Below are 57508 nucleotides of genomic sequence, written 5' to 3' on the forward strand. Positions count from 1 at the left end.
GGGAAACGCCCGGTCCCATTCCGAACCCGGAAGCTAAGACCCACAGCGCCGATGGTACTGCACCCGGGAGGGTGTGGGAGAGTAGGTCACCGCCGGACACACATTAGATAGGGCCCTGACAAGGAATGTCAGGGCCCTGTGACTTTAACCGATGCAGCACAAGCAGCCGTGCTTCAGGATCCGCGGATAGGATGGTCCCCCATGAGCAGCATCTTCAGCCATGCGCAGGTTCCTTTCGGCGACGAAGGGCAGCCGGCTTCCGGCTCCCTGGGACCCGTGATCAACACAGTTGTCGTGCCTGGCCCTGTGTCCCGTGCGTTTGCTGGCTTCACCGACCATACCCATCTGTGGTGGCCCTTGGAGCAGCACGGTGTATACGGCGCCGGCTCCTATGTGGAGTTCGAAGAGAACTTAATCCTCGAAACAGCAGACGACGGCCGGACCAGCATCTGGGGAACCCTCGATGACTGGCAGCCGCCCCTGTCCTTCCATGCGACATGGCACCCGGGCACTACTGCTTTGTGGTCCACGGAGCTGTTGGTGGTGTTCCGGGCCGTCGAAGCCGGAACAGAAGTCCGCGTTTTCCACGAAGGGTGGGAAGGCGCCGAGGACCCTGGTGCTGCCCGGCAGGAGTATGCGGAAGCCTGGCCGATGATCCTGGAGAAGTACACCCGGTTCATGGGGACAGCCGCCTGAGCCGTCAGGCACTTCCCGGCGTTTGGCTACGCCCGCGCCGTGTCGCCGTCCGGCGGCACCCCGGTACTGTTCCTGATGACAAACTCCGTGGGGTACTCCTGGTCGTGCAAGGCAGTTACGTCCCGGCCGCCGTCGCAATCCCCGCTGGACCTGTTCAGTAGGGCCAGGGCAGTGGCTGCAGCCAGCCTGCCCTGTCCCCGCGGATCCTGGTTGATGGTGGTGAGGCCGAAGGTCTCGGCGAGGTCGTGCCCGTCAATCCCCACCACGGAGAGATCACGGGGCACCTGAAGCCCAAAATCCCGGGCGGCCAGCATGATGCCCACAGCCATCTCATCAGAGGCCGCGAAGACCGCGGTGGGACGCTCGGAACTGCTCCCCAGAAGTTTGCGTCCGGCCGCGTAAGCCCCTTGGATGGTGAAGTCGGCCGAGGCATTCCACTCCTGCCGGACCGTCAGCCCCGCTGCTGCCATGGCCGCGGCGAAACCCTTCTGGCGAAGCTTGGGAAGCTTGAAGTCACGGTTCAGCTCCCCATCGCCCGTGATGTGGGCGATCCTGGTATGTCCCAGCCCGATCAGGTGGCGGGTGGCCACCGCGGCCAGGCCTTCGTCGTCGATCCTTATGGTGGAGGCGCCGCGCAGCGCCCCTCCAATGCCCACGATGGGACGGTGGACAGCCAGCAGCTGGCCAATCTCATCCTCGCTGAGGACCAGCGCTACGGCGATGACGGCGTCGAGGCGTTTGCGCAGCAGGAAGTCGGTCAGGATGCTGCTGCGGTGCTCAGGCTGCTCTCCGACGTTGTACAGCGTCAGGTCGTACCCTGCGTCCAGCAGGGTCTCCGAAACGCCTTCCAGGACGGAGGAGAAGTACCACCGTTGAACGGTGGGAACCACAAGGCCAATATTGTGGTTGCGTCCGGACGCCAGGCTGGACGCGTGGTACGAAGGCACGAAACCAAGTTCTTTCGCCGCATCCTGTGCGAGCCGCCGGCTCCTGGCCGAGACGTTGGACTTGCCGCTCAGCGCCCTTGAAACAGTGGCCACGGAGAGCCCGGCCCTGCTGGCAACCTCTTTGATACCCGCCATGGTCAGTCGGCCGCGGAGTCCGGTCCAATTTCAATCCAGGCGGTCTCACCGGAAGCAAGGGCATCGGCTGTGCCTCCCGGCAGGCTGCGGATCAGGACCTGGCCGGACGGCATGACCAGTGGCTCGTGGTTGAGGTTCATAAGCACCAGCGTAGTGCCGTTCAGATAGCCCAACGAGGATCCGGTGCACCAGTCCTCAACCCAGGACAGTGATCCCCTGCCCAGGTCCAGCTCCCGGCGGCGTGCCAGGGCGTCCCGGTAAAGGGACAGGTGCGACGACGGCGAGGCAGCCTGCTGATCCCGCGCCAGCTTCCCGAAAGAGGCAGGGATGGGAAGCCAGGGGTCTTCCCCCGGGCCAAAGCCAAGGTGGCGGTCCCCCGCCCGCCATGGCAGCGGTACCCGGCAGCCGTCACGTCCCAGCCGCTGGCCGGCGGTCCGGGTGAAGGTCGGGTCCTGGCGAAGGTGCCCCGGGATTTCTATGCCGTCCGGCAATCCCAACTCTTCGCCCTGGTAGAGGTAGGCGGCCCCTGGCAGTCCCAGCATGAACAACGAAGCAGCGGCGGCACGACGCCTGCCAAGTTCTTCATCGGGCTGGGGATCGGAGGGGCCGATGCCGTCCCCATCCCGGGGACCTGGCCCGTTGTATCCAAAGCGGGTGGCATGTCGAACCACATCGTGGTTTGAAAGCACCCACGTGCTTGGTGCCCCCACGCCATCGAGGACTCTCAGGGAGTCGGTGATGACCGAGCGCAGCCGGAACACGTCCAGGCCTGCGTGGAGATAGGGAAAGTTGAACGCCTGGTGCATCTCATCGGGCCGTACCCAATGGGCCAGCCGCTGCAGGTCAACACTTGCCTCGGCACAGAGAATCCGGTCCGGTCCGTACCCGTCCAGGATCAAGCGCCACTTGCGGTAAATGTCGTGGACGGCCGGCTGGCCGAACATGGGCGCTTCGTGGCCCGGATATCCGTCGCTGTTGCCGCCATCGGCGCGGCCGCCCCACGCCGGAAGGCCCGGTGCCTTGACCAGGGCGTGCGCCACGTCCACGCGGAAACCGGAGACGCCGCGGTCCAGCCAAAAACGGAGCACCCGCTCGAACTCGGCGTGGACAGCGGGATTGTCCCAGTTGAAGTCCGGCTGGGAGGAATCGAAGAGATGCAGGTACCACTGGCCCGGCTGCCCGTCCGGCCCCGGGACGCGGGTCCAGGCCGGTCCGCCAAAGTGCGACTGCCAGTTGTTTGGCGGTTCCTGCCCGTCGGGGCCGGTTCCGTCGCGGAAGATGAACATTTCCCGCTCCGGGCTTCCCGCCGGCGCCGCGAGGGCCGCCTGGAAGGCCGGGTGCTGGTCCGAGCAGTGGTTGGGGACGAGGTCCACGATCACCCGCAGGCCCAGGCGGTGTGATTCGGCCATCATCACGTCGAAGTCGCTGAGGGTACCGAAGATCGGGTCCACATCGCAGTAATCGCTGACGTCGTACCCGGCGTCCCGCTGAGGGGAACGGAAGAATGGGGACAGCCAGACGGCGTCCACGCCCAGGTCCGCGAGGTGCGGCAATTCCTCTGTGATGCCCGCCAGGTCGCCCACGCCGTCGCCGTTCACATCGCGGAATGACCGCGGGTACACCTGATAGATCACGGCAGAGCGCCACCAGCCGGGAGCAGTGTCGGCGGCGTGGACGAGAGTCAATGGACCGGCAACAGCCGAAGTGTCCTGGATCACAGTATCGACAGACATGGAAGCCAGCATAGCTACGGGACGCGATTAAGTGAAAACGCTTCCATTCTTTACGTTACCGAATTACGGCTTCCCTGCAGACGTCTCCTCGAAAAGTAACTGGAAGCGATTGCAGCCTGTGTATCCCCCTGCCCGGCACGCGGCCAGTCTTAGACTGGGAAGGATATGTCCGACGACGGGTGGAGGCTTTGTGGGAAGCATCGTTGACGAGCTGGAAGCCGTCCTCGGCCCAAGCCAGCTGGACGTGAGCGAGGTGTCGCTCCGCCGGTACGCCGTGGACCAGGCGCCCGTCATCGACTTCCAGCTTCCCGTCGCAGTGGTGTTTCCGGAGACCGTGGCCGAGGTGCAGGCGGTGGTGAAGGCGTGCGCGGACAGCGGCGTGGCGATCGTGCCCCGCGGTGCCGGAACCGGTGTTTCCGGGGGTGCCCACGCCACGAGAAACTGCATCGTCCTGTCGCTGGAGCGGATGGACCGCATCCTCGCTTTGAACCCGGATGACGAGACCGCCGTGGTGGAGCCCGGGGTAGTCAACGCAGCCCTGAATGAAGCCGCCGCAGGGCACGGCCTGATGTACGCTCCGGATCCCGCCAGTTTCCGCAGTTCCACCATTGGCGGCAACGTGGCGACCAATGCCGGCGGGCTGCGGTGCGCCAAGTACGGTGTCACCAGGGACTCTGTTCTGGCCCTGGACGTAGTCCTGGCTGACGGTTCGCTCATCCATACGGGCCACCAGACCTTCAAGGGCGTGGCGGGGTATGACCTCACCGGCCTCTTCGTGGGGTCCGAAGGGACGCTGGGCATCGTCGTCGGGATTACCGTGCGGCTGAAGTACCTGCCCCGGGAAGTCCACACGGTGGCCGCCTTCTACCCGGACTTCAGGACGGCTGCTGCCGGCGTGCTTGCCGTGGGCAAGGCCCGCGTCCAGCCGGCGATCATGGAGCTGCTCGACGGCGGCACACTCACCCAGCTGGATGACATCCACGGCTCCGACCTCTCCGCACGCGGCCGATCCCTGCTGCTGGTGCAGACGGACGGGTTCGGGGCCGCCGCAGAAGCTGATGTGGTGCGCCACGTCCTGCGTGAGGGTGGGGCCACCGTGACCACGGAAGCCAGCGCAGAAGCCGAACGGCTGGTGGAGCTCCGGCGGCACAGCAGGGGCACCGAGGTGGACGACGAATACCGTGTGGGTGAAGATGTGGCTGTGCCGAGGTCGCGCCTGGTCGATTACGTTGCAGCGCTGGAGGCCATGGCCGCCGCGCAGCAGGTGCACCTGAAAGTGGTGGCCCATGCCGGCGACGGCAACCTGCACCCTACATTCTGGATCGACAGGCAGGGCCCCGCCATTGACGCCGGCGCCATGGGCCGGCTGCAGGCGGCGCTGGACGAGTCCATCACCGCGGCGCTCGCCATGGGCGGCACCATTACGGGGGAGCACGGCGTGGGACAGTATAAGCTGCGGTGGCTGGGCCAGGAACAGCCGGAGCAGGTCCGGCAGCTCCAGCGCAGGATCAAGGACCTGTTCGATCCCGAGGGAATCCTCAACCCCGGAAAGGCCATCTAGGACTCAGTCGTCAGCGTCCGGATATTCGTCGGGGGACTCATCGGCGCCGTAGCGCGACTCCTCCTTTTCCACTTCAAGGATCTTCAGCAGCTCAGTGTCCGGGTTGAGCATGATGGCAGCCTCGTCGCGCCGGTGCCGCAGGATGGAATCGATGTAGGACTGCACGGCTTCTGCCAGCGGGATGTGGCGTTCCTGCTTCTCGGACATGTACCACCGGTGTTCCAGGACCTCGTGCACCACTTCGGCGTGCTCGAGCTTGCCGGAGAGGTCCCTGGGGATGGAGCGGACAATGGGTTCGAAGATCTGGCTGACCCAGAGGTGGGCGCTGTATTCCTCGTCCATGTCCGGGTTGTTGTCCGCCCGGAATGAGTCCATGTCATTGAGGAGGCGGCGCGCCTGGTTCTCCTGGGCATCCAGGCCGGTAAGCCGCAGCAGGCGGCGCTGGTGATGCCCCGCGTCCACCACCTTGGGCTGCAGTTGGATGGTGGAACCGTTCTGCGTGGTCTTGATGGCGTATTCCTCGACGTCGAAGCCGAGTTCGTTCAACCGCCGGATACGCGCGCCCACCCGCCAGCGCTCGCCGAGTTCAAAGGATTCTTTCTCGGTCAGCTCAGCCCACAGCCGGCGGTAGCTGTCCATGATCAGCTCGCTGGTGGCCACGGGGTCCACCTTTTCCTCGATGAGGCCGCCGTCCAGCAGGTCCATCAGCTCGCCCGCGATGTTCACGCGGGCGATCTCCAGGTCGTACTCGCGTTGGCCCTGGGAGAGGTCGGGGTAGAGCTCTCCCGTTTCAGCGTCGACGAGGTAGGCGGCGAAAGCGCCGGCATCGCGGCGGAACAAGGTGTTGGAGAGTGAGACGTCGCCCCAGTAGAAACCGATGAGGTGCAGGCGCACCATGAGCAGCGCCTGCGCGTCAATCAGGCGCGTGAGGGTGTCCTTGCGCAGCATCTGCGAAAAGAGTGCACGGTAGGGCATGGAGAACTTCAGGTGGCGCGTTACGAGGACCGGGTTGAGCGGGCGTCCGTCCGGGGTGGTGCGCCCGGTGATCACGGCCACCGGCTCAACGCAGGGGACGTCCAGCCGGGCCAGTTTGCGCAGCATGTGGTATTCGTGGCGAGCCACATGCTCGGAGGTTTCCTTGATGGCGATCACCGATCCGCCCAGGTGGGCGAAGCGTACGATGTGCCGGGAGATGCCGCGGGGCAGTGCTGCCAGGTATTGTGCCGGCCATTCCTCCAGGGCAATGTGCCAGGGCAGGTCCAGCAGTTCGGGGTCTGCGGCCGCCGCGGTGATGTTCAGTGACGAGGCTACCGAGGCCGCCTTGTTGTCATCCGCGCTGGCTGCCACAAACCGGGGCAGCTTGCCGATCTGCGCGTAGTCTGTGGGTTCGTCGTGCCACTGGGCGCTGTATTCCTCGGTCATGGCTCAATTCTTCCGTACTCGGGGCGGGGCAGCTAAATTCCTGCACAGGCAGGCTTAAAAGCCGACGGCGGCCCACCGGTGAGTGGGCCGCCGCAGGGTGGAGCTACCGAAATCAGTCGCCGAGGCGAAGGCCGGTCTTGGTGTCGAACAGGTGCACGTGGCCGGACTGCGGACGGACGTAGATGACCTCGCCCTTCATCGGAGGACGCCGGCCGTCGACGCGGGCCACGATGTCGTGGTCCTTGCCGTCAAGGTTGGTGTGGCCGTAAACGTAGGCATCGGCGCCGAGTTCTTCGACGACGTCCACCTCCACCTTCAGGCCCTCACCGTGCGGCGCGGTCTCCAGGTCTTCGGGGCGGCTGCCCAGCGTGACGGTGGAGCCATGCGCCTCTTCGAGGACGTCCCGCGGCACGGGGTAGACGGTGCCGCCGAACTGCACGCCGCCGTCGACGACGGGAAGTTCCAGCAGGTTCATGGCGGGGGAGCCGATGAAGCCGGCAACGAAGACGTTCTTGGGGCGGTCGTACAGGTTGCGCGGGGTGTCGACCTGCTGCAGCAGGCCGTCCTTCAGCACTGCCACGCGGTCACCCATGGTCATGGCCTCAACCTGGTCGTGCGTCACGTACACGGTGGTGACGCCGAGACGACGGGTCAGGGACGCGATCTGGGTGCGGGTCTGGACACGGAGCTTGGCGTCCAGGTTGGACAGCGGTTCGTCCATGAGGAACACCTGCGGGTTACGGACGATTGCGCGGCCCATGGCAACACGCTGGCGCTGGCCACCGGACAGTGCCTTCGGCTTGCGGTCCAGGTACTGCTCCAGGTCAAGGAGCTTGGCGGCTTCACGGACGCGCTCGGCGCGCTCTTCCTTGGAGACGCCGGCGATCTTCAGGGCGAAGCCCATGTTGTCGGCCACAGTCATGTGCGGGTACAGCGCGTAGTTCTGGAAGACCATCGCGATGTCGCGGTCCTTCGGGGGAACATCGGTGACGTCGCGGTCACCGATCAGGATGCGGCCTGCATTGACGTCCTCAAGGCCTGCGAGCATGCGCAGGGAGGTGGACTTGCCGCAACCGGAGGGTCCGACGAGGACCAGGAATTCGCCATCGGCGATGTCGATGTTGAGCTTATCGACGGCGGGCTTATCTGTGCCCGGGTACAGACGCGTAGCGTTGTCAAAAGTAACTGTAGCCACAGTTATCAATCCCTTCACCGGCAGGTACGTGCCGGACGATCCGTTGTGAATGGTTCATGTTTATTCAGTTGTGTTCCTGCAAGGTGCTCCGCGTTTGGGCGCGGAGCACGGCGTGACGCCGCACGCTGGTTGTGCGCCACATCACACAAAGAGTATGCCAGAGGCTGCTCCCTTTAGCGCAAATGTTACGAACGTCACAGGTGGCGCCGGCCACATCCTAGCTGGACGCGGCTTGCGGGTCCTCTTCGGCCACGGCGATGCTCCGCTCCTGGAGCAGGGCCTCCAGCAGCTCGGCTATGTGGACTGGTGCCTCCACCCGGTATTGGGCCTGGGTGAAGTCGAGGCCCACTTTGACCCCGACATCCCCGGGCTCAAGCCGGCCAAACGCGTCCTCGTCCGTTACATCATCGCCGGCGAACAGTACGGCGGTGGCCCCGGTGGCTTGCCGAAGGAAGGTGACACCTTCACCCTTCGAGGCATTGACCACGGAGGTCTCGAGGACGCGTTTGCCTTCTTTCAGGTAGACGCCTTTGCGGTCCTGGAGGACCGACCGGGCGGCTGACACGGCGTCCTCTGCCACGTCATCCGAGGCAAGGCGGGTGTGCAGCACCACGCCGGCGGGTTTGTCCTCGAGGGACGTGCCGGGCGCTTCCTCGACAATGGCTGCCAGTTCAGCGCGCACTTCCGCGAGGAGCGCCTTCCGGTCCCCGTCCAGGGCCAGCTCCGTGGAACCCGGGCCGAGCCATGCTTCCGCGCCGTGGCTGCCGATCAGCAGAGTGTCCACCGGCGGGGACGCCACCTCCCTCAGGCTGGCGAGGGCCCTTCCGGAGATGAGCGCCGTCGTCGTGCGTGGAAGCACGGCGAGGCCGGCCAAGGCTGCGGCCGAGCGTGGAAGCGGCCGCGCATCCTGGGCCCGGCCGACGATGGGGGCCATGGTCCCGTCAAAGTCCATCGCCACCAGCAGGTGCTCTGTCCCGGCTATCCGGCGAAGGGCTTGGCGGAGTTCGGGGGAGAGCGCCAGCGGCGCTTTGGTGTGGCGGCCGTCAGGAGTCATCGCGGACCACTTTCTCGTTCAGGGCGCGCAGGAAGTCGGCGGACCAGTGGTCCACGTCGTGGTCCAGGATCTGCCGGCGCATGGACCGCATGCGCCGTGAGGCTTCGCGGGGACTCAGTTCCACAGCGGCCATGATGGTGTTCTTCAAGCCTGCGATGTCATGCGGGTTGACCAGCAGGGCCTGCTTGAGCTGGTCCGCAGCGCCCGCGAATTCGCTGAGGACCAGTGCGCCGTCATTGTTGTTGCGGGCGGTGACGTACTCCTTGGCCACCAGGTTCATCCCGTCACGCAGGGCGGTGACCAGCATGACGTCCGCCGCCAGGTACAGCGCCACCATCTCCTCCACGGGGTAGCTATGGTGCAGGTAGCGGACTGCGGTGTTTTCGAGGGTGTCGTAGGTGCCGTTGATGTGGCCCACAGTGCCCTCCACCTCCTCGCGGAGGAGCCTGTACTGTTCCACGCGTTCACGGCTGGGGGAGGCGACCTGGATCAGCGTGGCATCGCCCACTGTGAGCCGGCCATCCGCCAGGAGCTCTTCGAAGGCCTTGAGCCGGTGCCGGATGCCCTTGGTGTAATCCAGCCGGTCCACGCCCAGCAGGATGGTTTTGGGGTTGCCCAGATCCTGCCGGATTTGCCGGGCGCGTTCGATGATGTCCGGCCTGGCAGCAAGTTCGGTGATCTGCTTGACGTCGATTGAGATGGGGAAGGCCTGCGCCCGGGCGATATGGGTCAGCTGGCCGGTGTGGTCCTTGACGTGCACCTGCTGCTGCTTCACGCTGGCACCCAGGAAGCGGCGGGCGGAGCGCATGAAGTTCCCCGCGTCGCTGGGCCGCTGGAATCCCACCAGGTCGGCGCCGAGCAAGCCGTCGATGATGGCCTGGCGCCAGGGGAGCTGGGCAAAGATTTCCGGTGGCGGGAATGGGATGTGGTTGAAGAACCCGATCCGGAGGTCCGGCCGTGCTTCGCGGAGCATGCGCGGCACCAGCTGCAGCTGGTAGTCCTGGACCCAGACGGTGGCACCCTGGTCCGCGTGGCGGACCACGGCGTCGGCGAACCTGCGGTTGACCCGGCGGTACGCATCCCACCAGGTCCTGTGGAACTCCGGAGGAGCAATGACGTCGTGGTAGAGCGGCCACAGCGTGGCGTTGGAGAAACCCTCGTAGTAGAGCTCCACGTCGTCCGTGCTGAGCTGGACGGGGACCAGGTCCATCCCGCCGTGGCTGAACGGCTTGACGGTCTCATCCGGTGCGCCGTGCCAGCCCACCCAGGCGCCATCCGTCTTGGTCATCATGGGGGCGAGGGCGGTCACGAGGCCCCCGGGGGAGCGGCGCCAGCCTGACCCGTCGTCGCTGTCGTCTCCCGGCGCAACGCGGTCAACCGGCAGCCTGTTGGAGACCACCATGAAGTCGTACTTCGTATGGCCGGTGTGGCCTGAACCGGAACTGCCGGCCGTCGCCGTGCCGGCGGGTTTTTCCTGGACGGGTGTTTGCATTGCGGCCCCCTGGGGTTGCTTGTGCCTCTAAGCCACCCTAGCCGGACGGAATCATCGGGGCTATTCGTCCGTTGGTCAACCCGGAGGAATAGTTGAAACCGCAAGCTCCAAGTTTTCTCCCCTAAAATGTTGGGGGTGCCACCACGTGGTCCCCCTACGTCGACCGACCCAAGGAACTCATGAGCCCTGCAAACGAAGTACGTAAGTCCAAGGCTGAGCGAACCGCGGAGGCCCGCGAAAAGGCGCGCCTCATCCGGGAAGCCCAGGCAAAAAAGGACAAGCGCAACAAGCTGATGATCGGCTGGGGCATCGTGGTGGCTGTGATTGCCATCCTGGTGGTGGTCGGACTTGTGGTTGCGGGCAACATCCAGCGGAATGCCCCGGTTGCGGACCAGGGGCCCACGCCTGCCAACGCCAACGTGCACGGGGGCGTGACCCTGCTGGCCAACACGGCCGTGGCCAAGACGGAGCCCGCTACGGTTGACGCGGCCTCCCTGGGGGATGCCCCGAAGACGCCGCCGGCTGAAGTGGTGGCTCCCGGTGCCGAGGCGGAGGCCGGCAAGCCGGTGAAGGTTGTCCTCTACGTCGACTTCATCTGCCCGGTCTGCAAGAACTTCGAGACGCAGTACAACGACCAGCTCACCACCTTGCGCAACGACGGCAAGATCACCGTGGAATACCGGCCGCTGGGCTTCCTGGACAGCCGGTCCACCACCAACTACTCGTCCCGCGCCGCCAACGCCGCCGCCTGTGTGGCCAACACGGCTCCGGAGAAGTACGCCGACTACTTCAACGCCCTGTACGCCCAGCAGCCTGCAGAAGGCAGCGCCGGCCTTTCCGACAACGACCTGAAGAAGATGGCCTCCGATATGGGCGTCAACATCGGTTCCTGCGTGGATGACAAGACCTACCGTCCGTACGTGAAGTACGCGACGAAGGAAGCCGCGGCCATCGGGGTGAGCGGGACCCCCACCGTCTTCGTTGATGGCAAGCAGTGGGGCAAGGGAGACAGCGCCCAGACGCCATTCCCGGACTTCCTGAAGGCAGCCATCGCCGCCAAGGGCTAAACCCCGTCATCCGCAGGGGCTCGTTCCGGAACCTTTCCGGGGCGGGCCCTTACGGTTTACCCGGCGGGCCATCCGGCGTTTTTACGCCCGGCGGGAGTTGGGCTACCCTTATCTAGCGCCTTCACGGTGCCGCCCCCAGGGGCACGCCTCCTTAGCTCAGTTGGCCAGAGCACCGCTCTTGTAAAGCGGGGGTCGTCGGTTCGAATCCGACAGGGGGCTCTCAAGCGGCGTTGACCTGCGGTTTTATTACACGACGGGCGCCCAAAGTGGGCTCATTCCGACATAACTCACCATAAACTCACCATTTTGAGTTTCAGGAACGTCCTCTGTGAGGGCGATTTTCACCTCATCGATGGACCAGGCTGGGGCTTGAACGGTTCGAGGACCGCGCGGGTGTCCAGGGCTTCCTTGTACTCCTCGACGTAATGCTTGGCGGTCATTGAGACCTTGGAATGCCCTGCCTGGTAGGCTGCGGCCTCAACGCCCATGGTTCTGGCTATGAGGGTTGCATTCGCTTTGCGGAACGTCTTGAGGGTGACCCAGCCGAATCCGATGGAGTCCGCTGCCTTGCGCCAGATCTTTCCGACGTTGTTCGCGTCGCTGACGGTACCCGTGGACGAAGGAAAGATCAGATTGAGCGGGTTGGGCGTGAGGGCCTTCACCTGTCGTTCCCGCCTGTCCTGAAGCTGAGCGACCAGGTAGGCAGGCACGGTGACATGGCGAATGCCGTGCTGGGATTTCGGATGGTTCTGGATGGCGACGCCCCCGTTGCTCGTCCTGATGACCGTTGCATTGACGAAGATCGTTGGTGGATCGGATTCCAAGTCGAGATCGTCCCAGCGCAACGCGAGGAGTTCGCCAGGTCTTACTCCAGTGCTGATGAGGAAATCGACCATTTCGTGGAGCTCCTGAGTCCGGGGCCGGCCCAGGGCAGGTTCCTTTTCCCAAGCGATCAGCTTGGTCCGGAGTTCCTGGAATTGTGCAGCGTCCAGTGCTTGAGGTTTGGCCGTTTGCGTCCTTGGAATGGACAGGCCAAGGACAGGATTGACGGACACGGCGTCGTGTCGGAGGGCAATTTTGAACATCCAGGAAAGCACCGCTCCGCAGGTCCTCGCCGTGGACGGTCCCGTGTCGTCGGCAACGTTCCGGATGAAGTAGTCGATGACTCCGGGCGACGCTTCACCTATCCGGATGGATGCCAGCTTTGGGGCAATGTATTTCTCGACGGTCGTGGCGTACTTGTCTTTGGTTCTGGAAGCCTTATCGGATCGCTCCAGCTCCACCAGGAAGACCTCGGCCAATTGAGCGATCGTGCTGGCCGCGCTCACCATGGAGTTGCGGGGTGTCTGACGATGCTGCAGCTTGAGGTGCAGTTGCTGACGCGCCGAGGCAGCTGACGGGCCACGGGCCTCTACCTTGCGGAGCTTCCCGTCCATGTCGCGGTAGTGCGCCCGCGCGCGCCACGTCTTGGCCGTAGCCCGATCAATGCTTACGACTCCCCACGTGCCGAGAGGAGTCGGTTGCCTGCTCATGTTCCTTCGCCGCGAGCTATTGCTCCGCGTGCAGGGAAAGCCACGCGGCGAAGTCCCGACTGCTGATCCGCAGATGCCTTCCGATACGGTACGCCGGCGGACCCACGTGCTTCGCGCGCCACTGGTAGAAAGTCTGCTCCGGAATTTGGAGCTGTGCGCAAATCTCTTTTGGCGTCAGCCATTTGTCCTCCGCTGCGTCTACTGAGCTGCTGCGTTCTGGCACTGTCGTCATGAGGGTCTCCGCTGTGTCTATTGCCGGCATGGTACTGGTTCATGGGAGTAAGCGCTCTGGACCGCATGACGTTGCTGCCATCGAGCCTGTAGATGGATCTACAGGGTCGGGGGTGCGCTTGACTGGGCTTGGCCGCCCTCTTCTGGTCCGGGCTTAAAGTTGCCATCCATCAGCAGTAGGTGATCCTTGCGTGTGGGGACCGTTGTTGACCCAGTTTGTGGTAGCCAGATCCTCTGGCGGGCGGTAGCGAGCAACTTCGTCGATGGCTTGTTCAAGGCCGGCGCGTTCCTTTTGCTGGGCCCATTCGTAGTCTGCAGGCACAGGACCCAAGGGGAGCGGAGAGTCGCCGATGCCCCACCTGTCTCTGAAGATCGCCACGCCCCGAAGGACTTCGAGAACGTCTTCTGATGGGACAAGTGGAGGCAGGGACTCGAGAAGGTTGTGCTTCCAGTCGGTCTCCAGCATCAAAGCGTCCTGAGTTACCTGTTCTTGTCGGTGTTGGATCCGAGCCCGGACCTGTTCCATTAAGTTGGCGAGGTCGGGACGAGCTGTCCGGACACTTTCGGGTATATCGGCTGGCCCGTTCCTCGGCATCTTGGCGATGTATTGATGGAACTGGTGGTGAAGGACGGCTGCAGGGTCCTTTGCGGAGGCGCCCGTTTCCACAACGCCGCGTACAAGGCGTTCTGCGCCCGGGCGGTTGATTGACGATGCACGGCGCCAGGCCGCCACGGCCGCACCCCAGGAAGGTGATTGCTGCAACTCGGCAACTGCCCCGGTGCCGTGGCACTCGACTACCTTGGACAGGTCTTCTGCCCCGGCGATTTGAGCGAGGTAGTCGTATTCCGCGCTGAGCCGTTCCAGGCTGCCTCCAGTTGCTTGTTCTGTTTCGAGGGTTTCGTGGGCAGTGCGTTCAGCGCCTTCGGCGGCGAGGACCTCGGCAAGGATCTGGCGCCAGGACGGCCGCGCGGCAGGGTCGAGAACCTCGTCGTCGAGCGGGTCGTTTTCGCAGACGTAGGCGTGGTTTCCGGTGCGTCCGCGGCTCATGCCCACATAGAACAGTTCTCGGGTGAGGCGTCCTTGGGTTACGACTGTATGGCTGGTGTCGACGGTGATGCCTTGCGCTCGGTGTGCCGTGGTCGCGTATCCGAGCTCGACCGAGGCTTCAAGATAGTCACGGCGCAGAATGGCGGTTGCGCCGGTGTCTCGCCGGGCGGCCAGGAGTGAGCCGTCGAGCCCGGATACGCGGACGACGTCGAGCAGTGTTCCGTTACGGATGAAGCCGCCGGCGCTGTCCCTGAGGGTGCGGTCGTTGCGGCGGGCGATGATGGTGTCCCCCCGTCCGGCCCGTTCCCCGTCGCTGATCATGACCGTCTGTTCGGCATCCACGGCGCCTTGGTTGACGCGGTCTGTCTGGGCGCGTTCGTTGAGCATGTGGACGCTGTCGTTGTCCGGGGCGATAAGGATGGATGTCTTTTCGGCGAGGGTATCGGTGTGCCAGTTCAAGTAGGCCAGGTCGATCATGTCCAGGTAGTTCCCGTGGCGCAGCCGCTGGTGCCGGTCGTACGCGGCGATGGCCGAATAGTTCCCGGCACGGAGTTGCAGGGAGGCGTCCCGTTCCCAGGGCTGGTCGAAGCGCCAGATGGTGGTCAGCCGGGCGGTTTTGTGTTGCCGGTCCAGCCAGCCGAGGATGCCGCCGGCGTCGATCGCGTCGAGCTGGGCAGGGTCACCGACCAGTAGGATCTTGGCTCCGGCGTCCCTGGCCTGGGTAACCAGGGAAGACAGCTGGGCTGTCGACACCATTGAGGCCTCATCGACGACGACGAGCTGGTTGGGGTGGAACCGCCATCTGTTTTGTTCCGCGGCGAGCCATGTAGCTTGCTGCGCCAGACGGGTCGCCAGAGGACTTCGAGGGATCGCGGCATCGCCGAGTCGCCGCTCCAGAGTGAAGAACCGCTCTGCCCGTTGGGCGACGCCTTGACCGACTGATTCGTGCAGCCACTTGGCGACATTCTCCGTTGTCATTGCTAGTTCGCGGCCTAGGATTTCTGCGCTCGCCGCAGCCGGCGCGAGCCCGATGACACTACCCGCACCGTGCACTGTTTCCCAGGCTGCCTTGATCGCGCCGAGCGTGGTGGTTTTGCCGGTACCGGCAGGTCCGACCACGGCGTCCAGCCGGTTGCCGCTCGAGAGGACCTCGCCGGCGACGGCGCGCTGGTCGGCGTGCAGCTCAAAGCGACCGTGATGTCGGTATTTGGTGAGTGCCTCCATGGCGAGGGCGGGGCGCACGGCGGGTCCGCCGTCGTCGTCCCTCGCTGCCATCACGGAATCTTCGCAGGCCAAAGTCCGGGTGTCGGTGTAGAGACGGGAGCCGTGGAAGTCGAACACCGCCCGGTCTCCATTCCGGAGGTCGGGCCGGGCGTCCGGTGGGAGGCTGTATCGGTGTTCGTTGAGCGCGACGGACTGAGTTTCTGCGGCGCTCGCGACGGCGTCGATCATCGCGTTACGGTCCCCGGGAGTTTCGCAGCGGACGTCGGCGCACACTCGTTCGGCTTCGGCGAGGAGATTCCAGCGATTCCAGGTGGCGCGCTTGGCCGCAACCCGTTGCCGGGTCACGGCGGCGACGGCGTCGATCCAGTTCCCGGTGAAGTCGTTGGAGGTGAACGGTGTTGGGTGTGAGCGGTGAATGGTGTCGGCCAGGACGAGGCCCGGCTCGAAACCCCTGACCTTCGCCCGCGCGTGCCATTGGGCCGAGAGCTCATGGAGTGGCGCGATGGTTTGGGGTTTAGGGGTTCTGGTGGAGAGGGTTGCTTGTTGGCGGAGTTTGAGGGTGGTGGTTGCCGTCGGGGGAGCGCCGTGCTGTGTGGCCCATTCGGCGACGAGCTTGTCGGTTTCAAGGTCGATGAGGCGGGAGCGGTTCGAGAATTCGCGGACCAGATCGTCGTCGATGCCAGTGAGATGCTGGCTGGGGTTGTGAGTGCTCGAAGCCGGGGCGCGGATTTCTGTATCAGTGCCCAGGTTCCGGTAGAGGGCGTCGAATAACAGGCCGTTGTAGCGCTCGCTGGCAGCGACGGCGGCCTTGTAGAGGGTTCGGGAGTCCAAGGTGACCCAGGCATCGTCGGTGATGCGTTGGACACGGTTGGCGATGACCACGTGGGTGTGCAGTTGTGGATCCCCGGCACGTGATTCCCAATGGTCGAAGGCGGCGGCGATCGCACCCCTGGTGCCGAGGTGGGCGATGCCGCCGCGTCCGGAACGGGTGTGGATGACCGAATCTTCGAGCCATTCCATGGCGGCTTTGACGGTGGCGTGGTGGGTTCGCAGGATTTCGTCCTGGACCGAACGCGGACTCAATGCCCAGAGGACCGACACGGATTTCGGGACGCTGAAGGTAAGGTCGAAGCCGACGACGGCATTGCGCGTTTCGGTCCGGCCCTGAGCCGTTTTAACGACCGTGGGTTTGCTGTGTGGCCGTCCCAAAGGAGCGGCGGTGTCCGGGTGGACGGCGTACTCAAAGATTGCTTTCGCGTCGGTTTCCGTGACGGCATCTTCGACGGCGCGGTTAATGCCAAGCAGCCCCGAACCGATCCAGCGTCCCGGTGGCGTGCCGGCCTTCAGGTAATAACCGGTGGTATCAACCGGGGCGAGCGTCAGATCATCCATCATGGTGGTCTTGAACAGATACCTGAGCCCGGACTGGGCAGAGAGCCGGGCGATCGACATCGTCATGCTCTACGCCTTGCCTCGCGGGTCGGCCTGGCGCCGGCTGTAAGAAGACCCCCGGCCGACGTTCGCCTGGTCTATCGGTGCTACAGGCGAACAGAAGCGTTTCGACGCCTGGGACGGATTAAAGCCGCCCTCGGACGCCTTGCAATAATTCGTGCTCACGTTGATTCATCTGTCTCGCATCGCGTAGCCGCATGACCCGACCGTGAGCCGGGGCTCACGGCCGCGCCTTGGGTGCCAGAGGTGTGAATGTTGCGGTGTGAATGTTGCAGTGTGTGCGCCAGCTCGTTCCAGGGCGGAGGGATGAGAATTATTGAGTCGTTTGGCCGCCTCGCCTCATAGGTGCAGGCGAGGTCGGTGCGGTGCCCCTGGGCGGGCTGGATGGCGGCGGAGGCGAAATGCCCTACCGACAGCGACTGAGTCCGAGGCCGGCCCCCGGCACGACGCCGTTCCAGCTCGTTCGAGCCGAGGTCCGGCTCACGGGGCTCGATGCCTGTGAAATGTCATATGCGCTGTTATCGGCGTTTCCCCGCTCGGCGGTGGGCGGTCAGAGAAGAGGGCGTATGAAAGCCGTGGCAGCCTGCATGCCGTAAATCTCGTCCAAAGTGTCCAGGATTTCCTCAGGCGACTGCCGCGGATGGTTGCGGCCCGTCCTTTGGGCCATGGCCTGTACTGCGGACCGCCTGAGCGTTTGAAGTCACCGACAGCGAACCGCTACCTTCAGCTCAATTTTATATACGTCGAGAGTAGTCGTGCGGCGGCCAGAGCGTCCGCGGCTGCGGTATGTGCTTCTCCGGTTTCGATGTTCAGCCGTTTGCAGATTTCAGCTAGGGAAGCTTTTTCTCCCGGGTAGTAACGCTTTGTCAGCTGCATCGTGCACGTCGAAGGCCAGTCCGGGACGGTGGCTCCGGCGCGTTGGAATTCGGATCTGAGGAAGCCAAGGTCGAAGTCTGCGTTGTGTGCCACTAGCGTTCGTCCGGCGAGTTGTTGCTGGACTGCGGGAAGCACGTCTTTGAAGCGGGGGGCGTCCTTGACGGCGTTGTTGGTGATTCTGTGGATGTGGCTAGGTCCGGTTGATCGGTCTGGGTTGATGAGTGTGGACCAGACGTCGTGCACTGTTCCGTGTTCGCTGACGTGCACGATGGCGATTTCAACGATGCGGTCCTGCCGTGACGAGAAGCCCGTTGTTTCGATGTCGATGACCGCATAAGGCCCGAGCTGCGCGAGGTCATTGAGAGGTTCGTTGGTCGGTTTACTGGACGGTTTTGGCTGATACGTTGCCGGGTCGTTGCCCAAGTGGGCTGTCGCCTCGGCCAGTTTCTTGACGAGTGGCCAGGTTTTCTTGATGTCGAGCGCTGCGGCTGCATAGGAGTGCGTGAGTAGCTCATCGTCGAGGAGGGCGTCGTGTTTGTCGCGCTCTTTCACGGCAACGCTGCTGGCGACTGCTGACGGCTCGGGCGGCGGGGTTGTTGCTAGATGTCCAAGAAGGGTGGCCACTTCCCCAGGAGTCGTCTTTCGGAGCGTCAGTCCGAGACCGTCGAGGCTTGATTCAAAGTTTTCGGCGCCAAGAAGCACGTGGAGCGTGTTCATGGTCCTGTCACCGGTCCAGGGGAAAAGTAGTGTGTCATCGCCCCAGACGATGAGCTGGTTCGCTCTGAGGCCGAGTCTGTCGTACGCCGCCCTGCCTTCTGCGAAAAGAGTCCGTGCCGTTTCGTCCAGGTAGACGGGCACATATGTTTCCTCGTAGAGCTGTTTCATTCGTTGGCGTATGCCCTCGGCGATCTGGATGCCGCTGCCAGCGAACGCTGGTGGCCGGCCGCCTCCTGCCTGTGCGAGGTTGATGACTTTGCTGGATGTATCCACGTCAAGGACACGCCACCGGCGTCCTGCGAAGATTAGAAGTCCCCCTTCAACGAGCGGGTGGTCAATGGGGATGGATCCGAGGGCCCGGCCTGAGGAGATGAGGCGGTACTCCTCTGCTGTTTGGAAGGCAGTGTAGAAGCTGTAGTGGTTGATGAGCCGCTCGCCCGTGGTTCCAGGCAGAAGAGTGCCGTCGGAGGACTGCGTGATGATGTCGCGGGTTCCCAGGTTGCGGAGCAGCTGGATGTACATGGGTTGATCGATATGGCTGAACGGTCCGGTTTTGCATAGTGCAGTGTGGAGCTCGGCCGCTGTCGCACCGCCGTGCTGGGCGATCACGGACAAGGTCTGTTGGATCAGGGTGGAGAGGTGGAGACCGTCGGTGTTGGGTGGTTCGTACCATTTTTCGAGAAGTAGTTCGACAGTGGCGACAGTTTCGAAGAGTTCGGCGCGTAACTGGTCCATGGGAGGGGTTCGGTGATTGACCGGTCGTTCCGATACGTACAGGCGCAGGGTGGCGGGTTTCCCTCTTCGTCCCGACCTTCCCAATCGTTGGCGCAGACCGGAAACACTTCCCGGGGCTCCGATTTGGGCGACGGTGTCGGCGGAGCCGATATCGATTCCCATCTCGAGTGTTGAGGTGCAGACCGCTGTTGTTGGTGTGTCCGCTGCCCGTAGCCGGGACTCGACATCTTCCCGGTATTCCTTGGACAGGTTTCCGTGGTGGGGGAAGAATTCGTTTCGGATCCGGGCGTGGTCACTGATGCCTTTAAGCAAGTCTGCATACGTTTCCACGCTGGCCCGCGAATTGGCGAAGACTAGGTTGTCCTGTCCTCGCAAGTGGCGGAAGAGGTGCTCTGCGATGGCTTGTTTGCCCGGATCGATGTCGGCGGGTTCATCTTCGCTGGTGGGGTTGTCTCCGTTGCTGACGTATCCGCGCAGTTGCATCCGGAGTTCGGCCGCGTCGTCATCGTGTCCTCCTATGACGCGGACGTCGTCTGCCTTGTCGAACCTAAGGAAGCGTGCCGCGATGATGGGGTCGGAGAGCGTGGCAGAGAGACCAATACGGGGAACACGCCGTCGGACGGCAAGCTCCACCCGGTGCAGCAAGGATTGCAGCTGGGCTCCGCGCTCAGTCCCGATGAAGGAATGCAGTTCATCGATCACCACGTACTGCAGTCCATTGAGCAGGGCGGGAACCCGGGTACCTTGAATGACGAACATGGCTTCCAGGGACTCGGGCGTGATGAGCAGCAGCCCGTCGGGTGACTCCTTCAGGGCGCGGCGGGCGCTGTCTCCGACGTCACCGTGACGGCGATGCATTGGCATGCCCGTTTTGCCGGCAAGGGCTTCAAGGCGGCCGTACTGATCGTTGATCAGGGCTTTCAGGGGTGAGACGTACAGGGCCTTCACTCCCGTGGGCAGCGCTGACCTCTCCTGTGCGTGCGCCAGCGATGAGAGGATCGGAAGCCATGCTGCTTCCGTCTTGCCGGATGCTGTCGCAGCACTGATGATGACGTCGGTATCGCCGCGGAGGATCGGTTCAACGGCTTCGGCCTGGGCAGGTCGCAGATGCTCCCATTTTTGCTCCCAAATCCAGGACTGAACGTTTCGGTGGAGCAGCCCAAATGCCTTATGGGCCGCGGATGGTTCAGAGCTTGAAGGTTGAAAGCTCATCGTCCGTGTCGTTCGTTGCTCTACGATCTTCAGCTGCGGCGAGGTCATTATCGAATTCGCGTGGGCCGGACGGCGCGGGGGACAGGACTTCGTTGGATTCCAGGGGCGCGAGGTCGGGGTTGGTCTCCCGCTCGAGCCGCAATCCGGTGATCAGGTCCTCCAAGGCGTGGTCGGGGTTTTGTTCGAGCACGGCGAGCAGGTCCAGGAAGCCTTTGATGGTGTTCCGTGGTGTGCGGAAGTAGGCGTCGCCAATGCGCTGGGAGCAGTGGCTCATGTACTGGGTGATTCCTTCGTCGCTGATGAGGTAGGCCGTCTCGTCGCCGGCCGCCTGGACATGGCGGAGTTTGGTCAGCAGGACGTAGAAATCTTCTGGCGTCAGGCTAGCCAGGCGAAGGACGGGTCCGGAATAGTCCACGAGGCCGTCGATGGCGTAGCTGTTCTCCTCCAGGCGTGACTGCAGTGCGGCGTACGAGTACAGGCCGCGGCGTGGGTCGAGCAGGAAGTCGGGTGTTCCACCGAAGATGAACCCGAGGCCCGCGGCGGTGCCTTGGGTGGAGTCGTTCAGGATCCTCAGGATTTGTTCATAGTTGGAGTTGCGCGCCTGAGTGTTGGCCAGTTTGTAGAGGTTGACCATCTCATCGAGGCAGATGAGGATTCCTCCGAAACCGGCCAAGCGGACGAAGCGGGCGAGAAGCTTGAGCTGGTCGTAGAAGTTGGAGTCATCAACCGTGGTTCTAACGCCCAAGGCTGCGCGGGCATCGGTGCGGGTGGAGAATTCTCCCCGCAACCATCGAACCGCGTCTGATTTGAGCTGTTCGTTGCCGGTGTCGTGTCCCTGCCAGTACTTGGCGATGACTTCGGCGAAGTCGTAGCCGCCGGTGAGTTCGGTGAGTTCGCTGAGGCTCCTGCGGATGATGCTCTGAACGGGTGTGCCGGTGTCCCGGGATTCCGTCATTGCCTGAGTGACGAACCGCTCGACGACGCTGGACATTGCGCCGCCGTCAGGTTTTGCCCGCGTGGCCATATTGCGCGTGAGTTCGGCATAGAGGCTGCGCGCTTGTCCACCAGTGGCGTGAAGTCTTCGGTCCGGGGAGAGGTCGGCGTGGACGGTGACAAGTTTCTGCTGCAGGGCGATGGAACGCACGACATGCAGGAAGAACGTCTTCCCGGAACCGTAGTCTCCAACGACGAATCGGCTGCCGGAGCCGCCGTCAGTAATCCTGTTGATATCGGAAAGGAGGGCTTTGACTTCGTTGACCCGTCCAACTTGGACGTGCTGCTGGCCGAGCCGGGGAACAACTCCCGATCGAAGTGACTGCAGCAGGGCGTCGCGTTCGCGCGGGCGGATGGCCGTGTGTGGGGAGGTCGTCATGCCAGGAGCTCCTGCAGTGCGTAGGAATTGATGGTCAGGGTTTCGTCGCCTTCAAGAAGGGGCTCGTCGGAGGCGTCCAGCGCGGCTTCGTTGACCGTGTCCTTGGCCCCTTCAGGGAGCAGCCCGTATTGTGCTGCGAGGTCTTCAAAGTCCGTCCATGGAAGTTGTTCACGTCCAGCCAACGCCCGGACGAGCTTGGAATGGGCCGGGTCCAGGTCACCAACGGCCGGGGCCGCCGATTCCTCGGCGGGGCTTGTACCGGGTGAGGCGTTCGGTGGTGCGGGGGAGTCGGTGGTGCCGGGGGTGTCCTCGCTGAAGATGTCACCCAGGAGCGCGGACACTTCCGCGGTTTCGGCCAATTTTGCTTGGATCGTCGGGGCGTCGAGCGAGTATCTGCCTGATGGGGCCGCCTCCGGAGCTGCCAAGGTTGGGGGTGCGGGGATGGGGTAGCCCGGATCGAGGTTCCCGGCTGGGCGCACCATAACAGGCCCCGCCGCGGGGGCGTTTTGTCCTGTGATGACGGAGTGGAGGCGGCTGGTGACCATGCTGGTGTCAAGGTCGAGGAGTTTGTAGATTTTCTGAAGGATGCTGACTTCGCTCGGTGCGATGCGGCCGTCGGCGGCCGCCAATGTGACCAGCATGTCGCCCCACGCGGCCTTTTGTGCGTCGGTGAGGGTGTTGAGTCGTTTCGTCAAGCCGGTGAGCTTCACCTTTGATGCCACCAACCATTGAAGATGGGCTCGCAGGCGTGTTCGCTCGGGCTCTGTCAGCTGCAGGGATGACTCGAGATGGGACGAGAGGTGATCGAGTTCCATGGCCGAGACATCGTCGTCGGCTGCGATCACGGCGGCCGCCATGTGGGTCATGGTCAGCGCGGTGTTGTAGGACGATGTCGCGGAGTGGGGGCTGCCGGGCTGGGTCCGGAACAGGATAACCGGCGTGATCGTGGTAATGGCTTGCCCGCCGAAGCGGACGTCGGGTTCGATACCGACCTCAAAACTGTCCAGAAGAGCCGCCAGATTGACCGCCTCGGGTTTCGACAATTTCTCTGTGTTGTTGGGTTGCCAGTGCTCAAAGAGCGCCTTTCCGGAGATTTCCACTGTCTTGTGGTCTTCGAGTTTTCCCTGCACCCAAGCCCGGAAGTCGCCGACCGGCCCGTCTGCATCAACGAGGAGGTCATTTGGCAGCAGTGCAGCGGCGGCCAGGGATCCGGCTTTGTCCGGGTTGCGGCCGAGCCACCTGCTGTAGGCATCCAGTTCCGCCGTGACCTCGTCGAACAAGGCAGCAAGCTTCTTTTGAGGTGCCCTCAGGGCGAAGACGTCGGGTGTCTCGCCGATGGTCATGCTTATGACCCCGATTTGGGAGCTGGCCGTTGTATAGTCGAGCCGCACTTTCGAAGCGCCCGGCCGGACGGTGAATCCGTCTCCATAGCTTCGGCGGTAGCACAGGCGGAAAAGACGCGTGAATTCTTCCGTGCAGCGCGTCGCCGGGGTGCGGACGGCGATTTCAGGATGGAACCACGCCCATGCCAAGGCCCAATCCGCGGGGATAGTCTTACCGTCAGCGGCAAAGGTACCCAAGACAACGCGAAGCGCCACGGGAACCTCCCACTGTGATTCCGTCAGGGCCGGCGGCGAGGGAAAGTCATCGACTGCCTGGAGCATGAGGAAGTCGATGACATCAATGAAACGGGACGCGTAAGAGTCGAACGACCCATGTGAATCACCGTAAACCGTAAGGAGATCGTTCATCTCCGACCTGATCCCGATTAGTTCCGGGGCAAGCTCTGGATGCTTGGCGATGTCAACGAAGACGCGGCGTTCGAGCCCATACATGAAAAGGAAAACGTAGCCTATCGGCGTCTCCGCGACTCGGCGGCCCTGTGCGAGCCAGGCAAGATAGGCTGCCCGACCCGCCGGGGTGATGTCTGCATAAGAGGGCCAATAGCCCAGACACTCGCCCGACAAGTCCGGATTACGGTGATCGACCCGAAGCGTGGGATCGATCAGTGACGGCTCCACACCTCCTCGGGGGGAAGTAAGGCCTTGTCCGGCATAGACCATCCCTGGGATGCGGATACCGTGGCCGAGGTCCAGCGACTCATTCGCTCCACACCATCGAGGCTCACGTTTGACCGCAGCAGCTGGTAATGCTGGCTCCGCCATCGGGGGTTTATTCTCCGGTACAGGAACCAGCGCAGGTTCAGCTGGCGGAGGCGCAGCCAGCTCCGGCAGATCCACGGGTTCGGGGATGCTTGGAGGACTGGAGAAGCCAGGGGCAGGGATGGCGGGTGCTTCGAAAGCCGCGGCAGAGTGTAGGCCCTTGGCGAAGAAGGAAGCGGCCTGTGCGCTTGATACCTGAAAAATCCACCGGAAGCCGGCCACGGTGCTTAGTTCGAGCTCCGTGTACTTCATGATGGGCAGCACCGGATTGTTCTTGAACCGGCGGTCGGGGCCGCCCTTCTTGTTTACGTACTGCCAGGTCGATCCGACCTGCACGGCATCCGAAGGCGTTACCCCGGGGGATTCGATGAAATTGGTCAGTCGCTCCTGAATCCGCAGTGAGGCATAGGGGATGTCAGTGAAGGCGCCTTTGCGGCCGAGGAGGATGCGGTCTGGTAGGAAGTACATTGATGTGCCGTCGGCAGTTACGCCCGGCACAGCAATGTTCGTCATCAGCTCCCTCGGTCCATTATGCGTAACCCCAACAACGGAGCGGCCCACCAACGCCGTTGCACCAGCGTTGACCTTTTGCTGGTACCCCGCCCGTAGCGAACCAGCTTCGTTGATGCGCCAGAGCTTCTGCGACTGTCCTAACGAGTTTCCGGCGTCGACGAGCGCTTGGAACTGGCGGGCGTGCTCGTCATTGACATCGTAGAAAATCACCACAGAACGCCGTCCCCGGTCCCGCTGAACGACCCACCAAATCAGGGGAATGCCCAGCAACCAGATCAGGAGTCCAAAAGGCATCGTGATCAAGCCCAACAGAACAACCGCGATGACGACCCAACGCGTTAGCGGCTTGCGCCCTGCTGCCTCGTTGAGCTGCTGAACAAGGTCGTTAGCGGACGTCGGGGCAAGTGCCTGGATGCTGGCACCACGTTGGTCCTCAAAAACCACATCAGCGGATGCTGGTATGGAAGCTGCAGGGAGCCTGGGATGCTGGCCTGCCTGACTGGGTCGCCGGCCATCACCGAGAGATGCCTGATAGAAGACGCCCCCGGACCCCATGCGCACGTAGTTGCCGCGAGGGCCGGAGCCCACCCGAAAGCCCGGAACCCCGGCACTGACGCCCAGACCGGACTTACTCAGATTAAATCTGAACGGACCGGCCTTCAGGCTTTTTCGAACGTAAAATCCCACCATTACCCCCACGCCTGGCGCTGTGCCAGCAATGCAACCGAATCAATGAATCACATTGTTGCAGTAGCTTGGGTTGTTCCTTCAACGGAACACGAACGTTTCACACTGCAGCCTGCTCATGCACCCGCCTGAATTAAGTCAAGCGATCAAAGGCTGCGGCCCGGCCGACGGCCCAGCGCCAAAATTCGAGTGGTTGTCTCGAGAAGGATCTGTCATGCCGACGCTCCTTAGACTGATCGACTCGCGATATCCTCTCGCTATGGTCACCTACGCGGAGATGGGAGCGGATCCTATTGCGCAGATTTGGCAAGAGCTCCGGGCGCTCAGGTCACGAAAGCCAGGGGCGGCTTCTAAAGGAGACAGACTCGCAACCTTCGATGCCGCGTTAGAACAGGCCGAACAGCTCTTCATGGCCGCTGGGCAGGTCGGAACCGCTACGCAGCCGATACTTCTTTTCTATGGTCTGTCGCAATTGGGGCGAGCCATCGCGGCTGCATCTCCTCGCTTGTCGAATAACGAGTACAGCCTGAACGGACATGGCATAAGTGACGGTGGGCAGTTGCAGGGCGCGGCAGAGCACGGTCTCGGCCATCTCTTGATCTGCGGCGAGAAACGAGGGGCCTTTCCAGGTGTTGCACGGGCTCTCGACTCGTCCTCGATCCCCAAGGCAGTTCCGCTCGGCGACCTCTGGGAATTACTGCCCTATGCCGAGAGATTCCCGTTGCCTTACAGGGGCAAGCTTAGAAGACTCGACTTTGTCCCCGCGAGCCAGTACGGCGGTGAATTTGAAGGCAACGAGCGCGCCCAACTACAGCTATTGCCACCGGAACTTCAACTGAGCGTTGACAATCTCAACGAGGTTCCCGGAGACATTCTCGACAAGGAGTGGCAACTCCTGAAGGACTTCCTCAAGAGCTACCCAACTCTGAAAGGGTGGCAGATACCAGGAAACATCCAACGGATTCCTTATGGCCACGGGATGTCGACCTCCCACGGTCCATGGCTGAGTCTTTCGCTGTCTTTTGAAGTGGCAACGGATGGTTCCGAGGGGATGCCACCCCCTGAGCGTGCGGTGGCCTACCACGGCGCTCAGTATGTTTACCCCTCGCTCGATGATGATGGCAAACCAGCCCATCCCTTCATGCTGTGGTGGGCTGTCCTTTATCCACTCTCGCGTCTGGCTCGGTACTACCCGAATGTATGGATGAAACTGACGTCTATCTCGAGCAATCCTCACGCGGTGGCAATTGAGTTCATACTCCGCGAGGCCATCAGGGCAGTTCCCGAGGTGGCGCTCCGTTCGCTTAAGCGATTTGCCTGAGCGACGCTATTCAGCTGCTTCAGCGGAGTGTTCTTCCGGTGAATAGTGTTCGGTTGAGATCTAAGACCCCGGTCGGCAGGCGTCAATATAGCCTCCAGGCCACCTAACCTGACCTGAAATACGGGTTCTTTCTGACGTCAGGTTGGGGTGTACCACAACCAGACGCGGAGTTAGTGCCGAAGCGGCATTTCAGTTTGCGTCAGAGGCCAAAGTCAGGGCCAGAACTCGTATTCCGGACCGGGTGTGCCGGGTCAGGTCTTGGCCGAGAAGAGTTCCAATGCGATGTTGTCCGGGTCACGGAATTCCAGAATGTATGCAGATCCGATGTCCTTCACACCGCTGTGGGTCACGCCGCGCCTATCGAGCAATGCCTCCGCTGCCTCGAGATCCTCCAACCCGGCAACAGAAAAACTGAGGTGATCCAGACCCACCCGGTTTTCATCGAACGTATCCGAGGCGACCGGGCGCAGACCGAACAATGAATCCCCTGCCCTGTAGATCACGCCGTCGAAAAGGAATGCGAGCTGCTCCCGCGTCGAGGCATCCGCATCCTCGGGAACCTCGTAAGCGACCGGCCAACCAAAAATGTCTTCATAGAAAGCGCGGGACCGGACAATGTCGGTCACCGTCAGCCGGATATGTGCGTAACCATTCGTCGATACAGGCATGCCTGAGATCCTCCCACAATCGCCTGTAACGGGCCATGGGGTGCCCGACACGCAGTAGACGGCAAAGGGGGCGGAGCAGCCAGCGGACGCTATGGCGTTTGGCGGGTTTTTCACGGCGCCTGCAGTGAGTCCGGCGACCGGGACTACGGCAAGGGTTGAGGCGGCGAAGACCCGGCCCCATGCGGAGCAGTGTTCGCCTTGGAACGCGGCGATTCCGGGTGGAAGGGTGCGTTTGCTCGCGTCGCTAATGACGGTAAGCGCCCATACGTATTCGTCCCGTGAGGCGAGGAAGGAGAAGACGGCGGCGGTGGCCAGGGTGGGGCGGGCGAGGGGCCAGGTAGAGGCGCCGGAATTTGCGGCGATTTCCTGCACCGTCGACGGTCATCGCTTCGTCCAGTTCGCGGGCCGCGCGTCGAAGAAGGCGCGCAGCAGGAAGGTCATGAAGGTGATTTGGCCTGCGGTGTTGAAGAACACCAACCCGTCCGGTGCATGATGCCCGCGGGAAGGCTTTGCCCCCGCCGGACGTTAGAAGTCCCTGTACACCATCGAAAGGAACGTACCCATGAGCAAGACCTGGTTTATCACCGGCGCGTCCAAGGGCTTTGGCCGCGAGTGGACCGAAGCTGCCCTGGAACGCGGAGACAACGTGGCAGGCACCGCACGGAAGCTCGAGACTCTTGACGACCTCGCCGCGAAGTATCCGGAGACCTTCCTGCCAATCCAGCTTGAGGTCACCGACCGTGCTGCCGACATCGCAGCCGTCCAGAAAGCCGCAGAGCACTTCGGCCGGCTCGACGTGGTCGTCAACAACGCCGGCTACGGACATTTCGGCATGATCGAGGAACTCGCCGAAGCCGAAGTCCGGGCCCAACTCGAGACGAACCTGTTCGGCGCACTGTGGGTCACCCAGGCGGCACTTCCCATCATGCGGACACAAGGCTCGGGGCACATCATCCAGGTGTCGAGCATCGGTGGGATCAGCGCCTTCCCAACCGTCGGCGCCTACCATGCATCGAAGTGGGCCTTGGAGGGCTTCTCCCAGTCACTCGCCCAGGAAGTGGCAGGCTTCAACATTCACGTGACGCTGGTGGAGCCCGGCGGGTTCTCCACCGACTGGTCAGGGCCGTCCGCCTCGCACAGTGAGGAGATGGACGTATATGACGAGGTCCGCAAGGCCGCAGCAAGCCGCCCCTCCGCCAACAACAAGGGCAACCCCATGGCCACCCGGAGCGCAATCCTCAAGGTGGTGGACGCCGAGAACCCGCCCCTGCGCATTTTTTTCGGTAAGGCGCCCCTGGACATCGCTACAAAGGATTACGAGTCCCGGTTGGCAACGTGGAACGAATGGCAACCGGTGTCCATCGAAGCCCACGGCAACTAACTCGCTAATTCACCAGGTCCCAGGGAGCGATGAGCGGCATCCCGCTCATCGCTCCCCATACGGACGTGTACTGGGCTGTCCGGACGCCTTTGGACATTTCGTGCAGACGACGGGTTGGGGTGGACCCGGCTGGAGGTGACTAAGTTGTGACTTGCAGGGCTCGTGGTGACTGGGTGGGTTCTGGCCCACGCGAGAGTGACACGGGCGCCGTCGCATCGGACAGGACGAGTGACCGAAAGGCAACCATTACTCTGCGAGGGAAAGCGCGGAGCCGCCAGTATCTCCGGGGGAGAGTCGCGCGCTGATTATGCTGCGAGCCGTTGCTCCGGACTCCAGTCGCGAGCAAAGCCCTGAACTTCAACGAAGTCAGGGCTTTGCTCGGTGCGGGGGTTGGTCAGGCGTTTTCGAGTTCTGCTTCCAGCTCTTTGAGTTCTTCGGAAAGAGTGGTTTCTTCGATGAGGGGAGCTGCTGCTGCGACGCCGGCGACTTCTTGGAGGGCTGCACCGTTGGTGGCTGCGGGCCAGCCGATGGCTTCGTCGGCGCCTCGGAAGTTCCGGAGCCACCAGGCCCAGTCCTCCGGGACGAGGCTGAAAGGGTCCTGGTAGCCCAAGAGCCGCGCGGCGTAGACGGGCCAGTGGGCGTTCGCGAGGGCGGGGCGCCCGAGGTAGACGAGGTCGAGCAGATCTTCCTGGATTACCTTGTTGGCGAGTTCGGGCTGGCCCAGGTTCCAGCTGGTCGCGACCGGGATGCCTACTTCGGTGCGGACGCGGGTGGCGTTTTTCACCATGCCGCCCAGAGCGCCGATGGGGATCTCGCCTTGCATGTTGTTGGTATTGAAGCCGATGCTGACGTCGGCGAGGTCCAGGCCGTGTTCTTTCATCCAGCCGATTGCCGTGATCGATTCGTCGACGGTGGCGCCGTCGGGGTGCAGGTCATCGATGCCCAGCCGCATCGTCAGGGGGATGTAGTCGGGGAGGGTGTTGCGGACTGCGTCGAGGGCTTCGAGGTGGAAGCGGGTGCGGTTTTGAAGGCTTCCGCCGTATTGGTCGGTGCGCTGGTTTGCCAGTGGGGAGAAGAACTCGGAGCCGAGGTAGCCGTGGGCGAAATGCATCTCGACCCACTCGTACCCGGCTTCCACGGCCCGACGTGTGGTGTCGGCGTAGTCCTGCATGAGCTGGGCGATCTCGTCGGTTGTCAGTTCACGGGGGACGTAGGGCATGTCGCCGCCGTAGGCGATGGCAGATGGTGCGCGGGTCTGCCAGCCCGCGTCGTGCTCCGGGGGCAGCATGTGGCCGCCCTCCCATGGGGTGACCAGGCTGCCTTTGCGACCGGTGTGACCGAGCTGGATTCCGGCTACCCCTCCCATGGATTTGATCATGTCAACGACCCGCTTGTGGCCTTCGATCTGGTCGTCGTTGTAAAGGCCGGCGCAATGAGTTGTGGTCCGACCGTCGGGGGTGATGGCGATCTGCTCGGGGAAAACAAGACCAAATCCGCCCGCGGCACGTGCGCCGAGATACATGAGGTGGAAGTCGTCCAGTTTGCCATCGGTTGACCGGTACATCGTCATGGGAGACATCGCGATGCGGTTGCGCAGCGTGACGCCCTTCAGCGTGTAGGGGGTGAAGAGATGCGGCATCAGGAGCCCTTTCTGAACGGTTCAGAAAAACGAATGAGTCCAGTTGATCAGTGGTGGGCAATGGAGCCGATTTCGCGGCCGTTGCCGGTCCGTAAGTTTCTTCTCACCCAGGTCAATGACTGAGGTGAGGTCCTTGATCGGGCTGACACGGGCCCTGCGGACAGGACCTCGGTGAGCAGCAGACCCCCGGCCCTCACCGGCCGCCTGGTCTGGAAACCGTGCGAGCACTGATTGCCGACCACGCCAGTCCGTGGCGCAGCGACGTTTTGGCCCTTGCATTGAGCGGTTCCTTTCCGCGGGGCCGGGGACTGCTGTTCGTGGATTCCTCCTTGCTGGGGGGCATCACGTCGTTTTCCTGAAGGCGCGGGGACGTCGCTTGGATCAGGACCAGTGGGTGAAGTCTGTTTTGCGGATTTTGCCGTGGACGCCTTTGACGGCGTCCACGACTTGGCTGATTTCGAAGTCGGAGGCCGCGGAGAGGTATGCCATGGCCGCTTGGCGGGGTACTCCGAGGTGGGTGTTGAGGAAGGTGACGGCGTTGCGGACGGCTTTGCGCATGGCTTCGTTGAGGTCTTCGTCCATTCCGGATGGGATCCAGTGGGTGGGGGTTTCCAGGAAGGGGTTTTTCAGGAGACCGGCGTGCATGGCTGCGTCGTTGGCGTTGATGAGGGTGAGTCGCACGGTGGCGCGAAGGGCTGCTTCGAAGGCTGTCAGGGCGACTTCCCCGTTTCCCTGGGCGAAGTGCAGGTCTCCGACGTAAAAACCGGCTCCGGCTGTTTGAACGGGAAGGTACAGGGAGTCTCCGCCCGCAGCTCTTGAACTTCACGCTCTAGCTCCTTCAACCGGGCCCGTTCCGTCACCGTCAGATCCGTCTCCGTGCCACCGTTTGGTTGGCCGCCCGATACTTGATGAGCCAGTTGCGGAGCGTCTCGGGGCCAACACCGTACGCGGTGGCCACGTCCGTGATCGGCTTGGACGTGTCGATCACCTCGCGGCACAGCTCGTCCTTGAACTCCTGAGTGAATCGTCTACGTGATGCGGTGATGCGGTTCTCTACTTTCGGTAGACCCTCATCTTAAGAAGGCCCACTGTCCGAGATCTCCACGGCAGCCTCGGATGCGACCCGCTGCCGGTCAGGTGCCGGGACCCCATCGAGGAGGGCTGCTGTGGGTTCCGGGGCCAGGGCCAGTCGCGGTATGCGGTGAGGGTCGGTGGCGATGAGGTCGCCTTCGCGTTTGTTCGCGCGCCATAGCAGTGATTATGTCAACCCTTTTTGGTCCCGGCAGGACGGGCTATATCTGGCCCCACCGCGCTTTAGCTGGCTGCTTGTTGGTTGAGGGTGTGGGCGAGTCGGTAGGAGTCTGTGCCGGTTTCGATGATGGTGCCGTTGAAGGTGAGGCGGTCCACGATAACGGCGCAGAGGCATCGGGAACTGTTCAGGAATCCGCCGCTGTTTTTTGGCGAAGATGCCGGTGTAGCCCCAGCCGTGCCCGGCCAAGGCCCTGAGTCTTCCTGGGGGATGGGTCCGATGTCCAGGATGTCTATGACAAGCATGTCTCCGGGCTTGCTCCTTCGACGGCGAACAGGCCGCTGAGTTTGTGCACTGACATCAGGGGTGCGTTGAGGATGTCCTGGGCTGAATCGTCATTGAGGATGGCGTCGGCGTCGAACCATTCCTGGCAATGAAACCCGGAAGGAGTCGGCGGGTTTGACTGTGGCTACCGGCGGTGTTTCGGGGTGCCACCGGTTGTGTCCGATTTTGGCCTGGTCATCAAAATTCCTGGATGAGTCGAGGGGAAAAATAAGGTTTGGCATCGGCGCTGTCCTTGGGCACGGTTATGGGCGGTGACGTTTTTGATGGAGAGGCTGCGTTTTTCCGCATGCCGGGTCCGGGCCGTCAGGGCGGGGGTGTTGCTTCGGAGGTGCTGTTTTCTGTCCCTGGCAGGCGCGGCGGGACGGAAAACAGCACCTCCGGTTTCGGTCACTGGTGTTGGCGATGGAATGTGGGGTGGTTAGTCCTGGGGGGCGAGCAGGTATTGGCCGGTTTTGTCTGTTGAGAGTGAGAGCGAGGAGATGTACTGCTTTTCCCCGTTGGGGCCTGGCTGGGCGGAGAGGATCATGTCGGGGCGTTCAAACTCGAGGCCGGTGACATGGCAGAGCAGCTTGGCGTCGGAGGGGTTTCCGTCGGGGTCGAGCATGGGCAGGTCGATACCGTCATCTGTGCGCCTGAGGTAGAACTTGCCTTTGGTCAGTACGGCCAGGGCCGGGGTGGCCAGGAAAGCGATGCCGATGGCGAAGATGGGGGAGTAGGACTGGACGGCGGCGCCGAAAGCGCCGAAGAAGATTGCGATGGACAGCCCGGCCGAGAGCAGCATGGATACGAACCCGACCGGGTTGACGGGGTAGAGCATGCCCCGGCGGAATTCGGGGTGTTTGGGGGAAATCTTCAGGAGGTACTTGTTCACGGCGATGTCCGTGGCGACTGTGACGACCCATGCCATGGCGCAGTTGGCGTAGAAGCCCAGGATGGTGCTGAGGAATGCGAACATGTTCGCTTCCATCAGTACCAGGGCGATGCCGACGTTAACGATGACGAAGACAAGCCGGCCCGGGTAGTGCTTGGTCAGGCGGGTAAAGGAGTTGGTCCAGGCCAGGGAACCGGAGTAGGCGTTGGTGACGTTGATCTTGATCTGGGAAATCACCACGAGGACCACGGCCAGGGTCATGGCGAGCCACTGGGGCATCATTTCCTGGTAGACGCCGAGGAACTGGTGGACCGGCTGGTTGGCGGTGGCCGAAGCGGAGGGGTCCAGGGTGGCGATGAGGTAGACGGCGATGAACAGTCCGATGGCCTGCTTCAGCGCCCCGAAGATGACCCAGCCGGGTCCGGCCAGGATCACCGCGCGCCACCAGGCGCGGCTGTTCGCAGCGGTTTTGGGGGGCATGAAACGCAGGTAGTCGATCTGCTCGGCGATCTGGGCCATCAGGGACAGGCACACGCCCGCGGCGAGCATGACAGAGCCGGGGTTGGTTCCCCCGGAGCCTTCGGCACCCTGGTAGGAGAAGAAGTCCTGCACAGAGGCGGGGTGGGTGGCGATGAGGTAGACCAGCGGGACGACCATGAGCAGCAGCCACAACGGGGTGGTCCAGACCTGGAGTTTGGCCAGGGTGTTCATCCCGTAAATGACCAGGGGGATAACGATGACGGTTGAGACGAGGTAGCCGAGCCATTGGGGAACGCCGAGGCCTATTTCGAGTCCCTGGGCCATGATGGAGCCTTCGAGGGCGAAGAAGATGAAGGTGAAGACGGCGAAGATGATGTTCGTCAGGATCGAGCCGTAGTACCCAAACCCGGCACCGCGTGTGATGAGATCCAGGTCGATGTTGTAGCGGGCGGCGTAGTAGGCGAGCGGGAAACCGGTGATGAAGATGATCACGGCGGCAACCATGATGCCCAGCAGGGCGTTGGAGGTTCCATACACCATGCCGATGTTGGCCCCGATGGAGAAGTCCGCGAGGTAGGCGATACCGCCGAGCGCGCTGGTCGCGACCACGCCGGTGGCCCATTTACGGTAGGAGCGCGGAGCGAAGCGAAGGGTGTAGTCTTCCAGGCTTTCCTTGGTCGCACTGATCGCGTCCCGGCTGGGTGTATCCCGGCCGGCCGTGCGGGCGGGGGGATGGTTCTGGGTTGTTGTTTCCATGGTCTTTCCTCGTTTGATCGGGCACCGGCCTGTGCCGGTGCTCAGGTGCTCTCTGGGTTCTGGGCGGCGGCCGTTGGGCCGTATGCCCGGCAGGTAAGGTGGCCGTCCTGGAGTTGGGCGTGGACCCGGAGGGGCTGATCCCGCCGGGGGTGGGCCGCCGCGAGTGCTTCGGCAAGTGGCGGCAGCAGCCTGCGGCGCAGGACGCGCTGCAGTGCCCGGGCCCCGTAACGCGGACTGAAGCCCTCATCGACCAGGTGGGCGATGACGGTGTCCGTGAAGCTCAGGTGGATGTAGCGGCGGCGGAGCGTCGCGGCGAGAAGTTCCAGCTCGGCGCGGACGATTCCCTCGGCGACCGGCAACCCTATCCCCTCGAAGCGGACAATTTCGTCGATCCTGTTCAGGAACTCCGGGTCGAAGGAGCGCCGGAGCGCCCGGTCCAGAATTTTGGCCTCGGCCCAGGAACTCTGCTCATCCACCAATCCGCGCAGACCCGTGAACGGTGTCCTTTTCCGGGGCGAGGCCGGGCGGCCGGGTCCGATAAGGTCCAGGGCCCGTGTGAGCCGGGCGCGGCGGTCGCGGAACCCGGCGATTTCCTCCGCCGCGAGGTTTGATGTCATCACGATGATGCAGTTGCGGAAGCTGATCGTTTCGCTGCCGCTGGCCAACCTGAGAAACCCGTTGTCCAGAATGTGCAGCAGGGAGCGCACCACCGTGCTGTGTGCCTTCTCGATCTCATCAAACAGCACAATGCCCGGCATGCCGGGGGCTGACTCTATTTTTCCGCGGTCAAAGATGGAGAAGCCCTCCTTACTGCCGGAATATCCCGGGGGTGCACCGGTGATGGAGGACGTGTAATGCTCCTGCGCCAGTGAACTCATGTCCACCCGGCAGTAGTCCTCCTCGCCGGTCCTGATCGCGGCGGCCAAGGCCCGGACCAGCTGGGTTTTCCCCACACCCGTGGGACCAAGAAACAGAAGCTTGGCCAGCGGCCGGCCGGCAGGTACCAGGCGGGCGTCCGCGATCCTCACCGCCCGGACCACTGCGGCGACTGCCTCGTCCTGGCCCTGCACGGACGCCCGGAGTGCTGCCCCAAGATCACCGCCGACGACTCCGGGCGGCCCCTGACGCCGGGAGCCGTCCGGGGACGCGATGGGCGTGATGGTGCCGGCACCGCCTGACTGTTCAAGAAGGGACGTCACGGAAGGATTCCCTAGGCCTGCAGGACTTTTTCGTACGGCAGGTCATAGACCGGGCACTCCGCCACCCCGATGGTGTCCCTGGTGATCGCCTCGACCTGTTCCTGGGCTTTCTGTGCGTCGGTAACCCAGGTCTTGTAGAAGTCGAAGGGGCATTCGGCCACGCCCTTATCACCATCCCCGGCGTTCCAGACGCCGGTGTAGCCGCGGTGGAGGAGTTTGAACAGGTGGTTCTGCGCCTGGTCGTTCTTCCGGGCGTCCCGGATGGCGGAGACGGAGAGTTGGGCGTACTGGATCCCGTATTCCTCGGTGCCGGTTTCACCCAGGGTGCGGCCGTCGAAACCGATGATGGAGGAGTGGCCGAAGTAGGTGTAGACGCCGTCGAACCCGGCGCAGTTGGCCACGGCCACGTAGCAGTTGTTCGCCCAGGCCATGGATTTGGACATCATGATCTGCTGCTCCATCGCCGGGTACATGTAGCCCTGGCAGCGGACAATCAGTTCCGCGCCCTTCATGGCGCAGTCCCGCCAGATCTCCGGGTAGTTTCCGTCGTCGCAGACGATCAGGGAGAGCTTCATGCCCTTGGGGCCTTCGGTGACGTAGGTGGAGTCACCCGGGTACCAGCCCTCGATCGGGTTCCACGGCAGGACCTTGCGGTACTTCTGGACGATTTCACCCTGGTCATTGATCAGCACCAGGGTGTTGTACGGGGGCTTGTTCGGGTGGTCCTCATGCTGCTCCCCGGTCACCGAGAACACACCCCACACACCGGCCTTGCGGCAGGCCGCGGAGAAAATATCGGTCTCAATCCCCGGAACAGTCGACGCCGTGGCGTACATCTCCTCTGTGTCATACATGATCCCGTGGGTTGAGTACTCCGGGAAAACAATCAGGTCCAGCCCCGGCAGACCCGTCTTGACCCCCTGAACCATCTCCGCGATTTTCTTCGCGTTCTCAACAACCTCGCCCGTGGTGTGCAGGCGCGGGATTTTGTAGTTCACGACGGCGACGCCGACGGTGTCGGGGCTGGACGTGATGTCTCCGTGGCGCATCGGAAAGTACCTTTCATTCGGATGGGTGTCGCGGGACAGCCCGCGAAACTCGTTCCAAATGAAAATATCCAGCTTCTAAGTCAGGTGAATCACTGAGGTGTTTCTTGCTTGTAAATGCTTTTTAACTGCCGTTGCGGTGCACGGTGAGGAACGTCAAAGTGCGGCCACTACGCTGAAGTCAACTCCGGATGCCTCGGCCAGATAGATGTTTTGCCGTAGCTGGTTTCCCTCGAAGGTGACCGTTCCGCGCGGTGTGGCAAAGGAACTGCCGTCAATGCTGCCGTCAATGGCGCCGACGTCGGAGCTTCCGGCACGGTGCACCAGCTCTCTGAGCAAGTGCAGTGCCTCGTAGCTGGATTCTGCCGGGCTGTTCAACGGCGGAGCGATGCGGCCCTGGTGCCCCTGATACCGGCCCAGCAGATCCAGCGCCGCGGCGGTGGGCAGAGCCCTGAAGTAGCCTGCGGTGGAGAAAAGATTGGCGGTCGCGCCGGGGCCGGTGGCCAGCAGGGCGTTCTCCTCCAGCAGCGGGCTCAGGCGCACCGCTTGCCCCGGCAGCCCCCTCCGGGCGAACTGCCGGTTGAACGTGACGGCGTTCTGTCCGACCATCAGCATCAAGACACCGTCAGCACCGGTACGGCCAATGGCATCCAACGCCGGCCCGATCTGCGCCTCCGCGCTTAGAAAAGCCTCGCCGGCGATTTCCAGGCCAAGGTCCGCGGCGTAGCCCTTCACAAGGACGGAGGTCTGACGCGGCCAGACGTAATCGTCCCCGACGATAAACCAGCGGCGGACGCCGCGGTGCCGGTGCAGCCAGCGCATGGCCGGCTCAAGCTGCCGGGCCGGTACCTCCCCGGTGCAGTAAATCCCCGGACGGTCCTCACCTCCCTCATAAACGGCCGGATACACATACGGCACCCGGCCCGTCAATAGGGGGGCGATCGCCTGCCGTACCGTGGAGACATGCCAGCCGCTCACCGCCTGAATCCGGCCCTGTCCCACCAGGGCGCGGAGTTCGCTGCGCACCTGGAACACCGGAAGCCCCGAATCGATGATCACGGTGTCCAGAAGTTTTCCGCCCACGCCCCCATCCGCATTGATCTCCGCCACAGCTAAGTCGATCAGCGCCTCCGCAGAGGGGGCATAAAGGCCGCCAGCCCCCTGCAGCGGCGTGACCACGGCCACCGTGAAGGCCATCAGCACTCACTCTCAGATTAGGCGCCAGCGGCAACGTCCGGGATTGTAATATGTAGAAACCAGCCCGCGGGCCGAAATCGTACAAACGCATTAAGCGGGAACTGAGGCGACAGTGTCTTCACTACGACAAGCAATCGTGGAAGCCCGCCGCCTGACCCACCATCTTAGTCCGATTCTGGCATCCGAACACCTGTCGCTGGAGGAATGGCTGGTCCTGGACGCCCTGAGGGAGAAAGATGGCCTGTCTATGAGCGAACTGGCAGCGAATACCCTCGCCTCCAACGCCACCCTCAGCCGGCACGTAGACTCGCTCGCCACCCGTGCCCTGGTCTTCCGCGAAGTGGCCTTCGAGGACCGCCGCCGCATTCTCGTGCACCTGTCCAAAAGAGGCCGGGCCTTACATGAAACCATGGCCTCCCGCCTGACCCATCAAGAACGCCGCCTCCTGACGCCTCAATGAACCAAATCCGGAACTCTGGTACCGGACAGGGGGCGTTACCCATCGCAACGCCAGCCAGCGTTAACTTCGTCCAACGCCAGCCACCCGAGGGGGAAGAACCGGCAACAGGGGTGCGCTCGATGGTGGCTGTAAGTCGGCCCTGCCTGCCGGACATCACCAGGCAAGCCCCGACCCGCCGCGCACGCCGCCGAACCAATCCCTGTTTGCGGGCTCGCGGACGGTCAGCCCCTGTGCACTGACTTTCCGGTCCCGGGCTTGTAACTGCCGGTGGTGAGGCCCGAGGATTGCCGGCAGTGAGCCCTCGCCATTTCTAGGGGTTGAGGCGGGCGGGTTCGGGGAGGTAGACCTTGCCGCCGGATTCGCGGAACTCTGCGCTTTTGGCGTTCATGCCCGCGATTACTTCCTGTTCGGATGCTCCGCCGAATTGGTCGCGGATGCCCTGGCTGATCCGCACGGAGCAGAACTCGGGCCCGCACATGGAGCAAAAGTGCGCTGTTTTGGCCGGCTCCGCCGGGAGGGTCTCGTCGTGGAAGGATTCGGCCGTGTCCGGGGTCCAAGGACAGAGCGAATTGGTCGTGCCAGCGGAACTCGAACCGGGCCTTCGAGAGGGCGTCGTCGCGTTCGTGGGCGCCGGGGTGGCCTTTGGCGAGGTCTGCTGCGTGGGCGACAACTGACACAATCACCGTCAACCCGTAAGCTGCCGTGTCTTCTGACAAAACTGCCAACTCAACTGACGACGGACAAACAGCCCTCTTACTGGCACTCCCCCGCCTGTTTCAAAGAACCGATAGTAAAGATTCTGTCACCCTGCAGCGGAGTGGGAACTGGCAATACATCAAGGCGCTGCCACAAGAGCGTGGGGGCTTTTCGGCTAGGAGTTCTATAAGTCGTGGGCTGCGCTTGGGTGTGGTCCAGGCCGGGAACATTCTCAAGGGTCGGGATCGACCGCTTGCCGGTCCCTGAGAGTGGCTTCACTTTGTTGTGGGGTGGGCAGGGGGCGATGAGTGGGCGGAGGGGTCTTTGCAGGTCCGCGTTCAGGGGCATTGAAATCAAGGGAGGCGAGTGGATATTTCAGGGTTCCTTCTGGCTTGGGACTTTCTGAGTGATGAGTGCCTCGAGCGCCGTGGCTCCGGCGGGTGCTCCGCCCGCGGCCCGGTAACCGGCGGCGACCCTGTGGGCGCCGTCGGTCATTCGTGCGGCGCGGCGGACGGCGTTGCTTAGCCGTTCGGGGGTGAGTTTGTTTTTGGGGAGCCGGACTCCGGCGTTTGCGTGTTTGACCCGGGCGGCGACCTCGAGTTGGTCCCGTCCGAACGGTACGACGACGCAGGGGACGCCGGAGTTGAGGGCCTTCTGGGTGGCGCCCATGCCGCCGTGGGTGACGGCCACGGCTGAGCGTGCGAGGACGGGCCTGTGCGGGACGAACTGTTCGATGCGCACGTTGGGCGGCAGGGGGCCGAGGTCAGCGGGGCCGGCGGGCATGGTTACGACAACCCGGTAGGGCTCCCCGCCGAGCCCCTGGGCTGCGGCGCGGGCGAGTGCTTCATCGGCTTGGTACTCGGAGGACGTGGTGACGAGGACGAACGGGTCACCGGGCTCCTGGACCCATGCCGGTACCTGGGCCGGGGGCTCCCAGGGGAGGGCGCCGATGAGGCGGATGTCTGGTGCCCAGTCGGGGTGGGGGTACTCGAAGGGCTCCGAGGTCGTCACCAGGGTCAGGGGTGCGGACCGGAAGAACCCGTCGGCACTCGTGACCGCCGGCACGCCGTTGGCGGTGAGAATCCTATTGATGCCGGGGACGAACCGCTTTTCGAGCTGCCCCATGATCAGGGGCCGCAGCAGGCTGTCCCGGAGCCGTCCTAGGGGCCCTGTGAGGGGTGGGAGTCCGGGGCCGAATGGAGGCGTGCCCCGTGAGGTCACCGGCGGGGTGAAGGGGCAAAAGGCTGCCCAGGGGCCGCCCCATGCCTGGGCGGCTGCGCGCGCTCCCCAGGAGTTGAAGTCGACGATCACAGCGTCCGGGGACATTGAGGCGATTGCCGCGGCGAGGTCGCCGGCGTCGATCGCTGCCCGCCGGACAAACACGTCCACAGAAGCCGAGAGAGCTTCGAGGGTGCTCCTGGTGCCGAAGTCGCGGTGCTCGATCGCGCTGATCCGTTCATCGATGGGCTCCGCTGCGAGTCCGAGACCGCGCAGGAGGTCGACCTGGTCGGCGAGGGTACGCACATGCACCTCATGCCCGCGCCGGGTGAGCTCGAGCAGCAGCGGGGTCATGGGGAAAAGGTGGCCGATGGCGGGGGAAGTGTAGGCGAGGATGCGGGACATCATGTCCTCCGGGTGAAGGGTTCGAGGAGCTCGAGGATTGCTTGGATGTACGCCTCACGGCCCAGCCCGGCGTCGTGCCGGAGGAGCTTCCAGACGTAGACGTCGCACACTGCGACGAACTGGGCCAGGCGGCGCTCTCGTGCGTCGTCGCCGAGCCCGTCAAGGAACGGCCCGAACACCTGCGCGCACCAGGACCGGTGGTACGCGCGGCCGCCGGCCGTAACGGCCGCCATAAAAGGTGACGAGGCCTCCTCCGCGAGGAGCCGCAGGGCGAGGTTCCCGTCCCGTTCATAATGCGCGGCGAGGTTGGCGACGGCGCCGGCGAGGTCGCCCGGCACAGCTGCATCCCGCTCCGTGGCGACTCTTGCCGCCTGGCGCTCAGCTGCGGCGGAGAAGAGCTTCTCCTTGTCCCCAAAGCGCCGCAACACCGTCTGGACACTTACCCCGGCGCGCGCGGCAACGCCATCGAGCGTGATCCCCGCAATCGCGGTGCCCGCCTCAAACTCAGCCGCCGCGGCGTCAAGGATGCGCTCCGCGGTGGCCGCCGCGGACGCTGCCCGCTTCGTCATCACGTAACTCCGGACGGACGCACCAGATTTCATGTGAATCAGAGTAACCCCAAAGAGGCGGGTTTGCCAGACCTCGTCTTTTGCCGTTTGCCCGTCCCGCGGGCAGGCTACCTCCTCGGCTCGCGGCCCTGTGGGGCCGTACCCCGACCGTCCCCCGGCCCGGAGCTGGTTGGCCACTTGAGCCAAGGGCTTCGGGCGCGTCCCGCTTCCGGGGGCAGCGCGTGAGATTGCCCCCGGACCGAGTCCATTTTGAAAGTGTCGAGAAACGTCGTTAGCGAGCACCTAAGGTAACTTGGGCGCTGGCACGACGTGACCGTCACCGCATGGCCTTCGCATGCGTGTCGTCGGCGCTGCCCGGGGGCGGTGTTGTCGTGGAATTTAGAGCCCCGGATTTAGGGAGCGTAGGGTGCCTTTCGCGCCGTGGTCGTGGAGGCTGGTCAGCGCGTCGGAGTAGGCCTTGACGAACCGTTGATCATCGATGAGGTCGCCGAAGACTTCGCGGTCCGAGATGAAGGACAGTGGGTCCTGGCGCTGCCGAGCGGCGGCGGCCATCAGAGTGTCCTTCAGGCGGTCCACTACCTCAATCGGGTTGCCCTGCTCGTCGGAGCCTTCGTCGTACCGTGCCCAGCTGGCCACGATGGCTGCCGAGCGATGGATTTGGCCGCCATGTGCCAGATTGATACGGATCACTGGAAGGAGCCACTTGGGAATACGGTCTGAGCTTTCTGCGCACAGCCGGGCCAGGGTGTCGCGGACGTGCTCATTTGAGAATCGTTCGATGAGAGTGTTTTTGTAGGCGTCGAGGTCGATGCCGGGGACCGGGTGCAGGGTTGGCGTGGCTTCTTCGTCCATGTAGTCGAGCAGGAACCGGGAGAACAGGGGGTCTTGGCAGACTTCGTGGGCGTAGCGGTACCCGGCGAGGTAGCCGAAGTAGCACATGCCCTGGTGGCTGGCGTTGAGCAGGCGTAGCTTCATGAGCTCGTAGGGTTCCACGTCTTTCACGAGCTGTACTCCGACGTTTTCAAATGGTGGTCGGCCCAGGCTGAAGTTGTCTTCGAGTACCCATTGTTCGAATGGCTCGCAGACCACGGGCCATTCGTCTTTCACGCCGAATTCTTCCTCGATCGCGCCGCGGTCTTCGTCGGTGGTGACGGGGGTGATTCTGTCGACCATGCTGTTGGGGAAGGGTACGTTTTCCTCGATCCACCGGCCAAGCTTGGCATCTTTGAGAGAGGCGAAGGCGGTAAACATTTTCCGTGCGACGTCGCCGTTGCCCTGAATGTTGTCGCAGGACATCACCGTGAATGGCTCCAGACCCCGTTCGCGGCGCCGGGCAAGGGCCTCGGTGACCAGCCCGAAGGTTGTCCGCGGTGCGGATCCGGGCTGGAGATCGTGGATGACATCGGGGTTCTCGGTGTTGAATTCACCGGTGACGTGGTGAAAGTTGTAGCCGCCCTCGGTCACAGTGAGCGAGACGATGCGGATTTCTTCGGAGGCCATTTTCTCGATGACAGCTTCTGGGTCCTCGGGCGCGAAAAGGTATTCGATGATCGAGCCGATGACGCGTGCCTCCCGGGTGCCATCCGGGTTTTTCACGACAAGTGTGTAGAGGCAGTCCTGGGCCTCCATGACCTGCTTCATGCGGGCGTCTCCGGGGAGCACCCCGACGCCGCAGATCGCCCAGTCAAGGGCGTGGCCGGCGTTCATCAACCGGTCCAGATACATGGCTTGGTGCGCGCGGTGAAAGCCTCCGACGCCGAAATGGACAATTCCCGCCGTGAGAGCTGAGCGGTCATAAGAGGGTTTGCCTACAGCAGCGGGCAGTTCCCGGAGAGTCGAACTGGTGAGTGTATGCATGTGTTTAGCCTTTCGGGATGTGCTGGTCGATCGATGGGGAGCCTGTCCCCGGGCGCATGCCGGGGCGGGTCACTTTCCCGCAAACAGTCAATGATCTTTGCCTTGCCGGGAAGGGCAGACAGTGCGCTGAACGTGTCCGGGATGGAGCCGCGGTCACCGTTTTCGGCTAAGACCCGACGGGCTGGTTTCAGCTGGTGGCATTTGCTGTCTCCTTTTCTTATGCAGGGGTCAGGACCATTGGATGGTCCGGTCTGCCGCGTCACGGGTGGCCTCGATCAGCCGGGCGTTGATTTCGTCGGATCCGGCCGCCCACGCGTGTGCTGCGGTGCGGTCTTTGCCGAAGAGGATGTGCCTGTCAACGAGCCGGGACAGGCGCAGGTGCCGGGGTGTATCCAGGAACCACACCTCGTCCAGCTGGGCCCGGACCTGTTGCCACGGGGGCGGTTCCGCGAGGAGGTAGTTGCCCTCGGTAATGACGAGCGGAACGGCTGCGGGTATTTGAATGGACGCGGCCACAGGTTCGTCGATGCTGCGGCGGAAATCGGGCGCGTAGACCACCTGCTCGTCCCGCCGTGCAAGGCGCTGCAGCAGTGAGAGGTATCCGCCGACGTCGAACGTGTCGATGGCGCCTTTGCGCTGCCTGAGCGGTGTGCCATCGATGATGGCGTTACCCAGGTGGAAGCCATCCATTGGTACCACCACCGCGGAGCCTGGGCCGAGGTGTTTTTGCAGGCAGGCCGCAAAGGTGGACTTACCGGAACCGGGTGCGCCGGCGATGCCGAGCAGCATTCTCTTCCCGTCGGCGAGGCGAAGCCGAAGATCTGCCACCGCCCGTTCCACCTCCTGTGATTGGAGGGTGTCACCTTCCGGCCGCTGACTCCCGGGTTGCCGGGCGTTTGGCAGGTCCATCAGTGGCCCGGGTAGACGATGGCTTTGAGCTGGCCCGGCTGCTGGGCGGCGTTCAGGGCCGCTTCGGCATCGTCGAGCGGGAACTTGCCGGTGACGAGGACATCGAGATCGATCTTTCCCTCTGCCACGAGTTGGATGGCCAGGGGCCAGGTGTTGGTGTAGCGGAACACCCCGGAGAGCCAGATCTCGCGGTTCTGGATGTAGGAGACGGGAAGTTCGACGTCATCTGCCCCCAGTCCGACCAGGATGACCGTTCCGGCCGGCCTGACGGCTTTGATGCCGGAGCGGACGGCCTGCGGGGCGCCGGACGCGTCGATGAAAGCATCGACTTCCAGCCCTTCCACGGTGTCCGTCTTCGCGTTGAGTGCGTGGGTGGCCCCGTGTTCCAGGGCGAAGGCCAGACGGTCCTCAGCAATGTCCGTGATGTGGATTTCGGTCGCGCCGAAGGCGCGGGCAGCCTGGGCGGCGATGATGCCGATCGGGCCGGCGCCTGCGATGAGCACGCGGCTGCCGGGGCGGATCCCGGCGCGTTCACACGCCCAGAGGCCCACTGAGAGCGGTTCGATCAGGGCGGCCGCCTCGTCGCTGACGCTGTCCGGGATGTCAAAGGCGAAGTCAGACTGGATCGTCACGTACTCGGCGAACGCGCCATCGATCGGCGGGGTGGCGTAGAACTCAATGTCGGGGCACAGGTTGTAACGGCCTGCTTTGCACTGCTTGCACGTGCGGCACGGGCGCTGGGGTTCAACGGCAACGCGCTTGCCGATACGGGAGGGATCAACCGCGCTTCCCACCGCGGCGATCCGGCCGGAGAGTTCATGGCCAAGGATCAGGGGGTGGTCCACGATGTAAGGACCGATCCGGCCGTGTTCGTAATAGTGGACGTCGCTGCCGCAGACGCCGACGGCGGCGACCTGCACCAGGACCTGGTCCGCGTCCAGGCGCGGGACCGGCAGTTCCTCCAAGGCCATGTCGCCCTGGCGTTTCAGAACAGCGGCGCGCATTGTGGCGGGAAGCTCGGGCTGCCCGAGCGCCGAAGACTGTGCGGTAGATGTCGTCACAGGAGTATTCCTTTGAGATGAAAAGTGGACGGGCAGGTCGCGGCTCGGGGCATTACTTCACGGCGCCGAGGGAGAGGCCCTGGACGAGTTTGTCCTGGGCGGCGAAGCCGGCGAACAGGACGGGCAGGGAGATCACCACGGCGGCCGCGCAGACCTTGGCCAGGAACAGTCCCTGGCTGGAGACGAACCCGGTCAGGAACACCGGGGCGGTACCCGCCACGACACCGGTAAGGACGCGGGCGAGCAGCAGTTCGTTCCAGCTGAAGATGAAGCAGATCAGGGCGGTCGCGGCGATGCCGGGCATCGCGACGGGCGCGACGATCTTGCGCAGGATGAGCAGGAGACCTGCCCCGTCGATCTGCGCGGCTTCGAGCATTTCCTCCGGGACTTCGGCGAGGAAAGACCGCATCATCCAGACCGCGATGGGCAGGTTCATGGACGTGTACATGAGGATCAGGAACCAGATGTTGTCCAAGGCGCCTGTGGTCTTCGCGAACAGGTAAAGGGGAAGGATCGCGGCGACCACGGGCATCATCTTGGTAGAGAGGAAGAAGAACATGACGTCCGTCCACTTCTTCACAGGCTTGATTGATAATGCGTAAGCCGCCGGGATGGCCAGAACCAGGACCAGGACCGTGGAAAGGATCGAGGCCATCGCGGAGTTAATTAAGGGCGGCCACGGGCTGACGCCTGAACTGGCACCGAAGAACTCCTTGTACGCATCCAGTGTCAGGTTTGCTGCGATCGACGGGGGATTGGTCGCTGCGTCGGTTTCGGAGTGGAACGAGGTCAGGATCATCCACAGGACAGGTGTTGCGAAAAGCAGTGCCAGCAGCCACGCCGCGATCCCTGCTGCGGTGCTGTTCCTGGTCGGATCCATCCGGGTTTTACCGCGGCGGCGGGAGCTGGACTTCGACGCGGTCGGGCCTATGGGGGCGCCCTGGGGCGCGGTGGGAGTGAGGGTGCTCATCGACCTGCCTCCTTCTTGAAGAGCGAAAAGACGGTTCGGAGGGCGAAGGTCGCCACGATGATGGTGCCGATGACCACGACGACACCTGCCGCTGAGGCGAGCCCGTACTCGTTGGCGAAGTAGAACGTCTGGTAGATGGCGTAGGGCAGGTTGGCGGTGCCCAGGCCGCCAGAGGTGAGGGTGAAGACGGCGTCGAAGTTCTGCACGATGTAAATGGCGCCGAGCAGCCCCCCGAGCTCCAGGTACTGGCGCAGGTGCGGCAGCGTCAGATGCCGGAAGATCGCCCAGGGCGTGGCGCCGTCCATTTGGGCGGCCTCGACGGTGTCCATGGGCCGGGACTGGAGACCGGCGAGCAGGATCAGCATCATGAACGGTGTCCACTGCCAGACCAGCGAGGCGATCACGGCCATCAGGGGAGCCTGGGACAGGAGGTCCGGTTGAGGCGGGGTGTTACTGCCGAACAGGGACCAGAACCAAGTCAGACCACCATTGATCAGGCCGTAGGTCGGGTTCAGGATCGCGTGCTTCCAGATGAGGGCGGCTGCAACGGGAACGACAAGGAACGGGGCGATCAGCAGGGTGCGGGCCAGTCCGCGGCCGATGAACTTCTTGTCGAGCAGCAGAGCCAGCCCAAGGCCGATGACGAGACTGGCGAGGACGACCGAGACGGTAAGGATGATAGTGGTGAAAATGGCCTGTCGCAGGTCCGGGTCGGTCAGAACCGTGGCGTAGTTCTGGAAGCCGGCGAATCCTGTTTGGTCCGGGCGCAGGCTGTTCCAGTTCAGGAACGAAATGATCAGGGTCACCACGAACGGAAGCTGAGTGACGATGATAAGGAAGATCAGGGCCGGCAGCAGCGGCGCACGCCGAGCCCAGGCCAGGGCACGTTCACGTGACCTGACGTTCTTGGAAGGTTTGGGTGCGCTGTGTCCGTGGCGGGGGATACGCGCTGTGGCTGTTGTCATGACGGTCTCCTGCGGTTCTGTGGACCGCCGGCGGTGGCCCACAGAACCGGTTGGTGGGGATGGCTACTTGGCTTTGTACTTGTCACCGATTTTTTGTGCGGCGTCCTGGCCCTTGGCCAGCGCGTCGGCCACGGAACCCTGGCCCGCAATGGCGGAGCTGACACCCTGGGAGACCGTGGTGCCGAGGTCGGCGAACTCAGGGATGCCGACGAACTGAACACCGATGGCGGGACGGGGCTGGACACCGGGGTTCTTCGGATCCGCGTTTTCAATGGCGGTGCGCTCAGCCTGGAAGAACGGGGCGGACTTCTGGAAATCTGTGTTCTCGTAGGTGGAGATGCGCTTGCCTGAGGGGACCTTCGCCCAGCCCAGCTTTGAGGCCACGAGTTCCTCGTACTTCTTCGAGCTGGCCCAGGCAATGAACTTGCCGGCAGCGTCCTGCTTCTTCGAGGCCGCCTGTACGCCCCATGACCAGGTCCAGAGCCAGCCGGAGGACTTGGTCTCCTTCACCGGTGCCTGCACGTAGCCGATCTTGCCCTTGACCGGGGAGCTGTCCGCTTCCAGGGACCCGGCCGCGGAGGTGGCATCGTACCACATGGCCGTCTTGCTCTGGCTCATGTTGTTCAGGCACTCCGTAAACCCGGCCTGCGCCGCACCGGCTTCACCGTGAGCGCGGACCAGATCCACATAGAACTGGGTGGCTGCGGTGAATTCGGGGGCGTTGACCTTGGCGTTCCAGTCCTTATCGAACCAGGTCCCGCCGAAAGTGTTGACAACCGTGGTCAGCGGGGCAAAGACCTGTCCCCAGCCGGGCTGGCCACGCAGGCAGATGCCCTTCATGCCTGGGGCCGCGCCGTCGGCCTTGGCCGCGAGGTCCGCGACCTGGTCCCAGGTGGGCTTCTCCGGCATGGTCAGGCCCTTGGCGTCGAAAATGTCCTTGCGGTACATCAGGAACGAGGACTCACCGTAGAACGGCTCGCCATAGAGTTTGCCGTCCTTGCCCGTCAACGACGCGGTGTAGGCCGGCAAAATGTCCTTCTGGTTGAAGTCCGCGTTCTTGGCCACCGTGTCATCGAGCGGTGCAAGCCAGCCGTTCGCGGAATAAAACGGGATCTCGTAGTTGGACAGCGAGGCAACATCGTACTGGCCGGCCTGGCTGGAGAACTCCTGGCTGATCTTGGCCCGGACATCGTTCTCCGGCAGCACCGTGTAGTTGACCTTGATGCCGGTGTCTTTCGTGAAGTTATCCGCCGTGAGCTTCTGCAGATCCTCCATCTGAGGGTTGTTCACCATCAGGACGTTGATGCTGTTCTGATCGCCGACAGACGTGCCGCCACCGGCACCCGAACAGGCCGACAGGGCCAGGGCAAAAGTAATAGCACCGGCCGCGACTGCGGCCGAACGGGACTTGGGTCGCATAAGGACTCCTTTGTTCTTCTGAGGTCGGGGTACCGCTGTGCGTCTGCTTTCCAAGGACGTTCGGCGCCTACACTCACGCCGCCGCACGACTTCATCCCGCAGCGAAAGACCGGCGTTTCCCGGGATCTTTCACTGCACACACGCATTTGGCCGCCAATGCTGTCGGAGCCACCGGCAGGCCTCTGTGGGGATTCCAGGCCCAGATGTCAGGGGCAACCAACACCCGCTTATTTTGCCAACTGCACATCTGAGCGACCCGGAACCGCTCATCTGTTAAGTGACTCTAGTCATATATACTCATTTGAGCAACAGGCCGCACTCAAACGTTATGCCGGTGGAAAGAGCAAGAACATGCCCGAACAATCTCATGAGGAGCTTCTGGCGCGCATCGGCAGGGAGTACTACCTGGAAAACCGCCCGAAAGTGGAAATAGCCGCCAACTATCAGCTCTCCCGGTTTCAGGTCGCGCGGCTGCTCGCCGAAGCCCGCGAGAACGGCATCGTGGAAATCAAGGTTCATTTTCCGTCCCATCTCTCCACCGCCGATGTGTGGCGGATTGAGGCTTCCCTGAATGTGCGCCAGGTCATCGTCGTGGACGCAACGGGTGACGAAACCCAGGCCCGCGGGATCCTGGCAAAGGCCGCCGCCAAGGAAATCTCACGTCAGACGCCCCCGGGCGGGACCCTCGGTATCTCCTGGTCCCGCACCCTGGACGTTGCCTCCCGCCTGGTCGGAGAACTTCCCCGCTGCGACATCGTCCAGCTCGCCGGCGCCCTTCCGGCCGAAGCGGACAGCAACCCTCTGGAACTCATCCAGCGGCTGTCACATTTGAGCGGCGGACTGGCTTGGCCCCTGTGGTCGCCCTTGGTGGTTGAGGATCCGGCAACGGCATCGGGGCTGATGCGTCAGCCGGAGATTGCCGGGGCCCTGGCCAAGGCCGACTCCCTTGACCTGGCTGTGGTAGCAATCGGCGCCTGGAAGCCGGGCTGCTCCACGGTTTGGGAACGGGCGGACCCGGCGGTGTGCGAAGAAGCGGTGTTGGCCGGCGCTATAGCGGAATGTTCAGGGCGGCTGCTGAATTCAGCCGGAGTTCCGGTCGAATCCGGATTGGATGAGCGCATCATAGCCGTCACCATCAAGCAGCTGCAGCGGACCCCGCGGGTGATTGCGATTGCCCAGGGAGAAGCCCGGGCAGATGCGGTGCGCGCCGTGGCCGCGGCCGGGTTTGTCACCACGTTGATCGTTGATGAGCCGCTGGCCAAAGCCCTGAATGACCTGAGTGATGAGGAGAACAGTCAATGAGCATTGTCATCGGGGTGGATTCCTCCACCCAGTCCTGCAAAGTTCTCGCCGTGGACGCCCACAGCGGAGACATCATCTCTTCGGGGGCAGCCCCGCACCCGGACCGCACAGCGGTGCACCCTGAAGTGTGGACGTCCGCGCTGCGTAAAGCATGGCAGGCCGCCGGCGCGGACCGGCTGGGTGGCTCCGTCGCCGGCGCCAGCGTTGCCGCACAGCAGCATGGAATGGTCGCCCTCGACAGTACGCGAACACCCGTGTACGAGGCCTTGCTGTGGAACGACACCCGCAGCGCGGCGGACGCGGCACGCCTACGCGATGAACTGGGACCCGAAGGGTGGGTTGACGCCGTCAACCTTGTCCCGGTCGCTTCGTTCACCCTCACCAAGCTGGCGTGGCTGGCACGAAAAGAACCGGACGCCGCAAGCCGGATTGCACAGGTAGTGCTGCCCCATGACTGGCTGAACGGCGCCCTGGCCGGCGAGTTCACCACCGACCGAAGCGACGCCTCAGGCACCGGCTACTACTCCGCCGTGACCAACAGCTACCGCACCGACCTGCTGGAACGCTTCTTCGGACGCGTGCCCCAGCTGCCTCGTGTAGTGCCCTCTGACGAACCGGCAGGAATCGTGCAGAGCGGTTGGGGAATTGACGGGGCACTCCTGGGCGCGGGCGCCGGTGACAATGCCGCAGCAGCCCTGGGACTTGGCATCCGTTCCGGCGAACTTGTCGTCTCCATCGGCACCTCCGGAACCGTATTCACCATGACACCGTCCCCTGTCCCTGATCCGACCGGGGCAGTCGCCGGTTTCGCGGACGCCACCGGCAATCATTTACCCCTCCTGGCCATGCTCAACTCCGCCCGTGTCATGGCCGCCACCGCCTCAATGCTTGGCATCGACCTGCCAGCACTCGATTCGCTGGCCCTTGCCGCCGACAAGGACGCAGGAGGGCTGACATTCCTGCCGTACCTGGACGGGGAGCGAAGCCCCAACCTTCCCCACGCGACCGGATCCCTGACCGGTCTCAGCAGAAGCAACATGACCCCTCAGAACGTCGCCCGCGCCTCCGTGCTGGGCGTACTCAATTCATTGGCCGACGCCATCGACATTCTTAAACAGTCCGGCGTAGCCCCGGATAAAGTTTTACTGATCGGAGGAGGATCGAAGTCCACGGCACTGCGCCAGGCCGCAGCCAGCATTTTCGGGGTGCCCGTCGAGATCCCTACAACGAAAGAATACGTGGCCCTAGGGGCTGCCCGGCAAGCGGCATGGTCAGCCTCCGGAAGCCTTCCCAACTGGCACCGGAGCGTTGAAGCGGCCTACGAACCCGAAGGACACTGGGGTGCCGAGGTGCGTGGCCGCTACATCGACGCCCGGAAAAACATCTACGGCGTCTGAACACCATTGTGATGGCAGCGACGAACGCGGCACCGACGCTCCCATCGGGTGAATCCGCCCCTGTCCCACATACGAAGGGATGGCGATAAAACATCGCTTCGAGAACCCCGGATCCGGCCATTTCGAAGAGCCGATAGTGGAGGTTCTGTCGGGTTGGCCCGCCCGATTTGGTTCTATGTCCGATCGGTGCGTCTACGTGGCTCGTTTTTTGCGGAGGTACTCGCGAGGGCCTGGGATGGCGAAATCGACCTTGCCGTACGCGGGTGCCTCTATGAGTCCAGCGGCGATGAGCCGGGCCCGGTAGTTGGCCACAACGTTGCTCTTGGCGTTGAGCCGCTTGCCGATGTCGCCGGCGGCAACAGCACCATCGTCTTCCGCCACGGCACGGAGGAAGTCCTTGTCCTTCGCCGAGGCAGTGGTAAGAGCTGCTTCGATCACCGTCATCTCGTAGCGGCGACGGGCTGCTGCAATGGCCTGGGTGACGTTTTCCGCTTCCAGGGTGAGGTCGTTGATCTCGGCTTGGCGCCATAGCTGGTAGCCGATGAGCTGGATCAGGAAGGGGTGGCCACCGGTAGCCTCGGCTGCACGCCGGATCTGATCGTTAGGGATCCTTATTCCGGCCTGCCGGAACGTGTCTTCGTAGGAGCGCTGAACTTCGTTGACGGCCGCGGCATGCAGGTCGATCCGTTCTGCCCGGCGCAGGAACGTGGCGACTCCCTCGTTCAGCAGGTCCGAAACCGCCGCCGGGAGCCCCGCGAAAATCAGACCGATCGGCAGCCCGTCGCGAATGAAGTGCTGGACGTCGGCGGCGAGTTGGGAAAGTTCCGTGCGGTCAGCCGAATGGATTTCGTCAACGGTGAAAAGCAGCCCGGTCTTCTTTTCGGCTAGCAGGCTCAGGAGTTGGCCGCCCAGCCTCCGCCAGTCAACCTGCCTTTCGGCCGGCAGCTGGGTGGTTAGAGTGAAGCCGGCCACGCCAAGGGCGGTGATTCGGCGTCCGGCCGGGCCGGGGGGCGAGTTCTTCCAGATGAAGCCGCATCGTCTCGCCGATCGGGCCCACAAAACCGGGCGTGGCGATTTCGGAGATGACAATCCAGCCTTGCTGCCGGGCTTTGCCCTGGGCCGCGCTCAGCAGCGCAGTTTTCCCGATGCCGCGGGCGCCAGTGATGATGGTCAACAGTCCCGGCGCGCCAGGACCCAACCCAAGGCCGTACTCGAACTCATCGAGCATTCCCTCGCGCCCAATCAGTTCTGGGGGAGTAGACCCCGCAGTGGGGCGGAAGGGATTGGGCAACGCGCGCATCTGTGGGTCCTTGTGAGTTTTGTGAGTCGCTGTGCGTCTACTTCCTCATAGCTATTGCCACCCAATTCTCGGGCTCTCGTCATCTATGGCGGCATCTGCTGCGGCGGCAGCGTCAGGATAGTCCGAGTCCCGTTTTGTTGACAGTGGGTCATGACTTTCTTAGATCCCACCCCGACAGTGGCTGGCAAGGAAATCGGCAGTGGGCAACCTCGAGAATGATCAAAATGATCCCCAATTTCTGGACTCGATGGGTCCGGCTCGGGCAGTCGGTGGATGTGTCACCGGTTGTAACCGGGGCGGGCGCCGAAGGAAGACTGGTAGCTCCTCCCATTGGCCACGTTCTCCCTCGTCAGGCGCCTGTGACGTCAGGTTTGGGTGTACTTCAAGAGATGTGATGGTGTGGGGCCTTTTTCTTCTTTTCGGCCAGGGGCGAGCGTTTCCTTGGTGCTGGTGACTTCTCCCGCGTGGGTGGAGCGGTGAGGTCGCCCACCTGGTGCATCTTGTGGGAGTTGGGCTCGTCGCCCTTTCCGGAGGCAAACCGACGGCGATGACTATCAGGTCCCCGTCCTCCACCAGGCCCATTTACTGAAGTGCTGGCTGATGTTTTTCCCGGTCAGGAAGGTGACACCGGACATCGCTGAGTTGGGCGTAGCCGGGTTTTGTTCGGATAGAAGGGCAGCACGGAACTTGGGGACGTCCGGGCTGCGTGGCGCCGGGACGCCGTGCTTCTATTCATCCGGTATTGCGACCCGTAAGCAAGGTTGGACTGCGTGAGGCGCCTGTTTGGTTGTAGCGTGGAAATGTGGTCCCCGGAAATCGCGTCTGCGCTGGGCGGTCAGGGATTTTCGGAGCACTCAGTGGAGGGGTCATGGGCGAACTGGGCGTGGCCGTGATTGTTGAAGACGATCTGGATGTGCGCGGGCTCTTGGAAGCTGTGCTGGTTCAATCAGGTTTTGAAGTTCACACCGCGGTGTGTGGCAGGGAAGGGGTTGACAGGGTCCGTGAGATCGGCCCGGATGTGGTGACTTTGGATGTTGGCTTGCCTGACATCGATGGTTTTGAGGTTCTTCGCAGGATTCGGAAGTTCAGTACCGCGTACATTGTGATGCTCACCGGCAGGGAGGACGAGGCCGATGTGTTGGCCGCGCTGCAGGGCGGCGCTGATGACTACATCACCAAGCCGTTCCGCCCGAGGGAAGTCCGGGCTCGTATCACTGCGATGATGCGCAGACCCCGCCACGGGTCCGAGGCAGCGGCCGCAGGCACATCCGGGACTGTCCCTCCGGCGTCCGGCGAGTCGCGGAGCAGCGGCTCCATCCTTCGCTGCAACGGGTTGGAACTCGACTACCGGCGACGGACTGCTTCGCTCCACGGAAGAGCGCTCGAGCTGACCCGGAGCGAGTTCGAGCTGCTCCATGAGGTGATACGGGGAGCGGGCGCGGTGCTGTCACGGACTGGCTTGGTCCGCGCGGTCCGGGCCGGGCAAGACTCCGATGATACCTACGTCAGTGACGCGGATGAACGCGCTGTCGAGGTCCATATCGGGAACATCCGCCGTAAGCTCCGCGACGATCAGGAGTCGCCCCGTTGGCTGGAGACCGTGCGCGGTGTCGGCTACCGGTTGCCCCGGCCGAAGACGTCCCCGCCACATCGACGTGGATAAGGCTGCTCGGGGCGCCGGCGGAACTGATCAGGCAGAGGGCAGGTCATGCCGGCGCTGCAGTTCAGCGACGGTGTCGTGGCCGTCGGCGTCTATCAGGGCCAGCAGGGCCCGGGCCTGCTGAAGGTCTCCTTGCCGGAGAGCCGTTTCCAGAATGTGGCCCAGACGCGCCAGACGGGCACCGCCCACCATCGCTGAGGTAACCTTCAGGCTGATCACCGGGTCCAGAGCCGCGTCGAGGTCTTCCTGCGCGACAGAGTTCGTTAGCCGGGTGTAGCGCTGGCTCCACAGTCCCGCGTAGTCGCGGACAAACTTCAGTGACATGTCAGGCGCACCGAGATCTTCGGTCAGTTCTTCGAGGACGACGGGGTCCAGCAAGGGCAGCGCACGCACGTCCGGGGAGCCTATGTATAGGAAGGCAACTTCCGCAGCGCCCGACACCGCGAAGGGGCCCGGTACCTCGGCGGGGTCCCCTGCGTGCGTCGATGTTGAAGCGCCCATCATCCCACGCTACGTCCACCCGGGTGGGCGGAGGGCCAACGTGGGCTAATCCTGCGGAAAGACTTGGCTGACTTGAGCCGGCCCTCCGGCCGGTTCGGCTGGCCCTTGCCCGCTTTGGCGGTCGGGCCGTTTTTTGGACACGAATTTTGGGCAGATTCGGTCCGGAGATTCCTCGCGATGCTTTGGGGAAATCAGCGGTTCACCCCGGAGGTTAGCGGACGGAGCTAATTCTGGTTTGCTGCTCTCGTATGAGCCCCCGGGGACCCTGCGCAGTCTTGCAGGCCGGGTGCGGAAGCAAACAGGAGAAGGAGAATACTGCCTTGGTGCTGATTTCACTCCGGCGGCGACTTGAGCGCAACCCCGACTGAGTTCGCGGCACCGTCGCTCTTTGGACAGGGACACCAACACAGTCAATATGGTGCCGACCCAGGCAAGTCCGGAGAGGAACACCAGGGCGATAGCCGCCAAGGGGTGCATGGCGAAAGTCTAGGGCCGCAGGCGTGGAAGTCAGAGGTGAAACTCCGGAGCATCAGAGCCCTTGCCGGGCGGGCGGGTCTTCTTGGTTACTCCTAGTAGTACTTTGTTAGGTTGGTGCTCGTTGTCGGCAGTGGGGGCAGTGGCCGAGCCATGCGGCGAGGACTCGTTGGAGTTCCTTCAGGATGCCGTAGAGGCTCAGGCTGCCCCATCTGCTTTTGGGTTGGCGAGCCGTAGCCGGGTTATGAAGAGGTGGGCTGCGGTGACGAGGGTGGCGTGGCGGTGCCAGCCGGTGAAGGAGCGTCCTTCGAAGTGGGCAAGGCCCAGGCCGGTTTTGAGTTCGCGGTAGTCGTGTTCGATGCGCCAGCGCATTTTCGCGAGCCGGACCAGGGTTTTCAGGGGCGTGTCGGCGGGCAGGTCGGAGAGCCAGTAGTCGGTGGGTGCTGGCTCGTGGGCAGGCCATTCGGCGAGCATCCAGGCCTCGGGCAGCGACCCGTCCTTGTTCAGTGGAATATCGCGGTTGGCGGGACGAACGCGTAGGGCCAGGAAGCGTGATTTCATGGCTGCGGTCCGGTTTCCTGGACTGTTTTTGGTGCCGTGGCGCCAGGTGGCCTGGCGCAGGTGTTTGCGTCCTGAGGCGAGGGCGAGGTCCCGCAGCGAGGAGGGGCCTTCGCGGTACCGGTCCGCGCCGCGGGGTCCTCGGCCGCTGTAGGGCACGGGTTCGGGCACCGCGTGGGTGGGATGGGCGCTGGTGGAGGCCTTGACCGCGAGAACGTGAGGGATGCCGCGGTCAGTCAGGCCTTGACGGAACGCGGTGACTTCCCCATATCCGGCATCGGCCACGACCACCGGCGGGACCAGCCCCCAGGCCTTGATTTCATCGATCATTTCCAGCGCCTGGGACCATTTCGTGCGGTGCCGGACAGTGTCCGGGATCCCTGCCCGCTCCCGCCGGGCCTGCACTGAAGCGGCGGCCTCGTTCGTCTCTGCGCACGTATCATCCCAGGCCTCAGGGACATACAGCCGCCAGTCCAGCGGGCAGGACGCCGCGTCGGTGGCCGCATGCACGGACACCCCGATCTGGCAGTTCCCGATTTTGCCCAGCGTGCCGGAGTACTGGCGGGCCACGCACGGGGAGGACGGCCCGTCCTTTTTGAATCCGGTGTCATCGATGACCCAGGCCTCAGGCCTGATCGTCTCAACCGCCAGATACGCCAGCCGGCGCCGCGCAGGCTCCACCGCCCAGGTCGAGGACGCCACGAACTGCTGCAACTGCTGATGATCCACGCCAAGCCGTTCTGCCATCGGCTGGATCGATTTCCGCCGGCCATCGAGCATCAGCCCCCGAAGATACAGGCTGCCCTTGGCCCGCTGATCCCTCCGCGGCAACGACGCAAAAACCTCCGCAACATAGTCCTCCAGCCTGCCCCGAACAGCCGCGATCTCCTCGTCCTTCACCCCCCGAAATTAACAGACCCCGCAGGGGATTAAAAGACCAACACCCAAAAACCTAACAAAGTACTACTAGGGCTAGACTCTTCTATGTCTGTCAAGCCGCGTTCATCCGTGTTGCTGACGTGCTGAGTGTCCGGTAGATGCGGCGAGCCAAGTAGCGTTTGATGCAGCGACGGATTTCCTTATCGGTACGCCCCTCGGCATGTCGTTTCTCCACGTAATCGCGGGTTTCGCTGTCGTGGGTCATCTTGACGATCGCGACCATGTGCAGGGCACTGTTCAGCGAACGGTCACCACCCCGGTTCAACCGATGCCGGACCGTGTTCCCGGAGGACGCGGGGATGGGATTCACCCCGGCGAGGGAGGCGAACGCTGCCTCGTTTCGGACCCTGCCTTCGTGCGACCACGCAGCGAGGCACTTCGCGGCGCTGATCGCTTTGAATCCCGTCTCCTCCAGCAGCGGTGCGGCCTCGCTGACCTTCACCAGTTCGTCCAACTGCTTCTCGTTGGCCGTGAGTTGCTCATCCAGTGCCAGGACGTGTTTGGCCAGCCGCGCGGCCTCGGCGCGGGCGACGGACAGGGATAGTTCTTCTTCACGGGACCGCCACTTTGAGACCTCGGTGATCTGAGTGCTGGTGAGCTTCCTACGGGCGTCGATGCCAAGGTCGTTGCTGCGCACCAAGGCGTTGAGCGCGTTGATCGCCCGAGTGCGGTCCTTGGCCATGGATTGGCGCGCCGTGACCAGAATCCTCACGCCCTGGCGAACCCCGTCATGCAGACGGGGGCGGCGCAGTTTCGCTACCGTCAGCGGAAGAGTGGACATGGCGATCTGGTGGGCATCCAGGGCATCGGACTTGCCCACGCCAGGAAATAGACCTCCCCGATCCCGATACCCGAGGGAAATCATCAGTATACTTAGCTTGTTGACGCGTAACGGTTGTGGAGGCTTCACGATGAGCGTTGAGAACCCCCGGTCGCGAGCTCGGTCCTTGATCGACGCCGACGATGTATCGCTGTTCGACTTGTGGTTGGGCTACTGGGCCGAAGGCGGCCAGGGCGGTGAAATGGAACTCGATGCTTTCATCCGTGGCATCCCTCTACTGGACGATTTTGACGAGGTCATTCTGGGCTGGGCCGTGGAGCAACTCTCCGTGCCCTGAACGGGGCGGCGGATCCGGGCGCGCGCCGGCTCCAGCCACGTCGGCCCTTGTTCCACTCCATCAGTAACGCGTCTGGACGAAGCCGACGCCCTCGACGAAGGGCTGACTCCCGGCGGTGAAATCGTCTCCGAGGAACTCATCGTCCAAGTCGTCCCGCAGGGCATGGACGAGTTCACCTGCGCATCCTGTTTCTTGGTCAGGCACAGGTCCCAGCTCGCCCGCGAAAGCAACGGCTACGCATACTGCGTCGAATGCGAGGAATGACGTGCCCTGCATACTGTGGGACATCACATCTGGATGTAACCCGAGAGTGGAAATCCCTCCAGAGGGATGCCAGGCAAAGTCTTGCGGGGACACGCCTGCCTGCGGAAAACTCGGGGGTACGCCGAATTGATGAAAAATTTGCAGCGGGACACACCGTGTCAATGGCCATTAATTTCTGCCCACGGGCGGCCAGTTAATGTGCCCGCTGGTGGCCAGTAAAACTGCCCGGTGATGGCCAACAGATCTGCCCA

At 63.3% G+C, this 57508-nt stretch carries 44 protein-coding genes, 1 tRNA gene, 1 rRNA gene and 5 pseudogenes; 14 read left to right on the forward strand and 37 right to left on the reverse strand.

Annotation, left to right across the window (positions count from 1 at the left end; genetic code table 11):
* Both rrf and AB0313_RS18370 read left to right on the forward strand, forming a co-directional pair.
* Positions 1–98: ribosomal RNA gene (gene rrf, locus AB0313_RS18365) — 5S ribosomal RNA — on the forward strand; the annotation flags it as partial.
* 103 nt (positions 99–201) lie between these two features.
* Positions 202–696 carry a hypothetical protein gene (locus AB0313_RS18370; protein WP_141943642.1) on the forward strand — a complete coding sequence of 165 codons (495 nt, stop codon included), beginning with the start codon at positions 202–204 and terminating at the stop codon, positions 694–696.
* A gap of 26 nt (positions 697–722) precedes the next feature.
* Here AB0313_RS18370 and AB0313_RS18375 read toward each other — a convergent pair whose 3' ends face one another.
* Together AB0313_RS18375 and AB0313_RS18380 are read right to left on the reverse strand one after the other, a co-directional pair.
* On the reverse strand, positions 723–1778 hold the full coding sequence (locus AB0313_RS18375; protein WP_366307333.1) for a LacI family DNA-binding transcriptional regulator: 1056 nt from the start codon (positions 1776–1778) through the stop codon (positions 723–725).
* Between the two features lie 2 nt (positions 1779–1780).
* The gene (locus AB0313_RS18380; protein ID WP_366307335.1) at positions 1781–3511 is read right to left on the reverse strand and encodes a glycoside hydrolase family 13 protein; all 1731 of its coding nucleotides are present in this window, start codon (positions 3509–3511) and stop codon (positions 1781–1783) included.
* A 190-nt stretch (positions 3512–3701) separates the two neighbouring features.
* Between AB0313_RS18380 and AB0313_RS18385 the strand changes: the two genes are divergently transcribed.
* On the forward strand, positions 3702–5072 hold the full coding sequence (locus AB0313_RS18385) for an FAD-linked oxidase C-terminal domain-containing protein (RefSeq protein ID WP_366307337.1): 1371 nt from the start codon (positions 3702–3704) through the stop codon (positions 5070–5072).
* A gap of 3 nt (positions 5073–5075) precedes the next feature.
* Here the strand turns inward: AB0313_RS18385 and AB0313_RS18390 are convergent, their stop codons facing one another.
* The 4 genes from AB0313_RS18390 to AB0313_RS18405 form a co-directional block, all read right to left on the reverse strand.
* Entirely contained in the window at positions 5076–6494 is a 1419-nt protein-coding gene (locus AB0313_RS18390; RefSeq protein ID WP_141943633.1) for a DUF4032 domain-containing protein, read from the reverse strand.
* Positions 6495–6606: 112 nt separating this feature from the next.
* Entirely contained in the window at positions 6607–7689 is a 1083-nt protein-coding gene (ugpC, locus tag AB0313_RS18395; protein WP_141943631.1) for a sn-glycerol-3-phosphate ABC transporter ATP-binding protein UgpC, read from the reverse strand.
* A gap of 217 nt (positions 7690–7906) precedes the next feature.
* A complete protein-coding gene (gene otsB / locus AB0313_RS18400) occupies positions 7907–8743 on the reverse strand; it encodes a trehalose-phosphatase (RefSeq protein WP_366307339.1) in 837 nt (278 codons plus the stop codon).
* Entirely contained in the window at positions 8733–10235 is a 1503-nt protein-coding gene (locus AB0313_RS18405) for a trehalose-6-phosphate synthase (RefSeq protein WP_141943627.1), read from the reverse strand. Before AB0313_RS18405 ends, otsB begins: the two co-directional genes overlap by 11 nt.
* Before the next feature lie 179 nt (positions 10236–10414).
* Between AB0313_RS18405 and AB0313_RS18410 the strand changes: the two genes are divergently transcribed.
* Positions 10415–11302, forward strand: a complete 888-nt coding sequence (locus AB0313_RS18410) for a thioredoxin domain-containing protein (RefSeq protein ID WP_366307341.1) — start codon at positions 10415–10417, stop codon at positions 11300–11302.
* A 145-nt stretch (positions 11303–11447) separates the two neighbouring features.
* A tRNA-Thr gene (locus AB0313_RS18415) sits at positions 11448–11521 on the forward strand.
* Between the two features lie 122 nt (positions 11522–11643).
* Here AB0313_RS18415 and AB0313_RS18420 read toward each other — a convergent pair.
* From AB0313_RS18420 to AB0313_RS18445, 6 genes are all read right to left on the reverse strand, one after another.
* Positions 11644–12834 (reverse strand): site-specific integrase, encoded by a 1191-nt coding sequence (locus AB0313_RS18420; RefSeq protein WP_366307343.1) that lies wholly within the window; start codon positions 12832–12834, stop codon positions 11644–11646.
* A gap of 16 nt (positions 12835–12850) precedes the next feature.
* The gene (locus AB0313_RS18425; protein ID WP_366307345.1) at positions 12851–13096 is read right to left on the reverse strand and encodes a helix-turn-helix domain-containing protein; all 246 of its coding nucleotides are present in this window, start codon (positions 13094–13096) and stop codon (positions 12851–12853) included.
* Between the two features lie 123 nt (positions 13097–13219).
* On the reverse strand, positions 13220–16795 hold the full coding sequence (gene mobF / locus AB0313_RS18430; protein ID WP_366307347.1) for a MobF family relaxase: 3576 nt from the start codon (positions 16793–16795) through the stop codon (positions 13220–13222).
* Positions 16796–17512: 717 nt separating this feature from the next.
* The gene (locus tag AB0313_RS18435) at positions 17513–20329 is read right to left on the reverse strand and encodes a DEAD/DEAH box helicase (protein ID WP_366307349.1); all 2817 of its coding nucleotides are present in this window, start codon (positions 20327–20329) and stop codon (positions 17513–17515) included.
* A complete protein-coding gene (locus AB0313_RS18440) occupies positions 20304–21701 on the reverse strand; it encodes an ATP-binding protein (protein ID WP_366307351.1) in 1398 nt (465 codons plus the stop codon). Before AB0313_RS18440 ends, AB0313_RS18435 begins: the two co-directional genes overlap by 26 nt.
* The gene (locus AB0313_RS18445; RefSeq protein WP_366307403.1) at positions 21698–25066 is read right to left on the reverse strand and encodes a TerB N-terminal domain-containing protein; all 3369 of its coding nucleotides are present in this window, start codon (positions 25064–25066) and stop codon (positions 21698–21700) included. The genes AB0313_RS18440 and AB0313_RS18445 overlap by 4 nt, the downstream gene beginning before the upstream one ends.
* Before the next feature lie 211 nt (positions 25067–25277).
* Here AB0313_RS18445 and AB0313_RS18450 point away from each other — a divergent pair, with 211 nt between their 5' ends.
* A complete protein-coding gene (locus AB0313_RS18450; RefSeq protein ID WP_366307353.1) occupies positions 25278–26384 on the forward strand; it encodes a hypothetical protein in 1107 nt (368 codons plus the stop codon).
* A 251-nt stretch (positions 26385–26635) separates the two neighbouring features.
* On the opposite strand, the gene AB0313_RS18455 is transcribed toward AB0313_RS18450, so the two are convergent.
* Complete coding sequence (locus AB0313_RS18455) at positions 26636–27052, reverse strand: VOC family protein (protein ID WP_366307355.1); 417 nt, start codon at positions 27050–27052, stop codon at positions 26636–26638.
* Positions 27053–27299: 247 nt separating this feature from the next.
* On the opposite strand from AB0313_RS18455, the gene AB0313_RS18460 reads away from it, so the two are divergent.
* Positions 27300–27545 (forward strand): hypothetical protein, encoded by a 246-nt coding sequence (locus tag AB0313_RS18460; RefSeq protein WP_366307357.1) that lies wholly within the window; start codon positions 27300–27302, stop codon positions 27543–27545.
* Positions 27546–27614: 69 nt separating this feature from the next.
* Positions 27615–28433 (forward strand): SDR family oxidoreductase, encoded by an 819-nt coding sequence (locus AB0313_RS18465; protein ID WP_366307359.1) that lies wholly within the window; start codon positions 27615–27617, stop codon positions 28431–28433.
* Positions 28434–28827: 394 nt separating this feature from the next.
* On the opposite strand, the gene AB0313_RS18470 is transcribed toward AB0313_RS18465, so the two are convergent.
* From AB0313_RS18470 to AB0313_RS18515, 10 genes and pseudogenes are all read right to left on the reverse strand, one after another.
* Positions 28828–30072, reverse strand: a complete 1245-nt coding sequence (locus tag AB0313_RS18470; RefSeq protein ID WP_366307361.1) for an NADH:flavin oxidoreductase/NADH oxidase — start codon at positions 30070–30072, stop codon at positions 28828–28830.
* A 381-nt stretch (positions 30073–30453) separates the two neighbouring features.
* Positions 30454–30867, reverse strand: a complete 414-nt coding sequence (locus AB0313_RS18475) for an acetamidase/formamidase family protein (RefSeq protein ID WP_366307405.1) — start codon at positions 30865–30867, stop codon at positions 30454–30456.
* Between the two features lie 5 nt (positions 30868–30872).
* A pseudogene (locus AB0313_RS18480) lies at positions 30873–31117 on the reverse strand (transposase); the annotation flags it as partial.
* Between the two features lie 269 nt (positions 31118–31386).
* Positions 31387–31494 (reverse strand): annotated as a pseudogene (locus AB0313_RS18485) (AAA family ATPase); the annotation flags it as partial.
* A 119-nt stretch (positions 31495–31613) separates the two neighbouring features.
* Positions 31614–31727 carry a hypothetical protein gene (locus AB0313_RS18490; RefSeq protein ID WP_366307407.1) on the reverse strand — a complete coding sequence of 38 codons (114 nt, stop codon included), beginning with the start codon at positions 31725–31727 and terminating at the stop codon, positions 31614–31616.
* Positions 31717–31887, reverse strand: coding sequence for an acetamidase/formamidase family protein (locus AB0313_RS18495; RefSeq protein WP_366307363.1), 171 nt, complete (start codon positions 31885–31887; stop codon positions 31717–31719). Before AB0313_RS18495 ends, AB0313_RS18490 begins: the two co-directional genes overlap by 11 nt.
* A gap of 197 nt (positions 31888–32084) precedes the next feature.
* Positions 32085–33773: a hypothetical protein gene (locus AB0313_RS18500; RefSeq protein ID WP_366307365.1), complete on the reverse strand. Its 1689-nt coding sequence runs from the start codon at positions 33771–33773 to the stop codon at positions 32085–32087.
* A 41-nt stretch (positions 33774–33814) separates the two neighbouring features.
* Positions 33815–34972: an AAA family ATPase gene (locus AB0313_RS18505; protein ID WP_366307367.1), complete on the reverse strand. Its 1158-nt coding sequence runs from the start codon at positions 34970–34972 to the stop codon at positions 33815–33817.
* An 11-nt stretch (positions 34973–34983) separates the two neighbouring features.
* Positions 34984–36021 (reverse strand): aliphatic amidase, encoded by a 1038-nt coding sequence (locus AB0313_RS18510; RefSeq protein WP_366307369.1) that lies wholly within the window; start codon positions 36019–36021, stop codon positions 34984–34986.
* Positions 36022–36174: 153 nt separating this feature from the next.
* Positions 36175–37215 (reverse strand): substrate-binding domain-containing protein, encoded by a 1041-nt coding sequence (locus AB0313_RS18515; RefSeq protein ID WP_366307371.1) that lies wholly within the window; start codon positions 37213–37215, stop codon positions 36175–36177.
* A 136-nt stretch (positions 37216–37351) separates the two neighbouring features.
* On the opposite strand from AB0313_RS18515, the gene AB0313_RS18520 reads away from it, so the two are divergent.
* Complete coding sequence (locus AB0313_RS18520; protein WP_366307409.1) at positions 37352–37675, forward strand: MarR family transcriptional regulator; 324 nt, start codon at positions 37352–37354, stop codon at positions 37673–37675.
* A 310-nt stretch (positions 37676–37985) separates the two neighbouring features.
* On the opposite strand, the pseudogene AB0313_RS18525 reads toward AB0313_RS18520, so the two are convergent.
* The 9 genes and pseudogenes from AB0313_RS18525 to AB0313_RS18565 all read right to left on the reverse strand — a co-directional run.
* A pseudogene (locus AB0313_RS18525) lies at positions 37986–38340 on the reverse strand (phosphomethylpyrimidine synthase ThiC); the annotation flags it as partial.
* Between the two features lie 406 nt (positions 38341–38746).
* Positions 38747–39997: a glycosyltransferase gene (locus tag AB0313_RS18530; protein WP_366307373.1), complete on the reverse strand. Its 1251-nt coding sequence runs from the start codon at positions 39995–39997 to the stop codon at positions 38747–38749.
* The gene (locus AB0313_RS18535) at positions 39994–40563 is read right to left on the reverse strand and encodes a TetR/AcrR family transcriptional regulator (RefSeq protein WP_366307375.1); all 570 of its coding nucleotides are present in this window, start codon (positions 40561–40563) and stop codon (positions 39994–39996) included. Before AB0313_RS18535 ends, AB0313_RS18530 begins: the two co-directional genes overlap by 4 nt.
* A 378-nt stretch (positions 40564–40941) precedes the next feature.
* Complete coding sequence (locus AB0313_RS18540; RefSeq protein WP_366307377.1) at positions 40942–42420, reverse strand: mannitol dehydrogenase family protein; 1479 nt, start codon at positions 42418–42420, stop codon at positions 40942–40944.
* A gap of 228 nt (positions 42421–42648) precedes the next feature.
* A complete protein-coding gene (locus tag AB0313_RS18545) occupies positions 42649–43329 on the reverse strand; it encodes a nucleoside/nucleotide kinase family protein (RefSeq protein ID WP_366307379.1) in 681 nt (226 codons plus the stop codon).
* Entirely contained in the window at positions 43329–44333 is a 1005-nt protein-coding gene (locus tag AB0313_RS18550; RefSeq protein WP_366307411.1) for an NAD(P)-dependent alcohol dehydrogenase, read from the reverse strand. Before AB0313_RS18550 ends, AB0313_RS18545 begins: the two co-directional genes overlap by 1 nt.
* Positions 44334–44442: 109 nt before the next feature.
* Positions 44443–45360, reverse strand: a complete 918-nt coding sequence (locus AB0313_RS18555; RefSeq protein ID WP_366307381.1) for a carbohydrate ABC transporter permease — start codon at positions 45358–45360, stop codon at positions 44443–44445.
* Entirely contained in the window at positions 45357–46325 is a 969-nt protein-coding gene (locus AB0313_RS18560) for a sugar ABC transporter permease (RefSeq protein ID WP_366307383.1), read from the reverse strand. Before AB0313_RS18560 ends, AB0313_RS18555 begins: the two co-directional genes overlap by 4 nt.
* A 63-nt stretch (positions 46326–46388) precedes the next feature.
* Positions 46389–47744 (reverse strand): extracellular solute-binding protein, encoded by a 1356-nt coding sequence (locus AB0313_RS18565; protein WP_366307385.1) that lies wholly within the window; start codon positions 47742–47744, stop codon positions 46389–46391.
* A 351-nt stretch (positions 47745–48095) separates the two neighbouring features.
* Here AB0313_RS18565 and AB0313_RS18570 point away from each other — a divergent pair, with 351 nt between their 5' ends.
* Both AB0313_RS18570 and xylB read left to right on the forward strand, forming a co-directional pair.
* The gene (locus tag AB0313_RS18570) at positions 48096–49046 is read left to right on the forward strand and encodes a sugar-binding domain-containing protein (RefSeq protein ID WP_366307387.1); all 951 of its coding nucleotides are present in this window, start codon (positions 48096–48098) and stop codon (positions 49044–49046) included.
* Positions 49043–50443 carry a xylulokinase gene (xylB, locus tag AB0313_RS18575; protein ID WP_366307389.1) on the forward strand — a complete coding sequence of 467 codons (1401 nt, stop codon included), beginning with the start codon at positions 49043–49045 and terminating at the stop codon, positions 50441–50443. The genes AB0313_RS18570 and xylB overlap by 4 nt, the downstream gene beginning before the upstream one ends.
* 192 nt (positions 50444–50635) lie before the next feature.
* On the opposite strand, the gene AB0313_RS18580 is transcribed toward xylB, so the two are convergent.
* Positions 50636–51415, reverse strand: a complete 780-nt coding sequence (locus AB0313_RS18580; RefSeq protein ID WP_366307391.1) for an ATP-binding protein — start codon at positions 51413–51415, stop codon at positions 50636–50638.
* Positions 51366–51671 carry a hypothetical protein gene (locus AB0313_RS18585; protein WP_366307393.1) on the reverse strand — a complete coding sequence of 102 codons (306 nt, stop codon included), beginning with the start codon at positions 51669–51671 and terminating at the stop codon, positions 51366–51368. Before AB0313_RS18585 ends, AB0313_RS18580 begins: the two co-directional genes overlap by 50 nt.
* A 940-nt stretch (positions 51672–52611) precedes the next feature.
* On the opposite strand from AB0313_RS18585, the gene AB0313_RS18590 reads away from it, so the two are divergent.
* On the forward strand, positions 52612–53406 hold the full coding sequence (locus AB0313_RS18590; protein ID WP_366307395.1) for a response regulator transcription factor: 795 nt from the start codon (positions 52612–52614) through the stop codon (positions 53404–53406).
* 27 nt (positions 53407–53433) lie between these two features.
* Here the strand turns inward: AB0313_RS18590 and AB0313_RS18595 are convergent, their stop codons facing one another.
* The 3 genes and pseudogenes from AB0313_RS18595 to AB0313_RS18605 form a co-directional block, all read right to left on the reverse strand.
* Positions 53434–53904 carry an Hpt domain-containing protein gene (locus tag AB0313_RS18595; RefSeq protein ID WP_366307397.1) on the reverse strand — a complete coding sequence of 157 codons (471 nt, stop codon included), beginning with the start codon at positions 53902–53904 and terminating at the stop codon, positions 53434–53436.
* Positions 53905–54576: 672 nt separating this feature from the next.
* Positions 54577–55836, reverse strand: a complete 1260-nt coding sequence (locus tag AB0313_RS18600; RefSeq protein ID WP_366307399.1) for an IS701 family transposase — start codon at positions 55834–55836, stop codon at positions 54577–54579.
* Between the two features lie 91 nt (positions 55837–55927).
* Positions 55928–56698 (reverse strand): annotated as a pseudogene (locus AB0313_RS18605) (transposase); the annotation flags it as partial.
* Positions 56699–56786: 88 nt separating this feature from the next.
* Between AB0313_RS18605 and AB0313_RS18610 the strand changes: the two are divergent.
* On the forward strand, positions 56787–56993 hold the full coding sequence (locus AB0313_RS18610; RefSeq protein WP_366307401.1) for a hypothetical protein: 207 nt from the start codon (positions 56787–56789) through the stop codon (positions 56991–56993).
* A 72-nt stretch (positions 56994–57065) separates the two neighbouring features.
* Positions 57066–57257: pseudogene (locus AB0313_RS18615) on the forward strand (DUF4193 family protein); the annotation flags it as partial.
* Between the last annotated feature and the right edge of the window lie 251 nt (positions 57258–57508).

This window comes from Pseudarthrobacter sp. NPDC080039 (assembly GCF_040702335.1).
Taxonomy (GTDB): domain Bacteria; phylum Actinomycetota; class Actinomycetes; order Actinomycetales; family Micrococcaceae; genus Arthrobacter; species Arthrobacter enclensis_A.

Bases quoted from the DNA above. Each gene is read 5' to 3' on its own strand.
- AB0313_RS18370 (WP_141943642.1), top strand. From the start codon at position 202: ATGAGCAGCATCTTCAGCCATGCGCAGGTTCCTTTCGGCGACGAAGGG.
- AB0313_RS18375 (WP_366307333.1), bottom strand. From the start codon at position 1,778: ATGGCGGGTATCAAAGAGGTTGCCAGCAGGGCCGGGCTCTCCGTGGCC.
- AB0313_RS18380 (WP_366307335.1), bottom strand. From the start codon at position 3,511: ATGTCTGTCGATACTGTGATCCAGGACACTTCGGCTGTTGCCGGTCCA.
- AB0313_RS18390 (WP_141943633.1), bottom strand. From the start codon at position 6,494: ATGACCGAGGAATACAGCGCCCAGTGGCACGACGAACCCACAGACTAC.
- otsB (WP_366307339.1), bottom strand. From the start codon at position 8,743: ATGACTCCTGACGGCCGCCACACCAAAGCGCCGCTGGCGCTCTCCCCC.
- AB0313_RS18405 (WP_141943627.1), bottom strand. From the start codon at position 10,235: ATGCAAACACCCGTCCAGGAAAAACCCGCCGGCACGGCGACGGCCGGC.
- AB0313_RS18410 (WP_366307341.1), top strand. From the start codon at position 10,415: ATGAGCCCTGCAAACGAAGTACGTAAGTCCAAGGCTGAGCGAACCGCG.
- AB0313_RS18420 (WP_366307343.1), bottom strand. From the start codon at position 12,834: ATGAGCAGGCAACCGACTCCTCTCGGCACGTGGGGAGTCGTAAGCATT.
- AB0313_RS18425 (WP_366307345.1), bottom strand. From the start codon at position 13,096: ATGCCGGCAATAGACACAGCGGAGACCCTCATGACGACAGTGCCAGAA.
- mobF (WP_366307347.1), bottom strand. From the start codon at position 16,795: ATGACGATGTCGATCGCCCGGCTCTCTGCCCAGTCCGGGCTCAGGTAT.
- AB0313_RS18435 (WP_366307349.1), bottom strand. From the start codon at position 20,329: ATGAGCTTTCAACCTTCAAGCTCTGAACCATCCGCGGCCCATAAGGCA.
- AB0313_RS18440 (WP_366307351.1), bottom strand. From the start codon at position 21,701: ATGACGACCTCCCCACACACGGCCATCCGCCCGCGCGAACGCGACGCC.
- AB0313_RS18445 (WP_366307403.1), bottom strand. From the start codon at position 25,066: ATGGTGGGATTTTACGTTCGAAAAAGCCTGAAGGCCGGTCCGTTCAGA.
- AB0313_RS18450 (WP_366307353.1), top strand. From the start codon at position 25,278: ATGCCGACGCTCCTTAGACTGATCGACTCGCGATATCCTCTCGCTATG.
- AB0313_RS18455 (WP_366307355.1), bottom strand. From the start codon at position 27,052: ATGCCTGTATCGACGAATGGTTACGCACATATCCGGCTGACGGTGACC.
- AB0313_RS18460 (WP_366307357.1), top strand. From the start codon at position 27,300: ATGACGGTAAGCGCCCATACGTATTCGTCCCGTGAGGCGAGGAAGGAG.
- AB0313_RS18465 (WP_366307359.1), top strand. From the start codon at position 27,615: ATGAGCAAGACCTGGTTTATCACCGGCGCGTCCAAGGGCTTTGGCCGC.
- AB0313_RS18470 (WP_366307361.1), bottom strand. From the start codon at position 30,072: ATGCCGCATCTCTTCACCCCCTACACGCTGAAGGGCGTCACGCTGCGC.
- AB0313_RS18495 (WP_366307363.1), bottom strand. From the start codon at position 31,887: ATGCCAAACCTTATTTTTCCCCTCGACTCATCCAGGAATTTTGATGAC.
- AB0313_RS18500 (WP_366307365.1), bottom strand. From the start codon at position 33,773: ATGGAAACAACAACCCAGAACCATCCCCCCGCCCGCACGGCCGGCCGG.
- AB0313_RS18510 (WP_366307369.1), bottom strand. From the start codon at position 36,021: ATGCGCCACGGAGACATCACGTCCAGCCCCGACACCGTCGGCGTCGCC.
- AB0313_RS18515 (WP_366307371.1), bottom strand. From the start codon at position 37,215: ATGGCCTTCACGGTGGCCGTGGTCACGCCGCTGCAGGGGGCTGGCGGC.
- AB0313_RS18530 (WP_366307373.1), bottom strand. From the start codon at position 39,997: ATGATGTCCCGCATCCTCGCCTACACTTCCCCCGCCATCGGCCACCTT.
- AB0313_RS18535 (WP_366307375.1), bottom strand. From the start codon at position 40,563: ATGACGAAGCGGGCAGCGTCCGCGGCGGCCACCGCGGAGCGCATCCTT.
- AB0313_RS18540 (WP_366307377.1), bottom strand. From the start codon at position 42,420: ATGCATACACTCACCAGTTCGACTCTCCGGGAACTGCCCGCTGCTGTA.
- AB0313_RS18545 (WP_366307379.1), bottom strand. From the start codon at position 43,329: ATGGACCTGCCAAACGCCCGGCAACCCGGGAGTCAGCGGCCGGAAGGT.
- AB0313_RS18550 (WP_366307411.1), bottom strand. From the start codon at position 44,333: ATGCGCGCCGCTGTTCTGAAACGCCAGGGCGACATGGCCTTGGAGGAA.
- AB0313_RS18555 (WP_366307381.1), bottom strand. From the start codon at position 45,360: ATGAGCACCCTCACTCCCACCGCGCCCCAGGGCGCCCCCATAGGCCCG.
- AB0313_RS18560 (WP_366307383.1), bottom strand. From the start codon at position 46,325: ATGACAACAGCCACAGCGCGTATCCCCCGCCACGGACACAGCGCACCC.
- AB0313_RS18565 (WP_366307385.1), bottom strand. From the start codon at position 47,744: ATGCGACCCAAGTCCCGTTCGGCCGCAGTCGCGGCCGGTGCTATTACT.
- AB0313_RS18570 (WP_366307387.1), top strand. From the start codon at position 48,096: ATGCCCGAACAATCTCATGAGGAGCTTCTGGCGCGCATCGGCAGGGAG.
- xylB (WP_366307389.1), top strand. From the start codon at position 49,043: ATGAGCATTGTCATCGGGGTGGATTCCTCCACCCAGTCCTGCAAAGTT.
- AB0313_RS18585 (WP_366307393.1), bottom strand. From the start codon at position 51,671: ATGCTCGATGAGTTCGAGTACGGCCTTGGGTTGGGTCCTGGCGCGCCG.
- AB0313_RS18590 (WP_366307395.1), top strand. From the start codon at position 52,612: ATGGGCGAACTGGGCGTGGCCGTGATTGTTGAAGACGATCTGGATGTG.
- AB0313_RS18595 (WP_366307397.1), bottom strand. From the start codon at position 53,904: ATGGGCGCTTCAACATCGACGCACGCAGGGGACCCCGCCGAGGTACCG.
- AB0313_RS18610 (WP_366307401.1), top strand. From the start codon at position 56,787: ATGAGCGTTGAGAACCCCCGGTCGCGAGCTCGGTCCTTGATCGACGCC.